The following is a 55369-nucleotide window of genomic DNA, read 5'->3' as shown; positions in this document are numbered from 1 at the left end:
CCGCGCCCTGGGGGAAGGTGATCGACAGGCGGGACATCGATCGCATGGGCTTGATCATGTCTTTGAGGTAGCTGGTCACCACGACCAGCAGCCCGACGCTCCACCAGTGGTTCACGACACCGAGGCCGCCCGCCCACAGCAGTGCCGCGGTGGCCACCGCGGCGGCGGCTTCGAGCAGGGGAGTGAACCGGGCCCGCAGTTCGACGCTGCGCAGGCCGGCGTTGAGGGTGGTGCTGTTGCTGGTGGCGAAATGTGCGTCGTGCAGGTCCTGGCGGCCGAAGGCGTGGATGGTACGGATGCCTTGAAGCGATTCGGTGACGAAGGTGGCGAGGTGTCCTTCGGCGGCGCGCTGCCGCCGTTCCGTCTGGCGGGTCAACCGGGTGTAGCGGGCGGCCGTGAGGAATATCAGCGGGGCGCCCGCGATCGCGATCAGCCCCAGGCGCCAGTCGACGAAGAGGATGACGGTGGCGTAGCCCGAGAGGGCCAGCAGTCCGGGCAGAAGTGTGGAGAACAGGTCGACGAGAGCGTCCTGGATGCGGCTGGTGTCAATCGCGATGCGGCTGGTCAGTTCCCCGACGGCCTGCCGGTCGTGGTAGCTCATCGGGAGCCGTTGCATATGGGCGAAGACGTCCGTGCGGATCTCCGCGGTGATCTGCTCTCCGGCGCTGTTCATCACGCGGTCACCGAGGTAGTCGAACGTCCCCGAGGCGAGAGTGATCAGCAGCAGTGCGCCGGCGGCCACGCTGAGCATGGCCAGCGGGGACGAGCCCACGATGCCCGTGAGCCAGGCCAGTGGGCCACTGGTCTTGCCCCTGAGTACGTTGTCGATGACGAGCGCCAGCGGCCAGGGTGCCGCGAGGTCGGCGATCAGTTCCGCGATGCGCAGTCCCACGCCGAGCGTGAGCGTGCGCAGGTGCGGGCGGCCGTAGGAACGGAATCGCCACAGGTGTCGCAGCATTCCCACGTCGTCTCGGCGGGACCTCATCTGCTCACCTCCCCGACCAGGTCGGCGCGGGCGGCTTCCTTGAGGGCTGTGTTGCTCGCGCCGGGGCGGATGCCGTGCTCGGCCATGGCGGTCAGCACCGCCGGAGCGAGTCCGGGGTCGGCACGCGTGATCGCGGACAACAGCCGGGAGAACTGGCGGCGTTCGTTCAAGGCGTCCTTGGTCGGCGGGGCGGCATCGGCCCCGGCCGAATCCATGCCGCGCAGCAGCGCCGCGTCGAAGCGCGCCGCGTCTCCGCCTGTGGCGACGACCCGCTCACGAGCGGACCAGCATGCCGATGCCCACACGGTTCCGTCGGCGTGCGGGTCCTGGTCCCGCCCGCCCACGAAGTGCGCCATTGTCCACCGGGGCTGGAGTTTGCGGCGCCGCTGGTCCCACTCGGCGATGGTCCCGCGGTGCCAGCCGTAGATGTCCGGGGTGCCCAGCAGGATGGCCGTGAGGACATCCGCGGTGCCCTCGTCCAGGGCGACCTTCAGATTGGTCTGCTGCGCCGGGGGACGCAGCCGGTTGAGCCGGAAGTCCGCGGTATGACGGCACAGATGATGGCCGACCTCGTGACAGATGATCGCGGCGTTGTGCGCGGGGGCGTGGAAATACCGGCTGTCACTCGGCGTCGGCACGAATCCGGCGCCGCCCCCCAGGTGGACCTCGCCCGCACAGCTGAGTGTGGCGGGCTCGTCCGTGACTGACGCCCTGGGAAGCCGGTAATGCCCTCCGCGCCAGCGGCGGGGCTGGTCGTGCATCCCGATTCTGACCAGCAGGTGAGGGAGAGGGCGGCCGAGCAGGGCTGAAGCGAACCGCAGGGCACGCTGGACGTGGAAGGCCGTGTTGGTCACGCCGAACGCACGGGCCTGCCGGTCCGCGACGGCGTCGGCCAGGGGGCCGCCACCGGCGGCGGGGTCGAACATCAGCGTGGAGCCGCTGAACAGCGGCCCGCCGCGCTCGTCACGGATCGTGGCCTCGGGCAGCACCACTTCGGTCGGCCGCAGCTCAAGGACGTCAAGGGCGGCTTCACGCAGTTGGCCGGGCCAGGGACGTCCGTCAGGTATGTAGACCATCGCCGGGATCACTGGGCGTCATCCCCGGACGGCAGCGGCGCCGGTGAAGGGTCCCGCCGTGGCATCGGTCTGCCGGACCGGTGCGCGCACCAGGTCCACGGCCGCGCCGTTCGCCAGCTGTGGCGGGGACAGGACCGGCAGTCCCGTGGCCGCGTGTGCCTCCTGAGAGGCAAGGGGGCTGGCGGTGACCAGGCCGCTCACCATGCGGACCGGGACCCCCAGTCCCCGCAGGATGGTCACCCCGGCCACCGCGTCGAGCGCGTTGGCCGCCGCCAGTACGACACCGTGGGCGAACCCGGGCAGGCGTTCGGCGAGCGCCCGTGTCTCGGACTGCAGCAGTCCGTCGGCGATCTCCAGGACGACCGCGTCCGCACCGTCGTCGACCAGGGCGTCGCGGATGGCGACCATCGTGGTCCGCAGCCGCTCGACCGGGTAACCGAACGTGGACGACATGCCGAAGTCGAGGAATTCGGCTACGGTGCTGGCCCCCGCGTCGATGTACGTCCAGCGATCCTTGCCGCTGCCGGAACCGGTGACCTTGCCCGCACCGGCGGCCAGTCCGGCTCGCGTCCAGCCGCTCACCATGGCCGACGCGGTCGTGGTCTTCCCCGCGTTCATCGACGAGCCGAGCACGACCAGAGTGCCCCACTCCGGGGCCGTGTGCGGCGACGGCGTCCGCGCGTAGTGTTCCAGCGACAGTGGCTTCCCGGCCCGGTCGTTCAGCGTGCCGATCACCCTCAACTCGGTTGGTGGCAGCCGTCGCGTATGCGCCGAGGCGACCGTTCCCACGAGGCCGCCCGCCGTCAGCAGATGAACCTGGGGCCCGGTCGGCAGGTACCCCTCGTAGAAGTCCGTGGCGTACCGGTTGCCGTATGCACCCACCACGATGTCGCCCGAGTAGAGACGGACGCGCCGGCCATGGACATCCTCCAGATGGTCGAGCTCGCCCAGGTGGACCACGGTGGCGACCACGAGGTCCCCGAGCTGCGGTTCGCGAACCGACCCACCGGGCGCGGTCGCGTCCCTGTCGTCGATTCTGCGCGTCACATAGCCCCACTTGGCCCCAGCGAAGTCTTTCATCACAGATCCCTACATCCGGTGCGGATCGGGCCCGTGCCGGCGCCCGAACGGGTGTCGTCCATTCGATTCGCTCATCCCATGTTCCGTGCTCCCGGGAGAGACCGCATTGTGGCGGCGGCCCTGGCGATGACGCGGCGGGTGGCGGGCAGGCTCTCCCCGTGTGATGGTCGACGGGGTGGTATTCGCGGCGAGACCGCGATGACGCGGAGGGCCGAGTTCAAGGCCGGTACCGGAGATGTCCGGGGCCGTGACGAGGCCGCCGTCGGTCCAGGGTGTGCGGAGCGCTCAGCGCCCCGTCCAGGCGATGACATTCGACGTGACACCCCGCGCGACCACCCAGTAGCGGCCGTGAGCCTCCATCGGGAAGGCGCCGAACTCACGGGTGCCGTCGGCGTCGATGGTGTGGGTTCTCTGGTCGTACGGACCGTCGGTGGCGTCCGTGTCCGTGTACGCGTAGATCGTGACGTCCTCGTCCGGCGCGAAGCCGGTCAGGTTGACGTTCATCTCGTTGCCGTGTCCCCGGACGATGAAGACCTTGCCCGATACCGGGTCGGGCGTCGGTGGCCTGGAGGCCGTTTCCCGTGGCGGACGCTGTGGCCCGGGAGGGGGTGGCGGCGCGGGAGCGGGGGTCTTCGACAGCGTTGAAGGGGATGGAGAGGGCCTCGGCGAGGGAGTGGCGGTCGTTCCGCCGGGGTCGTCCGGAGTGGCGGGCGGCGTCCTCGGGGGTGTTTTCGTGGGAGCCGCGGAGGCGGAGTGGGACGGCGACGCGCCCGGCCCGCCGACTCGCCCGGCCGGCTGCCTGGTGGCTCCCTTGCCGTCCGGCCCAGGAGCCAAGCGTGTCCCGACGACGTCGGCGACCACCACCACGATCGCCGACGCGAGCAGGACCGCGAGCGGAATCGCGGCCAGGCGTTTGACCCGGCTCAAGCGCGTGGGTTTTCGCGATCGGTGTGGCTGGGGGACACCGGTCGGCGGTGGCGGAACGGCCTTCCGCACCTGGTCGACGGGGAGCGGCCGCGCCTCGGCCGTCACGTCCTGTTCGCCCGGTCCCCGCCGGCCGTCGAGCCCCCGCGTGTCGGATCGCAACGAGTCGAGTGCGTTCAGCAGCGTCAGCACCAGTTCCTCGCCGGCGCCCTCGATGTAGTGCGTGTCCCTCACGAGGTGCACGTTGCCGGAGATGGCGATGGCGTTCGGTCCCGCGTACGCGTTACCCGTCTCCTGTGCCTGCTGGCTCGATGTCCCGTTCGGCGGCCGCGCCTCTTCCGGTTCCGGTTCCGTATCGCCGGGCTGGTCCTTCCGCACCGCCGTCCACGCTTCCTTACGGGCCCCTCGTCGGCCGTGGGCCGGTCAGCGGCAGTGGACACCCGAGCACGCGACGCTGCCGGGGCCCTCCGCGATCGCGTCCCCGGACCGCTCGACCCTGGCCGGCCTGCCATCGGCACGGCTCTCGCGCAGCACGCCGCTGATCGCCCTGCCCCCGTCACGCGCGCTCGATTTCCCGGTGTCGCTCGCGACATCGACGGCATCCGTCGCACGGGGCGCGGGCTCGGGCTCGGAAGGGGCACGAGCCGTGAGCAGGCTCCACGCCAGAGCGATGACGCCCGTGGCGCCCTGAACGGAAGCGGCTGCCAACTGGCCACTGTCGGGCCCGCCGAGGAGCCAGTACAGAGGCGTCGAGACGATCGCCGCCGCGGCGCTCGCCACGATCACGGCCTTGACGCGCTTCGATACGGGCACGTTTCCCTCCCCCAGCCGTTCTACGATTCGTCGCACCCGTCGACTCCCATGGACGGTGGCCCGGCATAGATGACCCGACCACGGACGAAGACGGAGGCGCTAGCTCTAACGACACCCGGCCGGATTGGTGACGATCGTCGCCCGCTCCGGTTTCCGGGCGAACCGGCCGCCCGCACCGCCGGGTCTGAGAGCCTTGGGTATCCGGCGACCGACAAGGGGCACACTGTTTTGGCTGTTGACATACCGGCCGACGTACTGGAGCGCTGCGAAGATCTGGGGCAGGGCGTGGGATACGCCCTGAAGGTGCTGTGCGTTCAGCTTGAGGACAACCCGCTGCTGGGCACTCCCCTGGAGAGCCCGTCCCTCTACACCGCACGGATCGACGGCGAGACCTTCGAGGACTGCCCGGAACTGGACGTGCGCTACGCCTACGGCCCTCCCCTGCTGGCGGAAGGACAGGTACGGATCAGGAGCGTCGAGGGGACCCGGTCGCCCGGCGTCGGGCCCGCCGCCGGCGAGAGCGGCCACGAGCAGGCGCCCGACCCCCGCCTGGAAGAGCTGGGGGCACGCCAGGTGGCCCGTGCGTGGCGGCGGATCGAGTCATGGCTGCGCGCACACGCCCCCGCTTCGTACGCGTCGCTCAGGGCCGGCGCGTCCGAGGACGAGATCGCCGCGGTGGAGGCGGCGCTCGGCGTGCGGGTCCCGGCGGGGCTGAAAGCGCTGTGGCGGCTGCGCGCGGGTGTCCACGGCGTCGCCGGGGCAGGGTTCCTGCTGGAGAACAGGGCCCTGATGACCCCCGACTCGGTGATCACCTTCCATCAGCAGCAGATGCTCTCCCAACAGCGGGACGGCGACGACGAGTTCACGATATGGGAACGTTCCTGGATTCCGGTCTGCTCGTTCGGTGTCGGGGACCACACCTATGGCCTCTATCTGGACGCGGAGACCGGACAGCTCTGCTACTGGAGCAGATACGCGGAGCGTTGGCCTGAGTTCGAGTCGCTGACCACCTACCTGGAGGAGATGGAGGACGCTCTCGCGGCGCCTTCCCTCGCCACAGGTGCCAAGCCAGGACTGGTGAACGGCGCTCTGATGTGGGGGCCGCCGAACTGGCCCGATCCAGAGGCTCCTTGGGTGCCGTTCACCGGGTGACTCGTGGGGGGACCGGTCGGCCTGGGCCGGTCCCCACCGCGTTCAGGAAGCCCCTTGCCGTCCGCTGACGCAAACGTCGGTGTCGGCCCGGCGCAGTCCGAGGGCTTCTCTGCCCGCGTACCGGGCCTGGGCGCCCAGTTCCTCCTCGATGCGGATGAGCTGGTTGTACTTGGCGGTCCGGTCGGAGCGGGACATCGATCCGGTCTTGATCTGTCCGCAGCCGGTGGCCACGGCGAGGTCGGCGATCGTGGTGTCCTCGGTCTCCCCCGAACGGTGCGACATCACCACTGTGTAGCCCGCCCGGTGGGCGGTGCCGACGGTGGCCAGGGTCTCGGTGAGGGTGCCGATCTGGTTGACCTTCACCAGGACGGAGTTGGCCACGCCGTTGCCGATGCCCTCGCGCAACAGCGTCTCGTTCGTACAGAACACGTCGTCGCCGGTGAGCTGGCACCGGTCCCCGAGCCGGGCCATGAGAAGCCGCCAGCCGTCGAGATCGTCCTCGGCCATCGGGTCCTCGATCGAGGCCACCGGGTAACGGGCGACGAGTCCGGCGAGGTAGTCGACGTGCTCCTCGGGCGTACGGCGGCGGCCCTCGCCCGCGTAGTCGTAGACCCCGTCCCGGAAGAACTCCGACGTGGCGGGGTCCATGACGATGGTGATGTCCTCGCCGGGCTTGTAGCCGGTGCGCTCGACGGCCCGTACGGTGAAGTCCAGTGCCTCCTCGGCCGTGCGCAGCGCGGGTGCGAAGCCCCCTTCGTCGCCGACGCCGGTGCTGTGACCGGCGGCGATGAGGTCCCGGCGCAGGGTGTGGAAGACCTCCGAGCCCATGCGTACGGCCTCGGCGAAGGTGGCCGCGCCGATCGGGGCGATCATGAACTCCTGGAAGTCCAGCGGATTGTCGGCGTGCGCGCCGCCGTTGATGATGTTCATCATCGGTACGGGCAGCAGCCGCGCGTCGACCCCGCCGACGTAGCGGTACAGCGGCAGCCGGTGAGCGGCCGCGGCGGCCTTGGCCACGGCGAGCGAGACGCCCAGGGCGGCGTTCGCCCCGAGCCGCGCCTTGTTGGGGGTGCCGTCCAGCTCGATCAGCGCCGCGTCGACCGCGGCCTGGTTCTCGGCGTCGAGCCCCGTCACGGCGTCCGCGATGGTCTCGTTGACGGCGTCGACGGCGCGGCGGACGCCCTTGCCGTGGAACCGGCCCGGGTCCTCGTCGCGCAGCTCCACCGCCTCCCGCGCGCCGGTCGACGCCCCGGAGGGCACGGCGGCGCGGCCGGTCGAGCCGTCCGACAGTTCGACGTCCACCTCGACGGTGGGGTTGCCCCGGCTGTCGATGATCTCGCGGCCGAGGACACGGGTGATGGCGGTCATGGTGCGGCTCCTCAGATGTGATCCCGTAGAAAGTTCCCAGTTGAAACAAAGTGAGTTCCGAAAGGGAACTTACTAGGGGGGCATGAGAACGCACAACGCCGACGCGGCCTGCGGTATCGCCCAGGCCGCCGCGATCGTGGGTGACCGGTGGAACGTCCTGATCCTGCGCGAGATCGCCCGCGGCCAGGTACGCTTCGACGCCCTCGCCGCCGAACTGGGCCTGTCCCGCAAGGTCCTCACCGAACGGCTGGGGCGGCTCGTCGCCGGTGGCGTGCTGCACCGCAGCCTCTCCCAGCGCCGCCCGGTGCGTTACGAGTACCTGCTCACGGCGGCGGGCCTCGGCCTGCTGCCGCTGCTGGTGGCCATGCAGGACTGGGGCGACCGCTGGGTGCTGGGCGACGGGAGCGTGAGCGCCACCGCGACGGAGGACGGCGCGGAGCACGCCCGCGTGCACGCGCTGACCGGCACCAGGCTGCCCGTGGATCTCGAACTGCCCGGCGGCGACGGCGTCATGCGCGACGCCGTCGCCCCAGACGCCGCCGCCACCGTCCTGTTCACCTACCCCGCCACCGGAGTCCAGTGGGAGGAACCGCTTCCCGGCGCGGCCGGCTGCACCCTGGAGAACCGGCTGTTCCGCGACTCCTGGCCCGCCTTCCGCGACGCCGGCGCCGCGGTCCATGGCGTCAGCACCCAACCGCCCCACGAACAGGCGGCGTTCGCGCGGGCCGAGTCGGTGCCGTACCCCCTGCTGTCGGACACCCACCTGCGCCTCGCCGCCGCTCTGCGCCTGCCCACCTTCCGCGGCGCCGGACAGGTACGGCTCAAACGCAGCGTCCTCGTCCTCGATCCGCGACGGACCGTACGGCACGTGCTCTTCCCCGTCGGGGACATCCCTCACACGGTGGAGGAGGCGCCCGGCGGGCGGCGCCAGCCCCTGCGGGTGTCCGCCGGTCGTGCTGTACTGGCCAGATGAAGCGCAAGCACACGCGGGCGCTCTTCGCGCGCGCCGAGCAACCCGGCACGGCGGCTTCCGACACCGTCAGCGCCGGGCGGGCGGAAGAGGTGCGCACCAGGGTGCGGCTCATGATAGAGATCACCGCGCGGGCCGGGTCGTACCGGAGAGGCCTGGTCAAGGCCGCCGGACGCCTCAGCCCGGAGGAAGCGGTGATCCTCGACGATCTGGAGCGGCACGGGCTTCAGGTACCGCAGTTGCGGGACGTGCTGCGCGGCGGCCATGTGCTGGTGGACGATCCGCGGCTGTACGAGCGCTGGCGGTTCGCCAAGGTCAGCCATCCGCGGCTGTCCAGCCACCACCGCGACATCGACAAGACGCGCTACCCCGACATCGGGATGCGCGGACAGGTCGTACGGGAGAAACTGCACGGCCGCACGGTCCAGGGCACCTGGGTGCAGCTGGAGAAGACCCCGGCCGCGTTCGGCGGGTCCAGGCTGCCCCGCCCGAGCGATCTGCGGCACCTCATGGACTACGTGGTGTACAAGTTCACCGACAGCAATGTCGGACCCTGGGGCCTGTCACGGATGACCGAGCGGCGCCCGCTGTATCTCTCGCCGGTGCTGGCGATGCCCACGTCCCTGACGCCGCCGGTCGCGCGGACTCTGACCCGGGCGCTGCGCAGGATCGAGGCGAACGACGACGTCACGGCCGTGTCCCAGGAGCTCGCGGCCCGTTTCCCGCCGCCGGACCGGCCGGATCTGGCCGGCGAGCTGGGCCAGGCGCTGTCCGGCAGGGCGGGCAGGGGCCTGTTCGGCAACTCCGAGGTATGGGTGACGCAGACCCCGTCCCGCACCGCCGCGAAGGTTCTCCGTGAGAGTCGGGCGGCGCCTGCCGAGGGCGGCCGGACGGCAGGAGGTCCGTCATGAGCGACGATCAGCACGGGACGTCTCCGGCGTCGCCGCCGGAGCCGGGCGAGGCGTCCGTTCCCGAAGGGCTGGTCTCGGCCGTGGTGAATCTGGTGAACACCGGGCCGGTGCTGCTCGGTGCGTACACCATCGCCGAACTCACCGCCGTGGACGCGATCGTGGACTTCCTGGAGACCCGGCCCTCGGACGAGGAACTCGCCGAGGCCGTCCGCTCGTTGGCCGCACGCCAACTGCTCCTAACGGGCACCTCGTCCGACGAGGTGCGGGTACGGGGAGACCTCGGTATCGCCGTGGCGTTCCAGCAGCGGGCCAGGAAGGTGCTCGATGCCCGTACGACCGGCACGAGTCCGGGCGAGCCGTGGCGGATCCTGCTGCTCCCGCAGCCCGAGCGGATCTGTCTGATGGTCCGCATCGACGCGCTCGGCGTCCACCAGATCGGCCTGTACAAGCTCGACGAGGCGCTCCGCGCGCTCACCGACTGGCTGCCCCGGGGCCCGTCGGCGGATGCGGATCCGTCGATGGACGCCGATGCCGTGCTCACCGGATCGGAGCGTTCCGCGCTGGTCACCGTCACGCGGTACAGCGTGCGGGGGTCGGCCGAGACGGCGGTCACCAGCACCGACCTGATCCTGGCCCGTAACGAGGGGCGGCTGCACGTCCTTTCCCGGGACCCGCGGCACCGCGACGAGCTGGTGCCCGCGCCGGCCCCGGCGGACGGCGGGGAAGGTGTCCGCGACAGGCTGGCGGACCTCCTGGCCGCGTGAGGACTGCCGGCACACGGCCACGGCGGGGCGGCTGCCGTCCGGTTGGGCGGAACCATCCGGGGACCGTGCCCGCGGCCTTCGGTGTCAGAGGGGCTTGAGCCGGGTGTGCAGGAGGCAGAATTCGTTGCCTTCCGGGTCGGCCAGGACGTGCCAGTTCTCGCTGCCGCTCTGGCCGACGTCGACGGGCCTGGCGCCGAGGGCGAGCAGCCGCTCCAACTCCGCTTCCTGGTCGCGGTCGGTGGCGTTGACGTCGATGTGCAGTCGGAGCTTCCCGGTCCGCGGCTCGCCGCTGGGGCTGAGGACGAGGGTGGGCTGCAACCCGCCGAAGCCGGCGCCCGGCGGCCCGATCTCGATGCTTCCGTCGTCCTCCCGGCCGAGTTCGACGTAGCCGAGGACCTCGCTCCAGAACGCGGCGAGGCGCTCGGGGTCGGCGACGTCGATGACCAGCTCGCTGATACGGCATGCCATGCGCGTCAGTGTACGCGCGCGACTTGAGACGGCCGGTCGTCGGCCGCGCGCCGGGGCGGTGGCCGCGCCCGCTCGGTCAGGTCAGGTCCGTGGGCACGGGCCACTCGTCCGCGAGGACCGACCAGATCTCCTTGTCATGGCGGACACCGCGGTACGGATAGCGTTGCCGCAGCACACCGTCACGGGTCATCCCGAGCCGGCGCGCGGCCCGGATGCTGCGGGTGTTGCCCGCCGCCGCCCACCATTCGACTCGGCTCATCCCGCGCTCCCGGAACGCCCAGTCGATACACACGCGGGAGGCCCTGGTGACCAGGCCGCGCCCCTCGGCGGCGGCCTCCAGCCAGCAGCCGATCTCGCACACTCCCGAGGCGGCGTCGAACGTGGTGAACATGACGCCGCCGGCCAGTGTGCCGTCCAGCCAGATGCCGAAGATCCGTGCCGTGTCCTTGGCCTGGTTGTCGGCGTAGCGCTGGAGGACGGCCGTGGCCGAGGCCAGGTCGGTGCTGAGTGTCGCCCAGGGGATCCACGGGTCCACGGTGGGTCTGGCGCGGTCGATATGGGCCAGGAACTCCGGCGCCTGCCAGGGTTCGAGGGGGCGGAGCTGGGCGTCGTCACCCAGGGCGAGCGCGAACACGGTGATCTCTCTTTCCGACGGGGTCCGCCACGAGGTACGTAACGAGCGTTCGGTATGTAAGGTAGCAGCCATGCCGCCAGCACGAGGAGACCGTGACGCCCGCCGCGAGGACGTATCGGAAGCGGTGTGGCGGACACTCGCCGACAAGGGGTTCGGCGGACTGACCCTGCGTGCCGTCGCCGCCACGATGGGCGTCTCGACCGGGATGCTCATGCACTACTTCCCGACCAAGCGCGCGCTGGTCGTCCATGCCCTGGACGTGCTGGAGAGGCGCACCGCCGACCGGCCCCGGCGCGAGCGCCCCGCCGAGGGCCTTGCGGCCCTGCGGGCGACGCTGCTGGACATCCTTCCGCTGACCCCCGACGACACCGCCCGCAACCGCGTCTGGGTCAGCTCCTGGGACCACGCGCTCGCCGACGGGGAGCTGGGCACGGACCAGGCCGACCGCTACGTACGTATGCGGTCCGCGATCCGCCCGCACCTGGAGACCGCCCGGCACCTGGGCGAACTGCCCGGGAGCGCGGATACGGACCAACTCGCCGCCACCGCCGTCGCGTTCGCGCACGGTCTGGTCGTCCAGGCCCTCTTCGACCCCGGACGGTTCTCCGTGGCCGTACAGACGTCCATGGTCGACGGCTTCCTCCGCTCCCTCGCGGCCGGCGGTTCCCTCGCCGAGGACGGCTCTCTCCCTCAGGACGGCTCTCTTCCCGAGGAGGGCGCGCGTACGGCGGACACCGCGGAATGAACCGCCCCGGCGCGAGCGTTGCGCCGAGCGGTACAAGCCCCCGGTCCCCGGACGGCCGGCGGCCGGATCTGGAGGCATGACCGTGCACGGTGAGTACAAGGTCCCCGGCGGCAAGCTCGTCGTGGTCGATCTCGACACGGAGGACGGACTGCTGCGCCATGTCCGGGTCGCCGGGGACTTCTTCCTGGAGCCGGACGACGCGATCGAGTCGATCGACCGGGCGCTGGAGGGCGCCCCGGCCGGCACCGACGCCGCCGCTCTCGCCGCCCGTATCGAGGCGGCGCTGCCGCCCGGCACCGTGATGTACGGGCTCAGCGCCGAGGGCGTCGCCATCGCCGTGCGCCGCGCGCTGGCGCGCGCCACCGACTGGACGGACTACGACTGGCAGCTGATCCACTCGGCCCCGGAGTCCCCCGCCCTCCACATGGCACTCGACGAGGTCATCACCACCGAGGTCGCCGCCGGAGTGCGCCCGCCCACCCTGCGGGTCTGGGAGTGGGCGGCGCCCGCCGTGGTGATCGGCAGCTTCCAGTCACTGCGCAACGAGGTCGACCCCGAGGGCGCGGAACGTCACGGCATCACCGTGGTCCGCCGTATCTCCGGCGGTGGCGCGATGTTCATCGAACCGGGCAACACCATCACGTACTCGCTCTCCGTCCCCGACTCCCTCGTCAAGGGCCTTACCTTCGCGGACAGTTACGCGTATCTGGACGACTGGGTGCTCGGCGCGCTCGGCGACATGGGCATCACCGCCTGGTACCAGCCCCTCAACGACATCGCCACCGACGCCGGCAAGATCGCGGGCGCCGCCCAGAAGCGGATCGTGAGCGGTACGGGCGCCGTGCTGCACCATGTGACCATGGCGTACGACATCGACGCCGACAAGATGCTCGACGTGCTCCGTATCGGCCGCGAGAAGCTCTCCGACAAGGGCACCCGAAGCGCGAAGAAGCGCGTCGATCCGCTGCGCCGCCAGACCGGACTGCCGCGCGAGACCGTCATCGAGCGGATGATCGACTCCTTCCGCGGCCGGTACGGGCTGACCGCGGGCAAGGCCACCGACGCGGAGATGGCGCGGGCCCGGGAGCTGGCCGCGACAAAGTTCTCCACCCCGGAATGGACGGCCCGCGTGCCGTAGGAGGCGCCGCGGGCGTCGGCTGCACGACCGAGATCCATCCCGGCACCGTCCTCGGCCGCACCATGTCCGACACCGACGATGTCCGACACCGACGATGTCCGACACCGGCGCCTTCACCCCCTCGGCACCGCGGCGCCATGGGGACCGGCGGCTCCCCCTCCTCGACCGCGCGCTGGCCAAGGGCTGAGGCTCCGGCCCGGTGACCGCACCGGTGTCCTCAGACTGCCGCCCGCCCCGCCTGGCGTGGCAGCATCAGTGCCACGTACAGCACCAGCGACACCACCAGACCCACGGCCCACCCGTAGTCCGCGAGCGGCTTGAGGAAGGGGATCAGTCCGTCCTCGGGGAACGGGCCCTTCCCCGGAGCCGAGTGGGAGCCGCCCACGGCCAGGACGCCGCCGACGGCGAAGGCGAGGACCGCCCGCGGGTTCCAGCCGTTGCGATACCAGTAGCGGCCGCCGGGGCGGTACAGGTCGGCCAGGTCGAGGACGGTGCGGCGGATGATCCAGTAGTCCGCGATCAGGATGCCCGCGACCGTACCGAGCAGACCGCCCACCAGACCGAGCCAGGTGAAGATGTACAGCTCGGGGGTGGCGGTGAGCTTCCACGGCATGATGACGACCCCGACCACACCCGTGATCAGCGCGCCCGTACGGAAGTTGATGAGCTTCGGCGCGAGATTGGCGAGGTCGTAGGCGGGCGAGACGACGTTGGCGGCGATGTTCACGGAGATCGTCGCGATCAGCACGGTCACCAGCGCGAAGAGCAGGCCGAAGACGTTGTCGGTCTTCGCGGCCAGTTCGACCGGGTCCCAGACGGCCGCCCCGTACACCGCCTGTGAGCCCGAGGTGACGAAGACCGAGAGCAGCGCGAACAGGGTCATGGTCGTGGGCAGGCCGAGCGACTGGCCCCAGATCTGGGCGCGTTGGCCCGCGCCGAAGCGGGTGAAGTCGGGGATGTTCAGGGACAGCGTGGCCCAGAAGGCGATCATCCCCATCAGGGACGGGAAGAAGACCGGCCAGAAGTCGGCGCCCCAGCCCAGCTCGGACGGCTGGTCGAGCAGCGGTCCGAGGCCGCCCGCCTTGACGGTGATCCAGCCGAGCAGCACCAGCGCGCCGACGATCACGAAGGGCGCCGCCCAGTTCTCGAAGCGCCGCAGGGTGTCCATCCCCCGGTAGATGATGGCGAGTTCGAGCGCCCAGAAGAGGACGAAGCAGAGCCAGAGGGTCCACGGCTGGCCGCCGACCTTCGACGCCTCCGCCCAGCCGCCGAAGATCTTGCCGAGCAGAACGAAGATGCCCTGGCCGCCGATCCAGGTCTGGATGCCGAACCACGCGCAGGCGACGGCCGCCCTGATCAGCGCGGGCAGATTCGCGCCGCGCAGCCCGAACGAGGCGCGCGCGAGGACCGGGAAGGGGATGCCGTACTTCGGCCCCGCGTGCCCGGTCAGCAGCATCGGGAACAACACGATCACATTGGCCAGCGCGATCGTGAGGACCGCCTGTTTCCAGTCCATGCCGAGCGTGACCAGCCCGGAGGCGAGCAGCCAGGACGGGATGTTGTGCGCCATCCCGACCCAGAGGGCGGCGAAGTTGTACGTGGTCCAGCGGCGGCGGGCCACCGGTACGGGCAGCAGATCCGCGTTGGCGAAGCGGCTGTCGTCGGGGACCACTCCGGGCGGGAGTTCGACGCGGCCCCGCGGATCGGTCCGCGCGGTGGCTATCGGTTCTCCGGAGCCGGAGCCGGAGGCGGCGGGGCCGGATCCGGGCTCCGGGCCGGCGGGCTGTGCGGTCGCGGTCATGGCGGTGGGACCCTTCGTTCGAGAGTGGGGTGTCGGGGACGTCGAACGAGGCCGTGCGGGCGGTGTGGGCCGGACCAGGGCGTGCGGGTCAGCTCCGGAGCGCGGGGATGATCTCGGCGCCGTACGCGTCGATCGTCGCTTCCTTCGCGTCGTGCATGTCGTAGACGGCGAACTGGTCGACGCCCAGGTCGCGCAGCGCCCTCAGCTTCTCGATGTGCGCCTCGGCCGGCCCCAGCAGACAGAACCGGTCCACGATCTCGTCGGGCACGAAGTCCGTGGACGGGTTCCCGGCCCGGCCGTGGTGGCTGTAGTCGTATCCCTCACGTCGCTTGATGTAGTCGGTCAGCGCGTCGGGCACCAGCCCGGAGTGCTCTCCGTACCGGGTCACCAGATCGGCCACGTGATTGCCGACCATTCCGCCGAACCACCGGCACTGCTCGCGCGCGTGCGCGATGTCGTCGCTCACATACGCGGGCGCGGCGACACAGATCGTGACGGAGTCCGGGTCGCGCCCGGCGTCGGACGCCGCCGTACGGACCGCCTTGACCATCCACTCGGTGAGGAACGGGTCGGCGAGCTGGAGGATGAAGCCGTCGGCCTTCTCCCCCGCCATGGCCAGCGCCTTGGGCCCGTACGCCGCCATCCACACCGGCAGCTTCCCGTCACGCACCCAGGGCAGCCGCAGCGGCCGGCCGTCGACCACGGCCTCGCGCCCCTCCCCCAGATCGCGGATGACGTCGATGGCCTCGCCGAGCCGGGCCAGTGTGTTGGGTTTACGGCCCACGACCCGCATCGCGGAATCGCCGCGCCCGATACCGCACACGGTGCGGTTGCCGTACATCTCGTTGAGCGTGGCGAAGGTGGAGGCGGTCACCTCCCAGGTCCTGGTGCCCGGGTTGGTCACCATCGGGCCGACGGTCAGTGTGGTGGTGTGCTCCAGGATGCGGCTGTAGATGACGAAGGGCTCCTGCCAGAGCACGGCCGAGTCGAAGGTCCAGCCGTAGGTGAAGCCGTTGCGTTCCGCGCGCCGCATGAGGCCGACGACCGCCGACGCGGGCGGGTCGGTCTGGAGGACGAGTCCGAAGTCCATGGCCTGGTCACTCCTAGGTCTCAGGTGAGGTACTGGCAGAGGGAGCGGGGGGTGTACTGCCCGTGTCCCGCCCGGCCGGTGAACTTCCGGCTGTCGATGACGAGTTCACCGCGCGAGAGCACCGTCTCGACCTGTCCGGTGATCCGCTTGCCCTCGTACGCGGAGTAGTCCACGTCCATGTGATGGGTCTCGGCGGAGACGGTCTGCTCGGTGTGCGGGTCGTAGATGACGACATCGGCGTCGGCGCCCGGCGCGATGGTGCCCTTGCGCGGATAGAGCCCGAACATCCTGGCCGGGGAGGCGCAGGCGATCTCGATCCAGCGGCGGCGGGTCAGCTTCCCCTCGACGACCGCCTGATGGAGCAGATCCATCCTGTTCTCCACCCCCGGCAGCCCGTTGGGGATCTTCGAGAAGTCGCCGCGGCCCATCTCCTTCTGGCCCACGAAACAGAACGGGCAGTGGTCCGTGGAGACCACCTGGAGGTCGTTGGTACGCAGTCCGCGCCAGAGCGCGGCCTGGTGCTCCTTGGGCCGGAGCGGCGTGGAACAGACGTACTTGGAGCCTTCGAAGTCCGGCTCGGCGAGGTTGTCGGTGGACAGGAAGAGGTACTGCGGACAGGTCTCGCCGAAGACGGGCAGGCCCTTGTCGCGGGCGGCGGCGAGTTCGGCGACGGCCTCCTCGGCCGAGACGTGTACGACGTACAACGGCGCCTCGGCGACCCGCGCGAGCTGGATCGCCCGGTGGGTGGCCTCGGCCTCCAGCAGGACCTTCCGTACCTCGCCGTGGTAGCGCGGGTCGGTGTGTCCCGCGGCCAGGGCCTGTTCGACGAGCACGTCGATCGCGATGCCGTTCTCGGCATGCATCATGATCAGCCCGCCGTTGTGCGCGGCGCGCTGCATGGCCCGCAGGATCTGGCCGTCGTCGCTGTAGAAGACGCCGGGATAGGCCATGAAGAGTTTGAAGGAGGTGACGCCCTCCTGGACCAGGAGGTCCATCTCCTTCAGCGAGCTCTCGTTGACGTCGGCCATGATCATGTGGAACGCGTAGTCGATGGCGCAGTTGCCGTCGGCCTTGGCGTACCAGGCGTCGAGCCCGGTGCGCAGCGCCTGTCCCGGCGACTGGACGGCGAAGTCCACGATGGTGGTCGTGCCGCCCCAGGCCGCCGCCCGGGTACCGGTCTCGAAGGTGTCGGCGGCGAAGGTGCCGCCGAACGGCATCTCCATATGCGTATGGGCGTCGACCCCGCCCGGGATGACGTACTTGCCGGTGGCGTCGAGCGTCCGGGCGGCGGTCCAGCCCTCGGCCACGTCGGACCCGTGCGCGGCGAGGGCGACGATCCGGCCTTCCTCGATCAGGACGTCGGCGTGGATCTCGTCGGCGGCGGTGATGACGAGTCCGCCGCGGATCAGGGTGCGGGTACTGCTGCTCATGCTGGTGGCGCTCCCTTTCGTACGGTCGGCTTGGGGTGGTCCGGGCCGGTCCCCGGTCCGGGGCGGGCCGTCAGGACACGACGACCGGTCCTGACCGGTCCGTCAAGGCCCGACTACGCCCCGCGCAGGGCCTGTTCGAGGATCGCGGCGCCCTCTTCCGCCTCGGCGACGGTCAGCGAGAGCGGTGGGGCGATCCGCAGCACGCTGGTGTTGTGGCCACCGCCCTTGCCGATCAGCAGACCGCCCTCGCGGGCCGCTTCGAGCACGGCCGACGCGGTCTCGGGGGCCGCCTGGCCGGTGCTCGGCTTGATCAGCTCGACGCCGATCATCAGTCCGCGCCCGCGTACCTCGCGTACGGAGTCGATCCCGGCCCCGATGGCCCGCAGTCGCTCGATGAGCAGTCCGCCGACGCGGCGGGCGTTGCCCTGGAGGTCGTGCTCCAGCAGATACGAGAGGTTGGCGAGACCGGCCGCCATGGTGACGGGGCTGCCGCCGAAGGTCGAGATCGAGTTGGCGTCGAGGCAGTTCATGATGTCGGCGCGGGCGACGACACCGCCGATGGACATGCCGTTGCCGATGCCCTTGGCGAAGGTGAGGATGTCCGGCGGGCCGTTCTCGCCGTGCGCCTGCCAGCCCCAGAAGTGCTCGCCGGTACGGCCCCAGCCGGTCTGCACCTCGTCGCTGATCCACAGAATGCCGTGCCGGCCGAGGACTTCGCGGAACGCGGCGTACAGCCCGTCCGGCGGGGCGGTGAACCCGCCGACGCCCTGCACCGGTTCGGCGATCAGCGCGGCGGGCGTGCGGGTGTGGCCGAGCAGATCCTCCAGATCGGCGACGCACGCCTCGATGAACCGCTCGTCGGTGAGCCCGGCGTACGGACCCCGGTTGCGGACGCCGCCGTGCACGTAGAGCGTCTGGAGCGGCGAGAGGCCGGTCGGCGACCAGCCGCGGTTGCCGGTGATGGAGACGGTGGAGAAGGACCGGCCGTGGTAGCTGTTGCGCATGGCCAGGATCTGGTGGGACCCGCGGTACGCGGTCGCCAGCATCAGCGCCGTGTCATTGGCCTCGGTGCCCGAGGTGGTGAAGAAGACCCGGGCGTCCGGGATGCCGGACAGGGCGGCGATCCGTTCGGCGAGTTCGACCATCGGACGGTTGAGATAGAGCGTGGAGGAGTGGATGATCCGCCCGGCCTGCTCGCTCACCGCCTTGGTGACCTCGGGGAGCGCGTGGGCGGTCATGGTGGTGAGGATGCCGCCGAAGAAGTCGAGATAGCGGTTGCCCGCCGCGTCCCAGACATGGCGGCCCTCGCCATGGGTGATCTCGATGGGCTCGTCGTAGTAGAGCGCGAGCCAGTCGGGGAGTACGGCGCGGTGGCGGCCGTACAGATCGTTCGCGAGCGGACGTGTCACGGGCGCACCAGCCCCTCGTACGCGTCGGGGCGGCGGTCCCGGTAGAACGCCCACTGCTGCCGCACCTCGTCGATCAGGCCGAAGTCCAGGTCCCGTACGACCAGTTCCTCCGCCTTGTCGCTCGCGGGCTCACCGACGAACTGACCGCGCGGGTCGACGAAGTAGCTCGTCCCGTAGAAGTCGTTGTCGCCGTACTCCTCCTGGCCGACGCGGTTGATCGCGGCGACGAAGTACTCGTTGGCGACGGCGGCGGCCGGCTGCTCCAGCTGCCAGAGGTGGCTGGAGAGCCCGCGGGAGGTGGCGGAGGGGTTGTAGACCAGCTGCGCGCCGTTCAGCCCCAGCTGGCGCCAGCCCTCGGGGAAGTGGCGGTCGTAGCAGATATAGACACCGACCTTGCCGACCGCCGTGTCGAAGACGGGCCAGCCGGCGTTGCCCGGCTTGAAGTAGTACTTCTCCCAGAACCCCTTGACCTGCGGGATGTGGTGCTTGCGGTACTTGCCGAGGTACGAGCCGTCGGCGTCGATGACCGCTGCCGTGTTGTAGTAGAACCCGGACTGCTCGACTTCGAAGACCGGGACGACGATCACCATGCCGGTCTCGCGGGCGAGTTCCCGCATCCTGGTGACGGTCGGGCCGTCGGGGACGGGTTCGGCCCACCGGTAGTGCTCAGGCTCCTGCACCTGGCAGAAATAGGGCGCGTTGAAGACTTCCTGGAACCCGATGACCTTCGCGCCTTGCAGGGCAGCCTCGCGGGCGTGCTCCTCATGCTTGGCGATCATGGATTCGGTGTCGCCCGTCCAAGTCGCCTGGACGAGTGCGGCACGTACGACTCTGGCCACGAGCTGCTCCTTCGGCGGGTGCGTCGATGAGCTCTACGCACGTAGATTCGATGCGTAGGAGGAGAACGTAAGCCCCGTCTCACACTGGGGCAAGACCATCGCCGTTAACCCGCAGAGTCGATCAAGTTTCACACCCGAGCGGTCGACATTGGGCAAGATGCATCAAAACCATCACGTCCGGAGCCGGTCACGATCACGTCCGGAGCCGGTCCCTCTCGGGTCCGGAGGCGGTTACGTGGAGACGATCCCGGCCACCCGCAGCGCGTGTACGAGATCGCGCTCACGGGCCACCGAGACCGCGCGGGCGGCGTCGATCAGCTGGGGAACCAGCCGGCGCGGGTCGGGCGCGGCGATGAGCACCGCGTCCTCGGGCGTACGCGCCTGGACGAAGGCACTCAGCAGCGCGCGCGCCTCGGCCGCGCGGCCCGCCTCGCCGAGTGCGAGTACGGCGTCGCTGATCTCCCCGGCGGGACGGGAGACGCCCTGGCGCAGCAGCTGTCCGCAGTCGCCGTCCCGGCCCGCCGCGGCGAGCGCGCCGGCCGCGGCGGCGAGCCGCGCGGGCGGCAGGAAGGCCGCTTCCCACAGCAGCTCGGCCCAGTCGGCGCCGAGCCCGGCGCGGTGCAGTTCGGCGGCGAGCAGCGGGAACTGCTCGGGGGGCCTTCCGGCGGCTTCGCAGAGGACGACATGTGCCTCGCCGGTCCTGCCGTCGGCGCGCAGCCGGACGAGCGTGGCGACGGTCTCGGCGGCGGCCCGCAGATCCTCGGCGGAGTGCCGGGGCGCGGGCGGCTCGACGGGCGCGGCGGGCACGCCGCCGAAGCGGGCGCCGCGCGGGGAGGCGGGGGCGGACGGCGGTGGTACGGGCAGCGCGGGCGTGGACACCTCCTCGTCGAGGTCGTCGACTTCGAGCCCGGCGAAGCGGGCACCGCGGGGCTTGCGCCGGGGCGCGGGCGCGCGCTTCTTCTCCTCGCGCTTCTTCTTCTCCTCGGGCTTCCTCTTCCCCTCGGGCCTCTCTTCGGGCTCCGGCGCCTCGTGAGGAGCGGTGGACGCGGGCCGGGCGGAGGCGGCGGGGTCCTCGGGCGCGGGTACGGAGCCGGGCCCGCTTCGGCCGGTCCCGTGCGGAAACTCCCCCTCCCCGGCGGGAACCGACGGGCCATCAACTGACGTGACGTCGGCTTGCGCGTCCCGTATCCGGCCGGACGGACCGGCGCCCGGCCGGTCGAAGACCGAGGGTTCCTCGGCGCGGAACCAGCCTTCCGGGGCCGGCGGGCGCGCGGGCCTGGCGGCGCGGGCCGGGGGCGCCAACGACGCCAGCCGGGAGCGGAGTTCGACACAGCGGGCGGAAGCGCGGGCATGGTCGTCGCGGACCCAGGCGAGGTCGTGGGCGAGCTGTTCGGCCCGGGGCGAACGCTCCGGGGTGGTACCGAGCAGCCGGACCAGCTCCTCGGCCCGGCCCGCCGCGTGCGCCTGCTCGCGCACCATCAGCCGCAGCCGGTCGGACAACGCCTCGGAACCGCCGGGACGCCGGTCGTGCGCGGCGGCGGACGCGGCGCAGAGCTGACGGGCCCGGTCGGTCTCGGCCGCCACCACCCGGTCGTCACGTCCGGCGGCGAAGTCCTGGAGCAGCGATTCCACCACGTCCCAGGGCGGCACCTCGATGCCGTCGAAGCAGGCGCGCAGACCGTCGGGGTCACGGTGACGGAAGACTCCGTACCAGCCGCCTTCCGGATCGAGGAGGGATGTCAGGTCCCTTAAATACCGCGCGAAAGCCCCGATTTCCGCTGGAAGTTGATGCACCGCCATCGCCGGCCCCGTCCCTGCCCCGCCGTGCTCCGCCGAAGGGAGCCCTCCGGTCCGCAGGCATTCGACCTCAGCCGTGTTACAGGGCGGCTACGGACAGTTTTCCGGGACGGTTCGGTGAGCTCACCGCGGCGGTGGAGCCGGCCGGAGTCAGAAGGTGACGACGATCCCGGTGTGCGGACGCCTGCCGCGCCGTACGATCCTGGCGGGCCAGTCGACCAGCCAGAACTGCCAGGTGTACTTGCGGGCGAGCAGCTTGCGGATCCGGTCCAGCCCCGCCGGCTCCTCGACCAGCCGCGCCGTGCCCTCGGCGGTCGCCGCGCCCTGCGCGATCCGGCCGCGCACATCACACGCCGTCACCACGACCTTGCCGTTGCCGCGGATCCGCTTCACTTTCCAGGCGTCGGACCTGGTCCAGACGAGCAGTTCGCCGTCCGCCACCGCGTGCCAGACGGGGGTGGCGACCGCCGTACCGTCCTTGCGATAGGTGGTGAGGCTGACGTAGCGGCTTCGGCCGAGTGCGTCGAGGGTGATGTCGAGGGTGGTCACGGGCGGGAGACTACGCGGTCCTCGCCCTCCTCGACAGCCCTCACCGACCCCCGGCCGGACACGAGATCGGACCGGGACCGTACCGGAATCAGACCGGCACCAGCACGCAGCTCGCGGCGATCTCGTCCATCGACAGCCCCAGCGCCCCGGCCAGCGCCGCCACGGTGAAGAAGGCGGGCGTCGGCGCCCGGCCGGTCTCGATCTTGCGCAAGGTCTCGGCGGACAGCCCGGCGACGGCGGCGATCTCCACCATGCTGCGCGCGCCACGCGCCTCACGCAGCAGCCGGCCCAGCCGCTCGCCGCGCTCGCGCTCTTGTGGGGTGAGGGGGCTACGTACCATCTCGTCATTCTAATACCGCCGCACAAGGGTGCCCGAGCCATCCGCGACCGGTATAGTTATTGGAATGGTGGAGATCAAAACCGATGCGTCCCTGGACGCCATGCGCGCCGCGGGCCGGGTGGTCGCGCAGGCACTGACAGCGGTACGGGACGCGGCGGCCGTGGGCAGCACCCTGCGCGCCCTCGACGAGACCGCCCGCGCCGTCCTGCGCGAGGCGGGGGCCGGTTCGCCCTTCCTCGACTATCACCCCGACTGGGCGCCCACGCCCTTCCCCGCCGTCATCTGCGCCTCCGTCAACGACGCGATCGTGCACGGCATCCCCGACGGCTACCGGCTGCACGACGGCGATCTCGTCAGCATCGACTGCGGCGCGGTGCTCGACGGTTGGGTCGGCGACGCGGCGGTCAGTTTCACGGTCGGCCGCGCGCGCCCCGACGACGTACGGCTGATAGACACGGCCGACAGGGCACTGGAGGCCGGGATCGCGGCGGCCGTCGTCGGCAATCGCATCGGTGACATCGCCCATGCGATCGGCCGTGTCTGCCGCGGCGCGGGCTACGGCATCCCCGACGGCTTCGGCGGCCACGGCGTGGGCCGGACGATGCACGAGGACCCGGGGGTGCCCAACGAGGGGCGCCCGGGGCGCGGCATGCCGCTGCGGCACGGCATGGTGCTGGCGATAGAGCCGATGCTGACCGGCAGCGGCACCGACCGGCACTTCACGGACCATGACGGCTGGACGATCCGCACTCTGGACTCAAGCCGCGCGTCCCACGCGGAACACACCGTAGCGATCACCGACGACGGACCGCGGATCCTGACGGCGCTCTGAGCACACGTGCGTCGTGAGCGCCGTCCGCTCTCCTACTTCCCGTCCGGGCGCACCACCATCGCCGAGCCGCCGCCCCTGCGGACCTTCTCCGCCGCGGCCAGCCAGCGGCCGTCCGGCAGTCGCTGCACACCGGTCGCCGCGCCGATCTCCGGGTTCTGGCTGAACACATGGCCCAGCGCCTCCAGTTGGCGGCGTACGGGGCTGTTCCAGAGGCCCGGCTCCAGTTCCGTGGCCGCCGTGTTGCGCTGGCTGGCCCGGGGCGCGGCGATCGCTTCGACGAGCGGCAGCCCGCGGTCCAGCCGGCCGGTCAGCGTCTGGAGCACGGTGGTGATGATGGTCGCGCCGCCCGGCGAGCCGACCGCCAGGACCGGCCGGTCCTGGGAGTCCAGCACGATCGTCGGGGAGATGGACGAGCGCGGCCGCTTGCCCGGTCCCGGCAGGTTCGGGTCGTGGACGGCCGGGTTGGCGGGGGCGAAGGAGAAGTCCGTCAGCTCGTTGTTGAGCAGGAAGCCCCGTCCGGGCACGGTGATCGCGCTGCCGCCCGTCGACTCGATGGTCAGCGTGTAGGCGACGACGTTGCCCCACTTGTCGGCCGCCGTGAGATGCGTGGTGTTCTCGCCCTCGAAGGTCGTCGGCGCCGCTGTCCCGCCGGGCGCGCACGGTGTGGGATCGCTCGGATCCCCGGGCGCCAGCGGGCTCTTGAGGACGGCGTCGTCCTTGATCAGGCAGCCGCGCGCGTCCGCGAACCGCTGGGACAGCAGCCCCTGGGTCGGTACCTTCTCGAAGGCCGGGTCACCGACCCAGCGGCCCCGGTCCGCGAAGGCGATCCGGCTCGCCTCGATGAACCGGTGCAGATACTGCGCCTGGGTCGCCTTCGAAAGGTCCGTGCGCTCAAGGATGTTGAGCGCCTCGCCGACGCTCGTACCGCCCGAGGACGACGGCGCCATGCCGTACACGTCGAGTCCGCGGTACGAGACCTTGGTCGGCGCCTGGCGCTTCGTGCGGTAGGCGGAGAGATCGCGCGCGGTCAGGTCGCCGGCGCGCGCGTTTCGGCCGGAGTCCGGGTCCACGGGAGGCTTGCGTACGGTACGGACGATGTCGCGGGCCAGCTCGCCCTCGTAGAGCGAGCGGGTGCCGGTGCGCCCCAACTCCTTGTACGTACGGGCCAGATCGGCGTTCTTGAAGGTGGAGCCGACGACCGGGAGCTGTCCGCCGGGCAGGAACAGTTCGGCGGTGGCCGGGAAGTCCGCGAACCGCTCCTGGTTCGACCGGGTCTGCGCGCGGAAGGTGTCGTCGACGACGAAGCCGTCCTTCGCCAGCCGTTCGGCGGGCTTGAGCAGCTGGGCGAGCGACCGGCTGCCCCAGGCGTCGAGCGCGGTTTTCCAGGTGGCGGGGGTGCCGGGCGTACCGACGCTCAGCCCGCTGGTCATGGCGTCCGCGAACGGGAGCGGCTTGCCGTTCTCCAGGAAGAGCGAGCTGTCGGCCGACTTCGGGGCGGTCTCGCGGCCGTCGACCGTGTGCACCGTACGGGACTTGGCGTCGTAGTAGACGAAGTAGCCGCCACCGCCGATACCGGCGGAGTACGGCTCGGTGACGCCGAGCGCGGCGGCGGTGGCCACGGCCGCGTCGACGGCGTTGCCGCCGTTCCTGAGCACCTCGATACCGGCGGCCGAGGCATCGGCGTCGACGCTCGCGACCGCTCCCCCGTACCCCGTCGCCACCGGTGTCTTGGCCGGCGGACGTGTCCGCGCGCTCACGTCCGTCGCACCCGTCGCGCCCTTCGTGCCCGTCCCCGCGGCCGACGGGGGCGCGCACGCGCCCACCGAGAGCAGGGACGCGGCCACGGCCGCCATCGACACATTCCGCACAGCGGAGCGACGCATCCGTACCTCCAGTCGAGAATCGTTCGCGCAGCGTAGCGCCGACGCCCCCGCCCCGTCAGGACCGTCTCGAACTGTGTTCGCCTCGTCCCGCTACGATGCGCGCCCATGACTGACGACATACGCACCATCGTGCTCGGCGTAGTCGCCGCCGGTATCGGCGCTTCCCTGGGCTGGCTCGCCCGTACCCATCTCTGGCGCCGCAGGCTCCGCCGCAAGCAGGCGTTCTTCGGTCTGCCGGGACACTCCGAATGCCTGCTGGTCGTCAGTCGTGAGGCGGGCGGTGACGGCGCGGTCCACCGCTACGACGTCGCCGCGCTGCTGGAGCTGGCCGCGCTGATCAAGGACTGCGGCGCGCACGCCGAGATCGTCCAGCACGACACCGCGCGCCAGGGCTTCGGGGAGCGTACGGAATTCTGCCTGGGTGGTCCGTACGCGAATCGCCGGATGGCCGCCCATCTCGGTTCGCTGCTGCCCGGTGTGAAAGTCGACACGAGTACGGAACCGGGGCCGGACCGGGGCTCGTTCCAGATCGGCTCCGAGCGCTACCGTGCGGAGGGGGGCGTCACCGAGTACGTCCTGCTGGCGCGGCTCACCGTCGGGGAAGGGGCGCGGCCCGTCTTCCTCTTCTGCGGCCAGCGGGCCATCACCAACCAGGCGGCCACCCGCTATCTGTTCCGTCACCACGAGAGGCTGGCGCGCAAGCACGGCCGCGACTCGTTCTGTCTGCTGCTGAAGGTGGTCAACTCGGCGGCGTACGGCCCCGATGTGGTGGAGCTGGTCGCGGATGTGACCCGGGCGGCCCGCGAGCCGGTCCCCGCCGCCGCGTGACGAAGCCGCGTGACGAAGCCGCGTGGAGGCGACCGCGCGGAGGCCCGTGGGGGACAGCGCGACGGCGCCCGGAGCCTGGGCGGACGGCGCTTCCCACGTGGCCCGCCCGCCGGGCGCGCTCCCCTGTGGAGCACAACCCGACCGGCGCACAGCTGACCTTCTTCCCGTCCGTACGAGACCCGTACGAGAAGTGATCTCCGGCTGCCGCCGGACGGGCCACTGCCCCTGAGCTACTGCCCGCCCGGCAGCAGCGTCCCTGGGGAGGCCGGGTCGACGCCCACGGCCTCTGTTCTCGGGTTGCGCCGCTGCCGCCCGGCCAGCCAGTGGGCGAACCAGGAGAGCAGCATGCACATCCCGATGTAGATCGGTGAAATCACCATCACCACAGGGATGAACGGCAAATCGTAGTCGAGATTCGAGGCGATGAGCTTTCCGGCATGGAGGAACTCCTCATAGGTGATCAGATAGCCGAGTGATGTGTCCTTGAGAGCGACCACCAGCTGGCTGATGATCGTGGGCAGCATGGCGCGGACCGCCTGCGGCACCAGCACGTACGTCATGACCTGCGTTTTGCGCAGGCCGAGCGCGTACGCCGCCTCCCGCTGACCGCGCTCCACCGAGTTGACTCCGGTACGGAACACCTCGGCGAGCACGGAGCCGTTGTAGAGCGTCAGTCCCGCCACCAGCGCGGGCAGTGCCTGCACCTTCAGCGCCACGAAGATGAAGAAGATCATCACCAGTACGGGCATGGCGCGGAAGAACTCGACCAGCGAGGTGGCCAGCCAGCGCACGGGCCGGTGCTCGGAGAGCCGGCCGCAGGCGAGGACCGCGCCGAGTACGAGCGAGAACACCGCGGCGAACGCGAAGGCCTTGAGGGTGTTGCCGAGGCCGCGCAGCAGCAGGTCCTGGATGCCCTGGTACTCGAAGGGTGTCCACTTGACGGCGGTGAACTGGTCGGTGGCGAAGAGGAGATGGAGCAGCCAGCCGAGGAGCGCGGCGACCGCGGCCGTCGCCAGCACGCCGTACCAGCGGTGCCGCCGCTCTGTCCGGGGCCCGGGGAAGTCGTACAGCGCGGTCGACTCGCTCCGGGACGTTTTCGTGGTCCGCGGCGGCTTGGGGGTCTTCGAGGCCGTCGAGGTCATCGGGCGACTCCCCAGTGCTTCTCCATGAAGTGGAACAGCGCGCTGATGGACAAGGTGATGATCAGATAGCCGACGGCGATCCAGACGAAGGTCCAGATGATGCTGTAGCCCATCTCGCTGAGGCTCTTGTACGTGCCGAGCAGCTCGGTGACGCTGAACGCCCCCGCGATCGCGGAGTTCTTGGCGAGGGCGATCAGCGTGGACCCGATGGGCGGGATGACCGAACGGAACGCCTGCGGCAGGACGACACCGCCCAGGGTCTGTCCGAAGGTCATCCCGAGGCTGCGGGCCGCCTCGCCCTGCCCCTTGGGCACGGTGTTGATGCCGGAGCGCAGCACCTCGCAGATGAACGCGGACGTGTAGCAGCCGAGCGCCAGGACCGCGAAGAGCTGGAAGGGGAGGACGAGCCCGAAGCGCGGCAGCCCGAGGACGACCGCGAAGAAGAGCAGCGTCAGCGGGGTGTTGCGCAGGACGGTGACCCATACGGTGCCCAGCGCACGCAGGGCGCGGACCGGCGCGACCCGGAACGAGGCCATCACGAACCCGAGGGCCAGCGCGAGCAGTGAGGCGTAGACCGTCAGCTCGACCGTGCCGAGGAAGCCCTCGCCGTAGAGCGAGAGGTTGTCGGTGAGTACGTCCATGGCTCCTGCCTCAGCTCGCCGGGTAGCGGTCGATCGGCGGGGGCGGGGTGGCCTGGCGCCCGGAGAGGCCGAGGGTCGCGTCGTACGCCTTCTGCCAGTTGCCGTTCCGCTCGTTGACCACGAGGGCGTCGTCGAGCGCGAGACGCAGCGCGTTGTCGGCGCGCGGTACGCCGATGCCGTACGGCTCCTTCGAGAAGGGCTTGCCGACCACCTTGAGCGCGCCGGGCACCTTGGCCGCGTAGCCCTGGAGGATCGTGTCGTCGGTGGTGACGGCGTCGACCTGGTACGTCAGCAGATTGTCCACACAGACGGAGTACGAGTCGTAGCCGACGAGTTGGATGCGCGGGTAGTCCTGCTGGATCCGCTGGTACGGCGTCGATCCCGAGGCCGAGCAGACGCGCTTGCCGTCCAGGTCCTGCGGCCCGTGGATGCCGTTCTCGTCGGTCCTCACCAGCAGCGACTGGCCGGCCAGGTAGTACGGGCCGGCGAATCCGACGAGCTTCTTGCGGTTCTCGTTGATGGTGTACGTGCCGACGTAGTAGTCGATCTGCCCGTTCTGCAGGGCGGTTTCCCGGTTCGCGGAGGCGATCGTACGGAAGCGGATGGTCTTCGGATCGAAGCCGAGGGACGCCGCCATCATCCTGGCGATCTCGATGTCGAAGCCGGAGTAGACGCCGGTGGCCGGGTCCCTCTCCCCCATGTACGGCTGGTCCTCCTTGGCGCCGACGGTCAGATAGCCGCGTCGCTTCGCCTTGGTCCATGTCGGTGAGGCGGGCAGCCGGAAGGCGGTGTCCACCCGGTAGTGGGGCAGCGCGTCGGCCCGCGGGCCCTTCACGGGCGGGCTGCCCGGCTTTCCGCAGCCGCCGGTGAGCGCCGCCAGCAGGGCGAGCAGGAGGGGCAGGAGCGGTGCCGTAAGCGTTCTCCCGCGCGGTGCCCGACCGGAGATCATGGACCGCACCCCCTCAGTGCTTGAGGATCTTGGAGAGGAAGTCCTTCGCCCGGTCGCTCTCCGGAGCGGTGAAGAAGTCCTCCGGGGTGCGGTCCTCGACGATGCGGCCGTCGGACATGAAGACCACGCGGTTGGCGGCGGAGCGCGCGAAGCCCATCTCATGGGTGACGACGACCATCGTCATGCCCTCACGGGCGAGCTGCCGCATGACTTCGAGCACCTCGTTGATCATCTCCGGGTCGAGCGCCGAGGTGGGTTCGTCGAAGAGCAGGACCTTGGGGTCCATGGCGAGCGCGCGGGCGATGGCGACGCGCTGCTGCTGGCCGCCGGAGAGCTGCGCGGGCAGCTTGTCGGCCTGCGAGAGAAGTCCCACCCGGTCGAGCAGCTCCCGGGACCGCCGGTCGGCATCCTCCTTCTTGCGCTTGCGGACCTTGATCTGCGCGAGCGAGACATTGTCCAGCACGGTCCGGTGCGCGAAGAGGTTGAACGACTGGAAGACCATGCCCACTTCCGCGCGGAGCCGCGCGAGCCCGCGGCCCTCGGCCGGCAGGGGCGTTCCCTCGATGGTGATCAGGCCGGACTCGATCGTCTCCAGCCGGTTCATCGTCCGGCAGAGAGTGGACTTCCCGGAGCCGGAAGGGCCGATGACCACGACCACTTCCCCGCGGGCGACCGTCAGATCGATGTCCTGGAGGACATGCAACGGCCCGTAGTACTTGTTGACGCCCCGCAGTTCGATCAATGAATCGACGGCCATGCGCTGCCCCACCCACTCCCGGCTGTGTCGAAGTCAGCGCAAACTATCCAGCCGGACAAGGGACTTCGCGTTCGACACGCACACATGGGACATAAGCCGTATTTACTGCAAAAGAGGCCGGGTTCAGGCCTCGGCGGCCTCCGCGTAGACCTGGGACAGCTCGGGCGCCCCGGTCGCCGCCCAGTCGAGACCGGACTCGACGACCTGGATCTCGCGCCCGGAGACGAGGCGCACCACGGGGTGCCCGCCGGGCCAGATGTGCCAGACCGCGCCGGGCACCGTACGGACGATCACCGTGCCCAGATACAGCCCCGCGTCGTTGCCCAGCCAGGGCAGCTCCTCGGGGTCGTCGCGCCAGCGCGGCGGCAGCTGGTCGAGCGCCTCCAACGAGGCCGGGGAGTTGTCCAGTTCAAGGCCGTTCTGCCCCGCCCGGACACGCAGCAGCTCGCACTCGGAGAGCAACTCGGCCACGCCCTCCGGGTCGCCGTCGACGGCGGACGCGAGCGAGGTCCCGTCCTCGCCGCCGTGCCGCTTGCGCCAGTTGTCCAAGAAAGGGATGTTCATACCACTCAGCCTGCCATTCGCCCCGCCGGGGCACCATAGGGCGCGCGCAACGGGCGGTGCCCCGCGGGCGAGTGAACCGAGCGTCTTTAAAGAGGGACCTCGATGTCGACGACCACCGGGGCGTGGTCGGACGCGCCCTTGCCCTTGCGCTCCTCGCGGTCGACATAGCTGTCCTTGACGGCGCCCTCGAACGGTCCGTTGCCGTAGACCAGGTCGATGCGCATGCCCTTGTTCTTCGGGAAGCCCAGCTCGCGGTAGTCCCAGTAGGTGTACGGACGGTCGTACTTGAGCGGGCGGGGCACCACATCGGAGAGCCCCTCCTCGCGCAGCGCGGCGAGCGCACCGCGCTCGGCGGGGGTGACATGCGTGGCCCCCTCGAAGCGGGACAGGTCCCACACGTCCTCGTCGGCCGGGGCCACGTTGAAGTCACCGAGGACCGCGAACGGCCGCGCGCCCGCCGCGTCGTCGGCCACCGCCTCGCGCAGCGCCTCCAGCCAGCGCAGCTTGTACGCGTAGTGGTCATGGCCGACCTCGCGGCCATTGGGCACATAGACGGACCAGAGCCGGACCGGGCCGCAGGACGCGGAGATCGCGCGCGGCTCCGTCACTCCTTCGTACTCCGGCCCGCCGGGCAGCCCCTTGACGATGTCCGTCAGGCCGGCCCGGGAGATCAGCGCCACTCCGTTCCACCGGCCGGTGGCGTTGACCGCCGACTCGTAGCCCAGCTCACGGAGCTGTTCCGCGGGGAACTGCTCCTCCGTGCACTTGGTCTCCTGGACGCACAGCACGTCCGTACCGGTGCTCTCCAGCCAGGCCAGCAGCCGGGGCAGCCGGGCGGTGATCGAATTGACGTTCCAGGTGGCGATGCGCATGCGCGACAGCCTATCGGCGGGGTCCGACAGTCACAGCTCGGCCGAGCGGCCCGGGGCGAGCCGGCTGTGTTCGGCGCCGCCCAGGTTGCCGATCTGGGTGTCGTAGATCGGCCGGGCCAGCTCGGTGAGCAGTGCGTCATGGACGTCGAAGGAGCGCCGCGGTTTGACCTCGCGTACGTACTCGATCACCTCGGAGATCTTGTTCCAGGGCGCCTGTACGGGCAGCAGGAGCGTGTCGACCGGGTGGTCGGGAACGGTCAGCGCGTCGCCGGGGTGGAAGACCGAGCCGTCCACGAGATAGCCGACGTTGGTGATCCGCGGGATGTCCGGGTGGATCACCGCGTGCAGCTCGCCGTAGACCCGGACGTCGAACCCGGCCGCGGAGAACGTGTCGCCGTGGCCGACCGTGTGGACACGGCCGGGGAAGGCGGCGGAGATCTGGTCGGCGACGCTGCGCAGCGTCCACAGCTCCGCCGCAGGGTTGGCCCGGAGGCCGGCCCGCAGATGCCCCTCGTCGAAGTGATCGGCGTGCTCGTGGGTGACGAGGATGACGTCCGCGCCGTTCGTGGCGTCGTCCTCGGTGAAGCCGCCGGGGTCGATGACGAGCGTACGGCCGTCCTTCTCCAGCCGGACGCAGGCGTGTGCCTTCTTGGTGAGCTTCACCGCTGACCGCCTCCCTCGCTGTCGGTGCCGCGCGCCTTCCGCGCCGCGTACTGCCCTGCGTACTGCCCCGAGTACTGCGCTGCGGACCGCCCCGCGTGCTGCCCCACGCTCAGCCGCGCGGACAGCCGCGCGCGTACTGCCATCCTGCTACGCATCGGGCGTGGTCTCCTCCTGGATCACGGTCCGCGCGACCCGGAACGCGGTGTTCGCCGCCGGGACGCCGCAGTACACGGCCGTCTGGATCAGCACTTCCTTGATCTCGGCGGGCGTGAGGCCATTGCGCAGCGCGGCCCTCGTATGGAAGGCCAGCTCCTCCAGATGGCCGCCCGCGACCAGAGCCGTCAGGGTCACGGCGCTGCGGGTGCGGCGGTCCAGACCTTCCCTGGTCCAGACCTCGCCCCAGGCGTAGCGGGTGATCAGCTCCTGGAAGTCTCCGGTGAAGTCGTCCGCCGCGGCCATGGCGCGGTCCACATGGGCATCGCCCAGGACCTGTCTGCGCACCCGCATGCCCGCCTCGTACGGGTCGGGCCGCCCGGTGGTCACGGCCTCGGGCTGCTCGGCGGGCGCGATCTCGGCGACCGGGCCGATCATCGCCGAGAGCGTGGGCGCGGGACCGCGGTCGGGCAGCACGGTGAGGCCGGTGGAGGTATCGGACGGGTTGTACCAGGCGGTGGAGAAGTGGTGGACGAGGAGATCCGTGACGGCGGCGGGCTGCTCGACGGGCGCCAGATGGGAGGCTCCGGGCACCAGCGCGAGCCGGGCGTCCGGTATCCCCGCGACCAGCGTGCGCGCCTCGGCGGGCCCGGTGACATGGTCCTCGGCCCCGACCAGTACGAGGGTGGGTACGGCGATACGGCCCAGCTCCGCCCGGATGTCGAAGGCGGCCAGCGCCTCGCAGGAGGCGATGTAGCAGCCGGGATCGGTCGTACGGACCATCTGGACGGCCCATTCGACGATGGCCGGCTGGGCGGCCGCGAAGCCGGGGGTGAACCAGCGCTCGGGCGCGCTGCGGGCCATCGGGTCCAGCCCGTTGGCGCGGACGATCACCCCGCGCTGCCGGAACTCGTCGGCCGTGCCGAACCGCGGCGAGGCGGCCACCAGCGCGAGCGAGGCGATCCGGTCGGGACGGCGCAGCGCCAGCTCGGCGCCGATGGCACCGGCGATGGAGCAGCCCACGTAGCCGAACCGCTGCACCCCGATCTCGTCGAGCGTGGCCAGCAGCCGTTCCGCCAGCTCGGGGACGCTGGCCGCGGCGTGCGCGGGGGCTCCGCCATGGCCGGGGAGATCGAAGCGGAGCACCCGCCACTGGCGGGCCAGCTCGGGCACTTGACGATCCCACATGTGCCACGTTGTGCCGAGGGAGGGGCCCAGGATCAGGATGGGCGCTTGTTCCGGTCCGTCAAGACGGTATTGCAGGGTCTGCGACGTCGTATCACTCACGCGTCCGAACCTCTCACATCTCTCCCTCTCCCACGACAGCCCGGTATGCCGGTCCGCCGGAGCCCGGACGCGAACGGACCGCCCTACGCGTCGGCCTCGTCGGCGACCGCCCGGACAGGGCCTAGTTGGCCGCGCCGTCGAGCAGCCAGTTGTAGCGGAGTCGAAGCGCTCGCTCCATGCTGCCCATCGCTGCCGCGACCCCGAGGGTGACGTTGAGCCACAGCGGCAGGTGGACGGGCGACTCGAAGCTCCCGACGCGTGAGGCGACGGGGGGTATCCGGGAGAGCGGTTCGACGATCTGCACGACGAGAAGACCGGCACCTACGAGGAGCGCGATGAGGGAGCAGAAGCCGATCCACCGGCTGAGCGCCGGGTGGTCGCGGTCGAGGCGGGCGCGGCGGCCCTCGGCGGAGGCAGGGTGCGGGACGAGCTGGTGTTCCGCACCCGCGGTGGTGACGTAGTGGCAGCGCTTGATCCCGAAGCCGCTCATCGCCACCTCGATCGTGCCGTTGGGCACGGGGAAGGCGGCGGGGAGCCTGGATTCGGCGTGGAGCCTGCCGTCGAGATACAGGTGCGCCTTGACGGTGCCGGCGCTCTGGTTCTGCCAGTGCCGGACATCGATCGCGTACATCGTCCGACGACCGTCGTGCCGCGTCAGGGGAAGCTGGAACAGCGCGCGGCCGGGCAACTGCCACCAGCGGAAGCGTCGCAGGGGCCGCCCGTCCCCCGGTCGCACGCGCTTGGCGGCTCGACGCCGCTGCCGCTCCTCGAACATCTTTCAGCCTCCCTGTGGCTCTCGGCCGCATCCCGCACTCACGACTAGCACACTGTGATAGTGACCCGGGGAGCTAAGCTATCACGGTGTACTAGTACGGCGTGATGAAAGGCGGCGGCAGTGACGGAGAAGAAGGAGAGCGTCGGCACGCGGGAGCGGATCCTCGCGGCGGCCGCGGCGATGATCGGAGAGGACCCCTCGGTGAACCTGAGCGTGCGAACGGTCGCGGCGCGGGCCGGGGTGAGCACCGGATCACTCCGGCACTTCTTCCCTGCGCAGCGCGAACTGCGGGACGCGGTGCTCGCCGTCATCTATGACCACGTGGTCTCCGAGGACGGGATCCACGACCGTTCGGTCCCGGCGCGCGACCGGCTCGTGAACTGTCTCCGGCAGGTGCTCGCGCCTGCCGGAGTGGGGGAACAGGCACGAGAGGCATGGGGCAGGCTCTACGAGACATTCATCGCCCCCGAGCCGACCGACGAGGTGCGCGCGGCGTATCTCGCCATGGACCGGGAAGGGCAACGCCGTGTCGAGTCCTGGCTGGCGATCCTCACGCGGGAGGGCGCGCTGGCCGCGGGAGAGAACACTCGACGCGCGAGATTCCTGATGACCGTCCTCAACGGACTCGCGGCCGAGAGGGCGTTGCCCGCCGGGAAATCGCTCCTGCGATCCGAGACGGAGACCTTGTACATGGCCGTCGACTGCGTCCTCACCTCTCGAACGTGACGGCCGGTCACCTCCGACGCAGCCGGTCAGGCACGCCACCGGGCACGGCACGCCGCCGGGCACGGCACGCCACCGGGCACTACGCGAAGAAGGACAGGCCGCCGGGTCAGGCCGCGGCCGAGCCCGATGGCCAAAGGGTCCGAGATCCCCGACGGATTCAGGCTCCGTGTCGCCGCGGTCCGTGCTCGGGCGCGCCGTCTGTCCGGGATGCCGGGCGTGCGTGTCGGCGGCGGATCACGAGCATGGTCAGGAGCAGGAGCGCGAAGAGGACGAGGATCACGGCGGCGCCCGTCGCGTGCAGGAAGTCGGCGATGGTCCGCTGGACGGCGCCGGCCGCGTTGATCACGGGGTCGCTGGTTCGGGGGTTGTTCCGGACGCGGATCTCGTACCAGCCGTAGTGGGCGACGTAGGCGCCGACGAGGAGGAGCAGTCCGCCGCCGAGCCGTGGCGTGATGGAGCCGAGGCGGCGCAGGCCGGTGACGGCGGTGGTGCGGGTGAGGGCGACGGTGAGGGAGGCCGCGCCGACGATCAGGCCCATGCCGGCGGCGTACGCGGCGAAGAGGGCGATGCCTTCGCCGGCGGAGCCGGTGCGGAAGGCGGAGACGACGATGGCGAGGAAGGGGGCGATGGTGCAGCCGAGGGAGGCGGTGGCGTACGCCATGCCGAACAGGGCCATGGAGGGCAGGGAACGCGTCACCTTCGGGGCACGCCGTGGCTTCGGGGCCAGGGCGGGCAGCCGGCGGCCGGCGAGCAGCCACGCGCCCGCTGCGGCCAGGAGCAGTCCGAAGACGATGGTGAACCAGGGCAGGTGTCGCTGGACCTGCCCGGCCACGGGCTGGAGGGCGAGTCCGAAGGCGCCGAAGAGGGCCGCGAACCCAGCCGTGATCGCCACGGTCGCGGCCAGGGCACGGCCGAGGGCGACCGTGCGGCCGGGGGTGTCGTCGCCGAGGACGAGCAGGGACAGGTAGGCGGGCAGGAGGGCGAAGCCGCAGGGGTTGACGGCGGCGAGCATGCCCGCCGTGAGGGCGAGGGCGAGGGGAGGGCCGGCCATGTCGGTTCAGCCGGTCAGCCGGTCAGTCCGGCGACCTTCTCGGCCAGGCCCCTGCCCGCGGGCAGGACCCCTTCGTAGACGGTGGTGCCGTTCTTGTCGAGGATGACGTAGCGGCTCTGCTCGGTGACCTCGAATCGCTTCCACACCTCGCCCTTCTCGTCCGACAGGTGCGGGAAGACGCCGGTCCTCGTCTCGGCGACGAAGTCCTTCATGGCGGTGTTGGTATCCAGGCCGGCGACGCCCACGACGCTCACCGTGCCCCGGTGGGCGGTGGCGACCTTCGCGGTCTCGGCTGCCTGGGCCTTGCACGCGGGGCACCACGGGGCCCAGAACCACAGCACGACCGGCCTGCCCGCGAGGTTCCCGGCGTCAAACGGCTTGCCGTCCACGGTGGTCGCGGTGAAACCCAGCGCCTCGGGCACCGCCGCGCCGCCAACACCGCCCGGGGAGCCGGTGGCGATGACGGGCACCCGGGGGCTGGACTGGGCAGCCGTCGGTGAGCCTGCCTCCGCGCCGACGCCGGTGTCGGAACCACTGTCCGCGCCGCACCCCGTGACGGTGAGCAGGATGGCGGCGACGGCGGCCGGAAGGAGGGCACGGGTTCGCATGGGTGACTCCTGTCTGTCGGGGACGGGAGGTGAACCTAGATCGCCGCGCCGGCGCTTCTCGGCTTCCTGGTGCGGTGGTGTCCTTACGGTCCGGTGACGTCGTCCAACGGGCAGGCCCGCCGCGGGACGGGCCGAGGGCGTGGTCGGGCCTCGACTCTGCCAGTCGTCGCGGACCCCCTACGGGATCTTGAGACCATGAACAGCCCATGGCAGGCTCATGCCGCATGATCGATGAATTCGCGAAAGGCAACCTGCACGGGAGACTGCGGCGGGACCGCAAGGCGCTGCTCTGGAAAGTCGACGGCTTGTCCGAATACGACGCCCGCCGGCCTTTGACAGCGACCGGGACCAACCTCCTCGGCCTGGTCAAACACGTGGCCACCGTCGAGGCCAGGTACTTCGGTGAGGTCTTCGACCGCCCTTCCCCGGAACCGCTGCCCCGGTGGCAGGACTCCGACGGCAGCGATCTGTGGGCGACGGAGGACGAGACCCGCGATCAGATCATCGGGTTCTACCGGCGCACGTGGGAACACTCGGACGCGACGCTCAACGAGCTTCCCCTCGACGCCCCCGGCCACGTGCCGTGGTGGCCGGAGCCTTATGCCGACACGAACCTGTTCGCCGTCATGGTCCATGTCCTCGGCGAGTCCATCCGGCATGCCGGGCACGCCGACATCCTGCGCGAGGGCCTCGACGGCCGGACCGGGTTGCGCGCCGAACACGAGAAGCAGATCGACGAGGAAGCCCGTGCAGCGTACTGCGCGAAGATCGAGCAGGCCGCCAGGTCGGCCGCACCGATCAAGGCTTAGAGGTTGTCTCGACGTGGTGATCCTCGGACCACGAGTGGGCCCGACCACTACCACCCGGCCGCAGGATGGGTCCCTCACCCCGAGTCCTGACGGGCCGTCAGCAGCTGGCCTCGGCGGCTACAGCTGCCATGCTGTGCGAGATGAACCGGCGCTCCCTGAGCCGCGCCGGTCACGCGCCCGCGGTGCCCCGGATCTGTTTGAACCGGTTGCGGTGTGCGGTCTGCTTCACCCGGTTACCGCAGATCGCCATGCTGCACCACCGGCGGACACGACCGCGGGTGTGGTCAGCGAACATGAGCGTGCATGCCGGGCCTTCGCAGGCCTTGACGTCGGAGAAGTCCTCCTCGGCGAGGAGTCCCGCCAGCGCTTCGCCGATGGGGTGCAGCAGTGCGTCCGGTGAGCGCCGGCGGCGTGCCCTCCGCAGTTGCAGCGCCGGCCCGTTGTGCTGTTCCACGAAGTCGAGTTGGAGGAACGCCTCGTCCCGTGCGAGCAGCCGGTTCAGGGGCGCCAGTTCCGCCTGGCTCTCCGCTCCCAGGGGCCTGCCCTTGTGTTCGAGGACGAATTTCCTGAACTCCTCGCGCAGGCTGCGTGTCCGGGCGGCGACCGTGTCGAACTCGCCCGGCATGGCCCGCTCCCGCGGCGACGCGAGCGTGTCGGGCGACACCAGTTCCGCCTCCTCCAGCCAAGCCAGCAGGCCCGCGCCGTCCTCGATCCGGTCGACCTCTGTGTCGACGGGCGTCGCGACCGAGTTGAGGAAGTCCAGACCGGGCGAATCGGCCAGGAACAGAGCCGGAGTGTGTGGGGCCATCCTGGGCTGTCCTTCGTGCTCGTCGCACGGAACCGAATCCATCTGGAGGAGACCGCGGACATGGTGCGGAAGGAAGGGGCCCGGACACTCGTCATCGACGTGGACCTCTCGGGCCGGGCGGCGGCCGCGACGGTGACCGGGCGCACCCTCGACGCCTTCACCCGCATCGACGCCCTGGTCAACATCGCGGGTGCGGTACCCCAGATCGATCTGTTCGAGATGACGGACGAGCAGTGGGACGCGGGCCTCGCCCTCAAACTCCACGGAGCCCGGCGACTGACGATCGAGGCATGGCCGGCACTGACCGAGACCAAAGGCTCCGTCGTCCTGATGTCCGGCAACTCCGCAGCGTCATGCCCGGCGCCGTCATGACCAACCGCCGCCGCTCCTACCTCGAACACTGGGCCCCCGATCACGGCATGACCGTCGAGGAAGCCATCGACGCGTTCCCGGAGAAGGCCGGGATCGGACGCTACGGCCGGCCCGAGGAAATCGCCGGACTCATGGCCTTCCTGGTCTCACCCGCCGCCCGCTGGATGACCGGCTCGACACTCCGCATGGACGGCGGCGAGGTCAAATCCGTCTGACGAATTCGTCCGACGAATCCGTCCGACCGACCGTACAAACGGACAACCCACCGCTCCCGGCGGCACACGGGAAGCGAGAACGCTGTGAGCCGTCGCGTCCGCAGGGCCGGCCAGGACATCCCGGCCGGCCCACGCCGTGCTCATCATCGACGCGTACGACGAACTCGCGGCGCGCGCCCCGGCCGTGCGGCCATCGCCCCCGTCCGCGTGTACCGGGCGTCAGCCCTTGACGGTGAATCCCGCCCGCAGCAGCGATGCGTCACGGGACGACGGACCGACCAGGAGCTCGAAGGCACCGGCCTCGACGACACGCTCGCCCCGCGCGTCCACGAGCGCGCACGCGGCGACCGGTAGATCGATCAGGACCTCACGCGACTCCCCCGGCGCGAGCGGCACTTGCCGATATGCCTTCAGCTCCTTCTCCGCCCACGTCACCGAGGTGACGGTGTCGCTGACGTACACCTGCACGGTCTCCAGAACGGGGCGCGTGCCGGTGTTGGAGACCGTGAGCCGTGCGTGGACCGAGTCTCCCGTCCCCAGCTCCGCGGTGGGGATCTCCAGGTCCGCGTACTCGACGGTCGTGTAGCTCAGGCCCTCGCCGAAGGCGAAGGCGGGGCTCTGCGTCAGATCCGCGTAGCGGGCGCCGTGCTGGCCGCGCACCTGGTTGTAGTACGTGGGCTGTTGCCCGGCGTGGCGGGCGAAGGAGATCGGCAGCCGGCCGGCGGGCTCGACGAGGCCGAGGAGCAGCTCGGCGACCGCCTGTCCGCCGCGCATGCCGGGGTTGAAGGCGTACACGATCGCCGCGGCGTTGTGCGCGGACGGCGGCAGGACCAGTGGCTTGGAGCTGATGACGACGACCACCAGCGGCTTGCCGGTCGCGGCGAGTGCGTCGAGGAGGGCGACCTGCCCCCCGACCAGCTCCAGAGTCGCCGTCGACCTGCCCTCACCGATCAGTTCGATACGGTCGCCCACGACGGCGACGACGTAGTCCGCGGCCTCCGCGCGCGCCACGGCTTCGGCGATCAGCGTCTCGGAGGGCTCCGCGGGGACGACGACCTCGGGGCGGGGCTGCCCGTCGGGGAAGAACGCGCCCTCCGGGTCGGCGTCGACGGTGAGGATGTCCGCGCCACGGGCGTACGACACGCTCCAGCCCTCGGGGACATGGGCGCGGAACCCTTCGAGCACCGTCGTGATCATCGCGCGCGGCTGGCCGTCGGGGAGCCAGTCGGCCTGGCCGGAGGAGCCGGCCCAGTCACCGAGCTGGGTCTGGGCGTCGTCGGCGTTGGGACCGATGACGGCGACCGTACGAGGCGCGCTTTCCGCGCCGGCGACGGCCCGGCCTCCGGTACCCGTCCCGAATCCCCCGGCCAGGGGCAGGGTGCCGTCGTTGGTGAGCAGGACGAGCGAGCGGCGGGCCGTCTCCAGGTTCAGAGCGGCGTGCTCCGTGCTGCCGATCACCTCGGCCTGGCGGGCGCGGTCGGGGCGGCGCGGCTCCTCGAAGAGCCCGAGTTCGAACTTGAGGGTCAGGATACGGCGGACCGCTTCGTCGATCTCCGCCTCGGCGAGCGTGCCCCGCTCGACCGCCTCCTGCGCTCCGTCGAAGAACTGCGGTGTCGTCATCACCATGTCGTTGCCCGCGCGGACCGCCGCGGCCGCAGCCTGGGCGTAGTCGCTGTGGATCCGCTGCTCCCACACCATGCGGCCGACGTTGTCCCAGTCGGTCACGAGCGTGCCCGTGTACCCCCACTCGCCGCGCAGGACGTCGTTGAGCAGCCAGTCGTTGACGGTGATCGGAACACCGTCCATGGACTGGTAGCCGAGCATGAACGTACGGCACCCTTCGCGGGCGACGCGTTCGAAGGGGGGCAGGAACCAGGAGCGCAGCTTGCGCCGCGAGATGTCGGCCTCGCTGGCGTCCCGGCCGCCCTGGGTCTCCGAATATCCCGCGAAGTGCTTGGCGCAGGCGAGGATCGCCGTCGGGTCGGAGAGCCCGTCGCCCTGGTAGCCGCGGACCATGGCGGAGGCCAACTCGCCGATGAGGAAGGGGTCTTCGCCGAAGGTCTCGCTGATCCGTCCCCATCGCAGGTCCCGTGCGATGCACAGCACGGGCGAGAACGTCCAGTGCACACCGGTCGCCGCGACCTCCACCGCCGTCGCCCTGGCGACCCGCTCGACGAGGGCCGGGTCCCATGTCGCGGCCATGCCCAGCTGAGTGGGGTAGATCGTCGCGCCCTCCCAGAAGGAGTGACCGTGGATGCAGTCCTCGGCCACCAGCAGCGGGATGCGCAGCCGCGACCGTTCGGTGAGTTCGGCCGCTTCGAGAACGCGCTCGGGCGAGGCGTGGACGAGGGAGCCCGCGTGCATGTCCGCGACGACGTGCACGCCCTCCTTGGCGTTCAGCTGCAGCATCTGGCCGACCTTCTCGGGCAGCGTCATACGGCTGACAAGGTCGTCGACCCTTTCGGCGATGGCCAGAGCGGGGTCGAGGTAGGGCGGAGAGGATGGCACGGGAGTTTCCCTTCACGGCTTCCGGTGAGATGCGCGGGTTTCGGTGGGATGCGCGGGCGACGGGCCTCGGGAGCGCCGGGGCCGGATGTGGTCTTCCGGGCGGGCGTACGGCGGGGCCGGGCCGAGGGGGCGAGGGGGGTTGTATGCCGAGGGTGCCGAGGGTGCCGAGGGGGCGTATCAGGACCGGAGCGTCACGTGGTCCCGCGAACACGGTCGCCGTCCGTCGTCACCCCTTCGCGGAGAGGCGGGGGCGGGGCGGGTTCCGTCACGTACCGGCTGAGGCCGGACGGACGTTCGCCGCCCCGGGCGAACGACGTCCGCTGTGGGCTCGCGGTGTGTTCTCCCTGGCTGGGGTCGTTGTCATCGGCGGTAGTCTCCCGTGTCGGAACGGCCCGGTCGGCCACTCCGGTTCACCGTACGCCCAATACCGACCTGGTGGTAGGTATTGGTGGGGTGAACCCCGCCTGTGATGCCGTCCGGCACCGCAGGACAAGAGCCGGGAGGGTGGCCAGTGACCGCCGAACCACGAGGTGGCTATGCCAAGGGCCGTGCCAAGCGACGCGAGATCATCGACCACGCCGTGGCCATGTTCGGAGAGGTCGGCTACCGGGGAGCCTCGCTGCGGGTGATCGCGAACCGGGGCGGTATCTCGCACACCGGTCTGCTGCACCACTTCCCGACCAAGGAGTCCCTGCTGCTCGCTGTCCTGGAACACCGGGACCAGGTGGACGGCGCGTGGCTGGCGCGTGACGGCGCCGTCGGCGTCGACCGGCTCCGCCGGCTCACCGAACTCGCCGAACTGAACACCACGCGCAGGGGGATCGTCGAACTGTTCTCCGTCGTCGCCGCGGAGGCGACATCGGCCGAACACCCCGCGCACAGATACTTCGTGGAGCGCTACGAGAACACGGTGGCGACCACGGCGCTCGCGTACTCGCAGGCCCGCGAGGAAGGCGTCCTGCGGGCGGACGTCGACCCGGACACGGCGGCGCAGCAGTTGATCGCCCTGATGGACGGACTGCAGGTGCAGTGGCTTCTCAGCGGGTGTGTCACCGACATGGTGGGTGTGCTGCGCGCCCATGTGAGGGCACAGCTCACTGTGCCCTTCTGAGCGCACGCGCGTCACGGGGCGGGCGCGGGCGCCGCACCACGTCACAGGGCGGGTACGGGCGCCGCACCACGTCCCGGGGCGGGCAAGGGCCCCTCGCGGGCCGCCCGACCCGGCCGGCGCGACCTCCTCCGGCGGCCGGTGCTCGGCACAGGCCTCAGCCCACGGCATGGCGGGAGCGGCTCATGAAGGCGATGCTGATGGTCGCCACAAGGCTGTACAGGGCCGGCGCCAGGAACACGAGCGGCAGTCCGAGCAGACTCACGCCGAGGCTGCCTGTCAGCCCGCCGAGGGCGCTGGCGATCGCGGGGGAACTCATGAAGACGGCCGAGGCGGTCGCGACGGCTTCGGGCAGCAGGCGTTGGGCGACGATGATTCCGAGGCCGGCGAAGACACCCCACACACCGCCCATGAGGATCTGTCCGGCGAACATGCCGAACGCGCTGCCGGTCAGGGCGAAACAGAGGTTCGCGACGACACCGAAGGCGGCACCGAGGACCATCAGGGGCATCATGCCGATCCGGCGGGCGACGACCACGGCCACCGGCATGAGGATCAGTTCTAACAAGGGCTGGATGCCGATCACCGCGCCGCTGACCGCCGTTGGCAGGCGCATGTCGTTGAGCATATAGATCGTCAGATAGCCGTATTTGATCGGCTCCCCCGCGTAGACGAGCACGTACAGCCCGGTGAAGGCCAGCAGGGGCAGCATGGCCCGCACCCCCGGGTGCGGGCCGGGGCGCACGGCCGATATCTCCGTCCTCACCTCGGACGTGGCCGGGGTCTTTGCACCGGGTCGAGCCGAGGGTGTGCGAGCCGAGGGTGTGCGAGCCGAGGGTGTGCGCGCGAAGCCCATGGGGACGACCTGGGCGAGGGTGCACAGTCCGGTCGCCACGAGCATCGCGCGCGGTCCTGCGGCGGTGGCCAGCAGCGAACCCGCGACCGGCCCCACGATCCATCCCGCGGTCATCGCCATGCGCACGATCGAGACGATCCCGTCGCCGACGGAGCCGGCGCCGGCCCGCAGCTCGTCGTGGACCGCGGCGAACAACTGCGAGCCGGCGGCACCGGCGAAGGCCAGGACCACGGCACTGATCACAAAGGGCATCCACACCTGGTCCGACACGGCCATGGCGGTCCAGCCGAGGAATCCGGCCAGGGCGCACAGCCGGAAGAGCCCGAGCCGTCTTCCCGTACGGTCCGAGCGCGCGCCGACGAGGTATCCGGCGACCGGGGCGGTGATGCTCGTGAGGTAGTACAGGCCGGCCGTGGTCAACGGGACATGCAGGTCGTCCACGAGGAACAGGGTGATCTGCGGGGCGGCGGCCGAGGCGCCCAGCCCGGAGAGGAACAACGCGAAGGTCGCCCCGCGATAGAGCGGCGAGTTCCACACCGTGCGCAGCGCGGACGGAGTGGGCGCGACGCCGTCGGCGGCGAGTATTCGTGACACGGCATGCCCCCCGGGAGATCAGCCTCAAGACGCCCCACACCGTATCTTCGAACAAATAGAACATCAATGGCGTTCGCAAGCCTGCTCCAGGAACATTCCTCCCGTTCAATCCGAGTGTGGACGACGCGGATCGTCAGCGCCCGCTCCGGGGATGGCACCGTCCGGTGCCGAGCGCGGTCGTGTGCGGGGAGGCCCCGGCGGGCCGGCCACCCCGAGGACGCCACGCCTTCCGTACGTGCGCGTTCACACGTCGCGGCGCCGCACGACGACCACGGCGAGTACGACCGCGATCAGCGGCCAGAGCACGTACACGGCCCATGAGCCGGGGACGGTGGCGCTGTAGGCGAGCGAGTGGGGATCCGGTGCCCAGTTCTGGGCCAGGCGCTTCCACGCCGTGACCGGCATCGCGTGGCTCACGGCGGCGGACCAGCGTGCGCTCTGCGAGAAGATCGGAGGAAGCATCACCAGGATGAAGGCACTGGTGACCATGGTGGTCGCGCTGTGCCGGATCAGGGCCCCGAGGCCGAGGCCGGTCAGTGCGCAGACCGGGGCCAGCAGGGCGGACGCCACCAGCGCCCGGAGCACTCCGGGATGGGTGAGGGATACCCCGGCCCGCTGCCCGTTCAGGATGGCCTGGGAGACCAGAAAGCAACCGGTGGAGATGACCGCCCCGGCCGCTGTCCAGAGCGCGGCGGTGACGACCGCCTTGGCCAGCACCACCGCACCACGGGCGGGCACTGCCACGGTGGTGGTGCGGATCAGGCCGCTGCTGTACTCGCTCACGACGGTGAGGGCACCGACGCTTCCGGCGACGAGCATCAGCGCCATATGACCGGCGGCGGGGAAGGCGACGAACACGAGGAACCCCTGATCGGCCCTCGCGGCCGGGCTCATCGCCCGGAGGTCGTCGATATCCGCCAGTGCCGCCACAGCGGCGGACCCGATGACGAACAGGGTGGTGAGTGCGAGGACCCATGGGGTGGAGCGCAGGGACCGTATCTTGATCCATTCGGAGACGAGCAGGTCGCGGAAACGGACGGGCGGTTCGACGGCGGGCACGGCCGAGGCGGTCGGGGTGGCCGGGGGGAGAGTGGTCATCGGGGTTGTCCTGCCTGGTATTCGACGCTGTCGGCGGTGAGTTCCATGAAGGCCGCCTCCAGTGAGGCGGTTCGGGTGGTCAGCTCGGTCAGCAGGATCCGGTTCTCGAAGGCGAGTGCCGCGATCCGGTCCGCCGGCAGGCCGGTCACGATGAGCTTCTCGGCGTCCGCCGGTCCCTCCGGCTCGACCGACGCCCCCGCGGCGGTCAGCACCGCCGTCAGCCCGGCGGCCTGCCGCGTACCCACCACGACGCCGAGGCGGGTGCCCCGTGCCGCGAAGTCCCGTACCGACTCGGCGGCGATGAGCCGGCCCCGGCCGATGACGACGAGTTGGTCGGCGGTGTTCTCCATCTCCGACATGAGGTGGCTGGAGAGGAAGACCGTACGGCCCTCGGCCGCCAGGCGCCGGAAGAGGCGGCGCATCCAGAGCACGCCTTCCGGGTCCATGCCGTTGACCGGTTCGTCGAATATCAGCACCGGCGGGTCGCCGAGCAGCGCGGTGGCGATCCCCAGCCGCTGCTTCATGCCGAGCGAGAAGCCGCCGAGGCGGCGGGGCGCGGCCTCGGCCAGGCCCACCTCGTGCAGCACCTCGTCCACCCGGCGTCGGGGGATCCCGTTGCTGTGGGCCAGGGCCGACAGATGAGCCGCGGCGGTGCGTCCGCCGTGGACCCGGCCCGCGTCGAGGAGGGCGCCGACGTGCCGCAGACCGCGCCGGTGGCAGCGGAAGGGGACGCCGCTGACGGTGGCGGCGCCGCCGGTGGGCGCGTCCAGGCCGAGGATCATCCGCAGGGTGGTGGTCTTGCCGGCTCCGTTGGGGCCGAGGAATCCGGTGACCCGGCCCGGTCGCACGGTGAAGGACAGCCGGTCGACGGCGGTCTTGCCGCCGTAGCGCTTGGTGAGTTCCTTGACTTCGATCACGGGGACAACGCTGCCGGGGAGGGCCCCGTCCGGTCATGGGGCCGTGGGCGGCAATCGCGCGGCCGGCTTCGCCCGTGGGCGTACGTCCGCGGGCCGATCCCCCAGGGGCCGCGGCTGGATACTCTCGCGGGATGGACGCCCTACCGACCATCCCGTTGCCCGTGCGCGTCACACGGCGCGGTCTCCCTCCTGAGAGGCCACACCAGCGATGACGAGCGGAAAGGTCACGGCCTGGGTGGGAGGTGCCCTCTATCTCCTCGCGGTGGGCCTGCTCGTGGGAGGTGCGCCGCGGGCTTCGGGCACGGTCCACGGCATCGGAGGACTGCTGGCGGCGGCTCTGCTCGTCGGTGTGCTGCGACGCATGCCGCTCCTGGCGCTGTCCATCACGCTGTTCGGATCCACCGCCGTGGTGGTGGGCCCCCCGAGCTCCGCCCCCGCGAGCCTGTCGGCCTCGTATCAGGGCCAGTTCCTGTCGTATCTGGCGGTGGATCTCGTCCTGGGCTTCACCGTCGCCACCTGCGCGCGGCGCGTTTCGATCGCCGCCGTGGCCGGATCCCTCGTCGTCCAGTTTCTGATCATCGGTGGTTTCTCGCACGGGGACGGCGTGACCGTCAATGTCGTGATCGCCCTCCTCGCGATGGCCGCGGCCTGCACGGGTGGACTGCTGAGCCGCGAGCGCCGCGAGCACGTGGTGGCGCTGCGTTCACAGGAGGTGGCCGAGGCCGTGATCGCCGAACGGCTGCGGATCGCAAGGGAGTTGCACGACATGGTCGCGCACAGCATCGGCATCATCGCCATCCAGGCCGGGGCGGCGAGCCATGTCATCGGGACCCGGCCCGCGGAGGCCGGTGAGGCGCTGCGGGCCATCGAGGCCACCAGCAGGGAGACCCTGTCGGGGCTTCGGCGCACGGTGGTGGCACTCCGCCAGGCGGACCCGGTTACGGCGGCCTCGGGGAGACAGGCGGCCCTCGCGCCCTCGCCGGGGCTGGCGGACATCGACCGGCTGGCGGCGGCCACGGCCGACGCGGGGGTACGCGTGGATGTGCGCCGCGGCGGGCAGGAGCGTCCGCTGCCGGCCGACATCGACCTGTCCGCCTTCCGTATCGTTCAGGAGGCGCTGACCAATGTGGTTCGCCACGCGGGCACCGGACGCTGTCGGGTGCTCATCGACTACGGGGACGAGGAGCTGTCCGTGGAGGTCGTCGACGATGGGCGCGGTGCCACCGGGAACGCCTCGGTCCACGGCTTCGGTCTCGTGGGCATGCGGGAACGGGTCGCCCTGTTGCACGGCGACCTCAGCGCCGGGCCGCGTCCCGAGGGGGGCTTCCGGGTGACGGCCCGGCTGCCGCTGCCCGCCCCCGTCGAAATTCCGGCGGAGGCCGGATGACCGCCGGTCCCGTACGCGTCGTTCTCGCCGACGACCAGCCACTGGTGCGGTCCGGCCTGCGCCTGGTCATGGCCGACCACCCGGACCTGGAGGTCGTCGGTGAAGCCGCGACCGGTGCCGAGGCGGTCCACCTGGTCAGGGACATCGGCCCCGACGTCGTGGTGATGGACATCCGGATGCCCGGCATGGACGGGATCGAGGCCACTCGCCTGATCACCGCCGGTCCGACCGCGACGCGTGTTCTCGTCCTGACCACGTTCGACGAGGATGACAACGTCTACGGCGCGCTGCGGGCCGGAGCGAGCGGCTTCGTGGTCAAGGACATGGCGCTGAACGACATCCTCGCGGCGATCCGTGTGGTCGCCGCCGGCGATGCGCTGATCGCGCCGACGGTCACGCGCCGGCTGATCGCCGATTTCGCCGGACGCCCCCCGCGGCGCTCCCCGCGGCCGGTCGCGGGCATCACCGAGCGGGAACAGGAAGTCCTGACCCTCATCGGGCGCGGCCGGACGAACACCGAGATCGCCGAGGACCTCTTCATCACGGTGGCCACCGCCAAGTCCCATGTGTCACGCCTGCTCACCAAACTGGGCGCCCGGGACCGGGTCCAACTCGTGATCACCGCCTATGAGACGGGACTTGTCACACTGCCCGGATAGACAGGTCCTGATCGAGGCGGCTGTTCCTGTCCAGCTCGAACCGGCCGCACATCTCCTCATCTGGACACCTTCGATGACGGCTGAACCGCCGCGCCGTGGCGATTGAGGTGCCGGGTTCGGCGGGCCATCTGAGCGGTTCGTTCCGGCAGCCTGAACGAGAACCCGACGGATACTGGTCGGATGGATGGATCAAGGGCTTCTTGGGTCAACACCACGCACGACTGGGCCGGCATCGTGGACGCGGACCATCTCGGTCGGATCCGCCAGGGATCCGCCGAGTTCGCTCCGGGCGGGCCCGAACACCTTGTTCTTGAGATCGTTGCTTACGCCGCTGACGAGGCAGCGAGCCGGGGCGGCGGTCAGTGTGTGGTCACGCTGCACACCGACGGCTCGGTATCGGTGAAGGATGACGGACGGGGCACCGACACTCGGGTCGACGAGCATGGCCGGGTGGTGAAGAAGCCGGTGATGGCCACGAAGGATCTTCGGTTCTTCGACCTCCCGGAGGCCGAGTGGCTTCCGGACGGACATCCGCGTCGCGGCATGTCCGTCGTCGCGGCCCTCAGCGAGTGGCTGATCCATACCAACCGCCGTCTCAACGGATCCTGGAGCCAGCGCTATGAGCACGGCGTTCCGGTGACCGATCTGGAGCCGGTCGAAGCCGACGGGGCCACGGGGACCTGCATCCGCTTCCTGCCGGACGAAGCCCTGCGCTCGCGGTGGTCGTTGACCCCGGGCGATCTGGCGCGGTGGTCCGAGCACTGGCCCGGCCTGACTGCCCGCCTCGACGATCAGCGCGACGGCGAGGACCGGTCGAGTCGGTGACCACAGGGCACCGCGATCGAGCCGCACCGGAGAGAGCGGCCCCGGCCGGCTCCCGACCTGCGGTCCTGGTGCTCGGCCTCGGTGGCTTGGAGATGGCAGGAACCGGAGCCGGTCCCGGTCAGGGTGCATTCGAAGTCGCGCCGGTGCCGCGCCCGCCGGTGACGTCGGGCAACGGCTCGCGTCGGATGGCCGCCAAAGGCGTGAAGATCAGCGATCGGCTTCGGCCGGGCCGCGCGTTCGAGGGGTGGCGTCGGTGCTGTTTCTGTCCGACGGCGCCTCGGATTGCTTGGCCGTGGTGGCGGGGCCGGGAGTGCCGGGGCGGGGGATGACGGGGCCGGGCCGCTTCGTCGGGGGCGGTGGGGCCGAGGGGCCGCGCACGGGCGGTGGGGCGAGGGGGACCGTCGGGGACGCTGGTGGGCCCGGTCCGGTCAGGCGGACCGGAAGGACGATGAGGGCGGCGACCACACACACCACGCCGGCCCTGGCCGCGGTGCGCAGCCGCCGGCGGCGGACCGCGGCGCGGCGGATCGCCTCGTACCGGCCGGCGGGCGGGCCGAGGTTGTCGAAGGAGGGCCGCAGAAGCACCGTGAAGGGGTCGTCTGGCTCGAACTCCGGGCCGTCGTCAAAGCGTGTGGTCAAGGCTTCTCCTCAGGTGGGCACGGAGCAGTTCGCGGGCCGCGTGGAGGTCGGCCTTGACGGTTCCTTCCTTGCGCCCGGTCAGTACGGACACCTCCCGGATCGGCATGTCGGCGTAATAGTGCAGCAAGATCACGACACGCAGTCGTTCCGGCAGTGACTGCACGAGCAGGCGTACCGACGGGTCCTCCTGTTCGGGGTGGGGGCGCACGGCGGCTTCGGTGGTGGCGCGGTGCATGGCCTTCCGCTCGCGCTCCAGTTTGCGCCAGTGGTCACGGACGAGGTTGGCCGCGGTGACGTAGAGGAAGCCACGGGGCTCCTCCACGTCTGTCCAGCGGGCCCAGAGCCTGGTGAACGCCTCGGAGGCGATCTCGTGGGCCATCCCGTCGTCGTCGACGAGACGGCGGCACCAGCCCGCGAGGCGCGGGTAGAGGGCGCCGAACAGCTCGGACGCTGCCTTCTCGCGGGACCGTTTCAACGCTCTCCATGGTCGTGACGCGTTCGTAGGGAAGGATCCCAGGCCGTTGGCGTTTGGTTCCAACGGCCCGGGATCCGGGTGCGGGTCAGGGACTCGCCGGGCCCAGTGCGGCGAAGACGATCACGTTGTCGCGGTACTCGCCACCGGCCGCGGGGCCGCCGCACGTGATGAGCCTCAGCTCCGGACGGCCCACGTCCCCGTATACGTCGTCCGTCGGGAAGTCCGCCTTGGCGACCGTCCGTACGGCGCTGACGGTGAACGGCGCCTCCGTGCCGTTCTGCAGACGCGCCACGATCCGGTCGCCCCGGTGCAGCCGCGCGAGGTGACGGAAGACCCCGTCCCCGTAGGCGCCGACCGTGACATGACCGAGGATCACCGACGGCCCGACCTGACCCGGCGTGGGCGAGTGCCGGTACCAGCCCGCCCGGTCGTGCTCCGCGACCGGTGGCACCTGCACACTGCCGTCCGGCGCCAGCCCCAGCCCCATGACCGGGGTGTCGACCCCGATGGCCGGGATGCGCAACGCCACGGGGACCGAACGCCCGAGGGCACGCGCCGCCGTCGCGGGGGACCCGGAGGAACGTGCAGGCGGTGGCGCACCGCTGGGCTGGGCCCTTGTGTCCCGGCCCGCGCCGGGGCCGCCGCAGCTCACGACCAACGAGGCCGTCGCCAGGGTGAGGAACGCGCGCCTGGAGGGCGAGGTCATGCCCCGGTCGTCGTCCGGCGGCGCAGGACGAAGACCGCCGCGCCGCCCGCGACGAGCACCGCGGCGGCGCCCCCGCCGATCAGCCCGGCGTCGGAGCCGGACCGCGTCGATACGAGCGTCACACCGGTGTCGGGCGCTCCGCTCGGTACGACGGACACCTGGTCCCGCGCCGGAGTCTTGGCCGGAGCCTGGGCCGGGGCCTCGGCCGGCCCCGCGTCCTTGGGCGGAGTGCGCGCCGGCTCCGGGGTCGGGGCCGCCGTGGCGGCCGGGCGGGCCTTCTGGGGGGAAGGCGTCCCGTCGGCGAACGCGGGCACGGTGCTCGCCAGTACGGCGGTGCACGCGAGTGCCGTGGCACTCAGGATGGTGCGGCGCATAACTCGCTCTCTCTTTCGCTGGTCCGCCCGCCCGGTGGCTCGGCGGGCTGAGTAACGGATCGTGCGGAGAGACGAGGCAGCGGCGGAACCGGTTGTAAAGAAAAGGCAAAGGACGTCGCAGCCCCCCCTCCAGCCGTTCAGCCGAACGCCCGCCGCACCGAGTGCGGCACGTCGCCGTCCGCGAGCCCTTCCACCGTGGTGACCTCCCGCCCGTCGACCGCGACGGCGAGCGTCAGACAGGACAGCGCGGTCCTGACGTCGACATGCACCGTGCGCCCCGCGCCGACCGCGGTCGCACTCCTTCTCGGGGCCGGTGACGCGCAGGGGGCGCGTGGTGCGTCCAGTTCGACCCTGACTCATGACGACATGAAGATCCGATCAATCGCGTCGGCCGATTCCCGTCCCCTTTCCCGTTCCCCGCACCGCTGTTGAGGGCTGCCATCGCCAGGGGAGAGGCCAAGGGGGACATTTTGTCATGCACAAAAACTAATCTTCGGATAGTTCAGCGCCGACCCTTGACCCTCCTAGACCTCCGATGTTCACTACGCCTGACGACGCCGCCGCCTCGTCACACATCACCGCTTCGCTCAGCCAGCGCCCTCGCGCGCCCCGAGAGAGGACCGGATAGTGCGCACTGTGTCCCGTGCCCTGATCGCGCTCGCTCTGGCGGCCATGTCGCTCGTCGCCGTACCGCAGGCCCCACCCGCCTCGGCGGCGCCGGCCCAGGCCCCCGCCCCGGCCCCTGCCGCCGCTCCCCTCACCAAGGTCCTGGTCTTCTCCAAGACCGCCGGATTCCGGCACTCGGCCATCCCGGCCGGAATCGCCGCCGTCCAGAAGCTCGGCGCGGCCAACGGGTTCACCGTCACCGCCACGGAGGACGCGGGTGCGTTCACCGCGGCCGACCTGGCGCAGTACCAGGCGGTGATCTGGCTCTCCACCACCGGCGATGTGCTGAACCCCGCGCAGCAGACCGCCTTCGAGTCGTACGTCGCGAACGGCGGCGGTTACGTCGGTGTGCACGCGGCGGCCGACACCGAGTACGACTGGCCCTGGTACGGCGGGCTCGTCGGCGCGTACTTCGCCTCGCACCCCGCCACCCAGCGGGCCACCGTCAAGGTCGAGGACCGCGCGTCCGTCTCCACCTCGCATCTGCCGCAGCGCTGGACCCGCACCGACGAGTGGTACGACTACCGCGCCAATCCGCGCTCGGCGGTGAAGGTGCTCGCCAGTCTGGACGAGACGTCGTACTCCGGCGGCACCATGGGCGATCATCCGATCATCTGGTGCCAGGACTACCGGGGCGGACGGTCCTGGTACACCGGGCTCGGCCACACCGAGGAGTCGTACGCGGACCCCGCCTTCACCACCATGCTCCTCGGCGGCATCCAGACCGCGGCGCGCGCCAAGGCCGCCGACTGCCGTCCGGAGACCGGTTACACGCCGCTGTTCGACGGCAGCCAGGCCAGCCTCGACAGGTGGCGGCAGGCGGGCGCGGGCAGTTTCAGCCTCGCCGACGGCACGCTCTCCTCGGTCGGCGGCATGGGCCTGCTCTGGTATCCGGTGACCCCCTTCGCCGACTACTCGCTCAAGGTCGACTGGATGATGCCGGGCGACGACAACGGCGGCGTCTTCATCGGCTTCCCCGACCCGCAGGGCGACCCCTGGAAGCCGGTCGACCTCGGCCACGAGATCCAGATCGACGCGTCCGACGGCGACCCGACCCGTACCACCGGGAGCGTCTACAGCTTCCAGGCTCCCGACGCGGCGGCGCGCGCGGCGGCGCTCAACCCGCCAGGGACCTGGAACGGTTACGAGATCGCGGTGCACGGCCGGCATGTCGAGATCCGGCTCAACGGCGTCAAGATCAACGACTACACCAGCAACCGTGACATCGCCCTCGGTCACATAGGTCTCCAGAACGACGGCGCGGGCCTGGACATCAGCTACCGCAACGTCCGCATCAAGCAGGACGGCGCGCCGGCCACCGATCTGGCGCGGGGCAAGCCCGTCACGGTCACCAGCGTCGAGCCCGGCAGCACGCATGTGGGTGCCAACGCGGTGGACGGCGACTCCGCCACCCGCTGGGGCAGCGCGTACTCCGACCCGCAGTCGATCACCGTCGACCTCGGCGCCGTCCATACGCTCCAGCGGGTCCGGCTCAACTGGGAGACCGCGCACGCCACGGCGTACACGGTGCGGACGTCGACGGACAACGTCACCTGGCGCACCGTCAGTACGGTCACGGCGGGCGACGGGGGTCTCGACGAGCTCGCCGTGAGCGGCACCGGACGGTACGTACGGGTGCAGGGCACCACACGCGCGACGCAGTACGGCTACTCCCTCTGGGATCTGTCCGTGTACGGCACCAGTCAGTAACGAGTCACCACTCGATCGACCCGCCCGGACGGCCTGGGGCGTGACAGCACGTCTGTCGCGCCCCGGGCCGCCGGGCACCCCCCACCCGCGATCGGCCACTGGAGGTTCCGTGTTGTCGCGCGCTGTCGCCCACCTGACCGCCTTGCTGACCCTGACCGCACTTCTGCTCGCGCCCAGTGCCGTGGCCGCCGGCCCGGAGACGGGCGGAAGACCCGCGGCCGCCTCCGCGGCAACCGCCGGTCGCGCCGCCGCCCCGCCACCCACCAGCGGCTTCGAGAAGGTCAAGCTCGACGGCGGTCTCGGTATGGGCGAGCCGATCGAGCTCGCCGTACTGCCCGACGGCAAGGTCCTCTCCATCAACCGCGGCACCAGCGCCGCCGGCGGGCAGGTCCGCCTCTACAACCCCGTCACCAAGTCCACGACGGTCGCGCTGACCATCCCCCTGGACGCCCGCTTCGAGGACGGGCTGATCGGCATCACCCTGCACCCGAAGTTCGCCACCACCGGCTGGGTGATGCTGTTCTACTCGCCCAAGAGCACCCCGCTGGTGAACCGCGTATCCCGGTTCACCTTCAGCCAGAGCACCCAGACCATCGCCCCGTCCAGCGAAGACATGATCATCGAGTGGCCGACCGAACGTGAGATGTGCTGCCACTCGGCGGGCTCCATGTCCTGGGACACGGCGGGCAACCTCTACTTCGCGGTCGGTGACAACACCAACTCCGGCGGCGACGCTCAGGGCATGGCCCCGATCGACGAACGCCCGTCGCGGCACGCGCAGTTCGATGCCCAGCGCACCTCGGGCAACGCGAACGATCTGCGCGGCAAGATCAACCGTATCCACCCGGAGGACAACGGCACGTACACCGTCCCCGACGGCAATCTCTTCGCCCGGGGCACCGCGGGCACCCGGCCCGAGGTCTATGTGATGGGCGTGCGCAACCCGTACCGCGTCTGGGTCGACAAGAAGGCGAACAACACCCTGTACTGGGGCGAGGTCGGCCCCGACGCCGGAGCGACCATCCCCGCGCGCGGACCGGCGGCGTACGACGAGTTCAACCGGGCGACCGCCCCGGGCAACTACGGCTGGCCGTACTGCGGCGGCCCGAACGTGGCGTACAACGACTGGGACTTCGCGGCCAACCAGCCGCGCGGCTGGTTCCCCTGCGGCGGCGGCACCGGCCCGGTCAACAACTCCCCGCGCAACACCGGCATCCAGCAACTGCCGCCCACCAAGCCGTCGTTGGTGTGGGAGCAGCACGGCGGCAGCAAGGAGTGGCCGCAGCTCGACAACCCCGGCGGCTGCGGTTCGCCCAACCACACCGAGGTCTACCACTACGACGCGAATCTCAACTCCGACGTCAAGTGGCCCCAGTACTACGACAACAAGCTGCTGATCTCCGAGTACTGCCGTAACTGGATCAAGGAAGTGCAGTTCGGCAACGGCAACGCGTCCACCGGTACGCCGACGGCGATCGAACCGGTCCTGGACGGCATGAAGTTCGTCCACCCGATCGACATGGAGTTCGGGCCCGACGGCTCGCTGTATCTCCTCGAATACGGCAGCGGCTACTTCTCGGGCGCCGAGGACGCCGGTCTCTACAAGATCAACTACGTGCAGGGCGGCCGGTCGCCCCTCGCCAAGGCCTCCGTGAACAAGGACAACGGACCCGCGCCGCTGGCCGTGACGTTCTCCAGCGCGGGCAGCAGCGACCCGGACAACAACCCGCTCAGCTACGCGTGGGACTTCACCGACAACGGCAGCACCGATTCCACCGCCGCCAACCCGTCCTTCACCTATCCGTCGAACGGCAGCTTCCAGGCGCGGCTCACGGTCAGCGACGGCACCGGCCGCACCGGCACCACGACGATCCCGGTCGTGGTCGGCAACACCCGCCCCACGCTGACGATCTCGCAGCCACCGGCGGGCGGCGCGTTCGAGTGGAACGAGAACGTCACCGTCACCGCGTCGGCGACCGACCCCGAGGACGGCACGACCGGCCCGATCGACTGCTCGAAGGTGATCGTACGGATCGCCCTGGGCCACCAGGAGCACGCGCACGAGGTCGCCCAAGGCACCGGATGCGCCACGACCTTCAACACCGGGCCGATCCATTCCGGCCTGGACGCCACGCAGTTCTATGTGGTGCGGGCCGGCTATACGGACAAGGGCGCCGCCGGCACCGTACCGCTGACCGGGGAGAAGGAGCTGAGTCTCTGGCCCAAGAAGTGGCAGGCGGAGCACTTCGCGCAGCTCTCCGGACCCCAGATCATCACGGCCGCCGGGGCCGAGGGCGGCAAACGCCTGGGCGACGTGCAGAACAACGAGTGGGTCAAGTACCACCCCGTGAGCCTCAAGGGCGTCACCGGCATCAGGGCCCGTGTCTCCTCCGACAAGGCGGGGAACGTGGCGACCTTCCGGTACGACTCCGTCACCGGCCCCGTGGTCGCGCGGGTGACCGTGCCCAACACCGGCGGCTGGGAGACGTACACCGAGGTGAACGTGGACGTCACGAACGCCGTGGAGCAGCCGCGTGATCTCTTCGTGGTCTTCACCGGCGGCTCCGGCGCCATTCTCGACCTCGACAGCTACACCTTCACCGGGCCCGGCATCAGCCGTCCCGGCTCC

At 70.8% G+C, this 55369-nt stretch carries 57 protein-coding genes (2 of these 57 only partly in view); 18 read left to right on the top strand and 39 right to left on the bottom strand.

Going from position 1 to position 55369, the window contains the following annotated elements:
- From ACZ7LS_RS11265 to ACZ7LS_RS11245, 5 genes are all read right to left on the bottom strand, one after another.
- Positions 1–985, bottom strand: partial view of an ABC transporter ATP-binding protein gene (locus ACZ7LS_RS11265; protein ID WP_382522982.1) — the 5' portion only. 797 nt of this gene lie to the left of the window's left edge; 985 of the gene's 1782 nt are visible here — the first part of the coding sequence; its start codon is at positions 983–985; its stop codon lies beyond the left edge, outside the window.
- Positions 982–2061, bottom strand: coding sequence for a hypothetical protein (locus ACZ7LS_RS11260; protein WP_382522985.1), 1080 nt, complete (start codon positions 2059–2061; stop codon positions 982–984). The genes ACZ7LS_RS11265 and ACZ7LS_RS11260 overlap by 4 nt, the downstream gene beginning before the upstream one ends.
- Before the next feature lie 18 nt (positions 2062–2079).
- Positions 2080–3141: a DUF1611 domain-containing protein gene (locus ACZ7LS_RS11255; RefSeq protein ID WP_382522988.1), complete on the bottom strand. Its 1062-nt coding sequence runs from the start codon at positions 3139–3141 to the stop codon at positions 2080–2082.
- Positions 3142–3426: 285 nt separating this feature from the next.
- Positions 3427–4443 (bottom strand): hypothetical protein, encoded by a 1017-nt coding sequence (locus ACZ7LS_RS11250; protein ID WP_385129340.1) that lies wholly within the window; start codon positions 4441–4443, stop codon positions 3427–3429.
- A 45-nt stretch (positions 4444–4488) separates the two neighbouring features.
- Positions 4489–4878 (bottom strand): hypothetical protein, encoded by a 390-nt coding sequence (locus tag ACZ7LS_RS11245; protein WP_382522993.1) that lies wholly within the window; start codon positions 4876–4878, stop codon positions 4489–4491.
- A gap of 228 nt (positions 4879–5106) precedes the next feature.
- Here ACZ7LS_RS11245 and ACZ7LS_RS11240 point away from each other — a divergent pair, with 228 nt between their 5' ends.
- Positions 5107–6030 carry an SMI1/KNR4 family protein gene (locus tag ACZ7LS_RS11240; protein ID WP_385129338.1) on the top strand — a complete coding sequence of 308 codons (924 nt, stop codon included), beginning with the start codon at positions 5107–5109 and terminating at the stop codon, positions 6028–6030.
- A gap of 42 nt (positions 6031–6072) precedes the next feature.
- Here ACZ7LS_RS11240 and eno read toward each other — a convergent pair whose 3' ends face one another.
- Positions 6073–7398: a phosphopyruvate hydratase gene (gene eno / locus ACZ7LS_RS11235; RefSeq protein ID WP_385129336.1), complete on the bottom strand. Its 1326-nt coding sequence runs from the start codon at positions 7396–7398 to the stop codon at positions 6073–6075.
- A gap of 82 nt (positions 7399–7480) precedes the next feature.
- On the opposite strand from eno, the gene ACZ7LS_RS11230 reads away from it, so the two are divergent.
- The 3 genes from ACZ7LS_RS11230 to ACZ7LS_RS11220 are packed head-to-tail and all read left to right on the top strand — an operon-like array spanning position 7481 to position 10043.
- The gene (locus ACZ7LS_RS11230; protein ID WP_385129334.1) at positions 7481–8371 is read left to right on the top strand and encodes a winged helix-turn-helix transcriptional regulator; all 891 of its coding nucleotides are present in this window, start codon (positions 7481–7483) and stop codon (positions 8369–8371) included.
- Positions 8368–9279: a hypothetical protein gene (locus ACZ7LS_RS11225; RefSeq protein ID WP_382667887.1), complete on the top strand. Its 912-nt coding sequence runs from the start codon at positions 8368–8370 to the stop codon at positions 9277–9279. The genes ACZ7LS_RS11230 and ACZ7LS_RS11225 overlap by 4 nt, the downstream gene beginning before the upstream one ends.
- A complete protein-coding gene (locus ACZ7LS_RS11220; protein WP_385129332.1) occupies positions 9276–10043 on the top strand; it encodes a hypothetical protein in 768 nt (255 codons plus the stop codon). Before ACZ7LS_RS11225 ends, ACZ7LS_RS11220 begins: the two co-directional genes overlap by 4 nt.
- Positions 10044–10127: 84 nt before the next feature.
- Here ACZ7LS_RS11220 and ACZ7LS_RS11215 read toward each other — a convergent pair whose 3' ends face one another.
- Positions 10128–10511: a VOC family protein gene (locus tag ACZ7LS_RS11215; RefSeq protein WP_385129330.1), complete on the bottom strand. Its 384-nt coding sequence runs from the start codon at positions 10509–10511 to the stop codon at positions 10128–10130.
- A gap of 76 nt (positions 10512–10587) precedes the next feature.
- Positions 10588–11145: a GNAT family N-acetyltransferase gene (locus ACZ7LS_RS11210; RefSeq protein WP_382667896.1), complete on the bottom strand. Its 558-nt coding sequence runs from the start codon at positions 11143–11145 to the stop codon at positions 10588–10590.
- A gap of 70 nt (positions 11146–11215) precedes the next feature.
- Here ACZ7LS_RS11210 and ACZ7LS_RS11205 point away from each other — a divergent pair, with 70 nt between their 5' ends.
- Together ACZ7LS_RS11205 and ACZ7LS_RS11200 are read left to right on the top strand one after the other, a co-directional pair.
- Positions 11216–11890 carry a TetR/AcrR family transcriptional regulator gene (locus ACZ7LS_RS11205; RefSeq protein ID WP_385129328.1) on the top strand — a complete coding sequence of 225 codons (675 nt, stop codon included), beginning with the start codon at positions 11216–11218 and terminating at the stop codon, positions 11888–11890.
- Positions 11891–11972: 82 nt separating this feature from the next.
- A complete protein-coding gene (locus tag ACZ7LS_RS11200) occupies positions 11973–13028 on the top strand; it encodes a lipoate--protein ligase family protein (protein WP_385129445.1) in 1056 nt (351 codons plus the stop codon).
- A 217-nt stretch (positions 13029–13245) separates the two neighbouring features.
- On the opposite strand, the gene ACZ7LS_RS11195 is transcribed toward ACZ7LS_RS11200, so the two are convergent.
- The 8 genes from ACZ7LS_RS11195 to ACZ7LS_RS11160 all read right to left on the bottom strand — a co-directional run bounded on the left by ACZ7LS_RS11195 (position 13246) and on the right by ACZ7LS_RS11160 (position 22283).
- Positions 13246–14829, bottom strand: coding sequence for an NCS1 family nucleobase:cation symporter-1 (locus ACZ7LS_RS11195; RefSeq protein ID WP_385129326.1), 1584 nt, complete (start codon positions 14827–14829; stop codon positions 13246–13248).
- A gap of 88 nt (positions 14830–14917) precedes the next feature.
- Positions 14918–15919, bottom strand: a complete 1002-nt coding sequence (locus ACZ7LS_RS11190) for a TIGR03842 family LLM class F420-dependent oxidoreductase (RefSeq protein WP_382523021.1) — start codon at positions 15917–15919, stop codon at positions 14918–14920.
- Positions 15920–15939: 20 nt separating this feature from the next.
- On the bottom strand, positions 15940–17349 hold the full coding sequence (gene hydA, locus ACZ7LS_RS11185) for a dihydropyrimidinase (protein WP_382523024.1): 1410 nt from the start codon (positions 17347–17349) through the stop codon (positions 15940–15942).
- A 113-nt stretch (positions 17350–17462) separates the two neighbouring features.
- Positions 17463–18758: an aspartate aminotransferase family protein gene (locus ACZ7LS_RS11180; RefSeq protein ID WP_382667914.1), complete on the bottom strand. Its 1296-nt coding sequence runs from the start codon at positions 18756–18758 to the stop codon at positions 17463–17465.
- Positions 18755–19597, bottom strand: a complete 843-nt coding sequence (locus tag ACZ7LS_RS11175; RefSeq protein ID WP_382523030.1) for a nitrilase-related carbon-nitrogen hydrolase — start codon at positions 19595–19597, stop codon at positions 18755–18757. Before ACZ7LS_RS11175 ends, ACZ7LS_RS11180 begins: the two co-directional genes overlap by 4 nt.
- Positions 19598–19828: 231 nt before the next feature.
- A complete protein-coding gene (locus ACZ7LS_RS11170; protein ID WP_382523033.1) occupies positions 19829–21397 on the bottom strand; it encodes a hypothetical protein in 1569 nt (522 codons plus the stop codon).
- Between the two features lie 147 nt (positions 21398–21544).
- Positions 21545–21928 (bottom strand): PPOX class F420-dependent oxidoreductase, encoded by a 384-nt coding sequence (locus tag ACZ7LS_RS11165; RefSeq protein WP_385129443.1) that lies wholly within the window; start codon positions 21926–21928, stop codon positions 21545–21547.
- Between the two features lie 103 nt (positions 21929–22031).
- Positions 22032–22283 (bottom strand): helix-turn-helix domain-containing protein, encoded by a 252-nt coding sequence (locus ACZ7LS_RS11160; protein WP_129768137.1) that lies wholly within the window; start codon positions 22281–22283, stop codon positions 22032–22034.
- A 64-nt stretch (positions 22284–22347) separates the two neighbouring features.
- Between ACZ7LS_RS11160 and map the strand changes: the two genes are divergently transcribed.
- Complete coding sequence (gene map / locus ACZ7LS_RS11155; RefSeq protein WP_382523037.1) at positions 22348–23115, top strand: type I methionyl aminopeptidase; 768 nt, start codon at positions 22348–22350, stop codon at positions 23113–23115.
- A 32-nt stretch (positions 23116–23147) separates the two neighbouring features.
- Here the strand turns inward: map and ggt are convergent, their stop codons facing one another.
- Complete coding sequence (gene ggt / locus ACZ7LS_RS11150; RefSeq protein ID WP_385129322.1) at positions 23148–24998, bottom strand: gamma-glutamyltransferase; 1851 nt, start codon at positions 24996–24998, stop codon at positions 23148–23150.
- 105 nt (positions 24999–25103) lie between these two features.
- On the opposite strand from ggt, the gene ACZ7LS_RS11145 reads away from it, so the two are divergent.
- Positions 25104–25826: a hypothetical protein gene (locus ACZ7LS_RS11145; RefSeq protein ID WP_382523042.1), complete on the top strand. Its 723-nt coding sequence runs from the start codon at positions 25104–25106 to the stop codon at positions 25824–25826.
- A gap of 230 nt (positions 25827–26056) precedes the next feature.
- Here ACZ7LS_RS11145 and ACZ7LS_RS11140 read toward each other — a convergent pair whose 3' ends face one another.
- The 10 genes from ACZ7LS_RS11140 to ACZ7LS_RS11095 form a co-directional block, all read right to left on the bottom strand.
- Positions 26057–26968 carry an amino acid ABC transporter permease gene (locus tag ACZ7LS_RS11140; RefSeq protein WP_382667922.1) on the bottom strand — a complete coding sequence of 304 codons (912 nt, stop codon included), beginning with the start codon at positions 26966–26968 and terminating at the stop codon, positions 26057–26059.
- Complete coding sequence (locus ACZ7LS_RS11135; protein WP_382523048.1) at positions 26965–27609, bottom strand: amino acid ABC transporter permease; 645 nt, start codon at positions 27607–27609, stop codon at positions 26965–26967. The genes ACZ7LS_RS11140 and ACZ7LS_RS11135 overlap by 4 nt, the downstream gene beginning before the upstream one ends.
- 10 nt (positions 27610–27619) lie before the next feature.
- Positions 27620–28558, bottom strand: coding sequence for a glutamate ABC transporter substrate-binding protein (locus tag ACZ7LS_RS11130; RefSeq protein WP_385129320.1), 939 nt, complete (start codon positions 28556–28558; stop codon positions 27620–27622).
- A 13-nt stretch (positions 28559–28571) separates the two neighbouring features.
- Positions 28572–29315, bottom strand: coding sequence for an amino acid ABC transporter ATP-binding protein (locus ACZ7LS_RS11125; protein ID WP_382523056.1), 744 nt, complete (start codon positions 29313–29315; stop codon positions 28572–28574).
- Between the two features lie 123 nt (positions 29316–29438).
- Complete coding sequence (locus ACZ7LS_RS11120; protein ID WP_385129318.1) at positions 29439–29879, bottom strand: DUF6278 family protein; 441 nt, start codon at positions 29877–29879, stop codon at positions 29439–29441.
- Between the two features lie 86 nt (positions 29880–29965).
- Positions 29966–30751, bottom strand: a complete 786-nt coding sequence (locus tag ACZ7LS_RS11115) for an exodeoxyribonuclease III (protein WP_385129316.1) — start codon at positions 30749–30751, stop codon at positions 29966–29968.
- Positions 30752–30781: 30 nt separating this feature from the next.
- Entirely contained in the window at positions 30782–31414 is a 633-nt protein-coding gene (locus ACZ7LS_RS11110; RefSeq protein WP_382523065.1) for an MBL fold metallo-hydrolase, read from the bottom strand.
- The gene (locus ACZ7LS_RS11105) at positions 31411–31569 is read right to left on the bottom strand and encodes a hypothetical protein (protein ID WP_385129314.1); all 159 of its coding nucleotides are present in this window, start codon (positions 31567–31569) and stop codon (positions 31411–31413) included. The genes ACZ7LS_RS11110 and ACZ7LS_RS11105 overlap by 4 nt, the downstream gene beginning before the upstream one ends.
- The gene (gene pcaDC / locus ACZ7LS_RS11100) at positions 31562–32854 is read right to left on the bottom strand and encodes a bifunctional 3-oxoadipate enol-lactonase/4-carboxymuconolactone decarboxylase PcaDC (protein WP_382523070.1); all 1293 of its coding nucleotides are present in this window, start codon (positions 32852–32854) and stop codon (positions 31562–31564) included. The genes ACZ7LS_RS11105 and pcaDC overlap by 8 nt, the downstream gene beginning before the upstream one ends.
- Positions 32855–32975: 121 nt before the next feature.
- Entirely contained in the window at positions 32976–33629 is a 654-nt protein-coding gene (locus ACZ7LS_RS11095; RefSeq protein WP_385129312.1) for a hypothetical protein, read from the bottom strand.
- A 120-nt stretch (positions 33630–33749) separates the two neighbouring features.
- Between ACZ7LS_RS11095 and ACZ7LS_RS11090 the strand changes: the two genes are divergently transcribed.
- Positions 33750–34355: a TetR/AcrR family transcriptional regulator gene (locus ACZ7LS_RS11090; protein WP_382523076.1), complete on the top strand. Its 606-nt coding sequence runs from the start codon at positions 33750–33752 to the stop codon at positions 34353–34355.
- Between the two features lie 157 nt (positions 34356–34512).
- Here ACZ7LS_RS11090 and ACZ7LS_RS11085 read toward each other — a convergent pair whose 3' ends face one another.
- Positions 34513–35406, bottom strand: coding sequence for a cytochrome c biogenesis CcdA family protein (locus tag ACZ7LS_RS11085; RefSeq protein ID WP_385129310.1), 894 nt, complete (start codon positions 35404–35406; stop codon positions 34513–34515).
- A gap of 14 nt (positions 35407–35420) precedes the next feature.
- Positions 35421–36014 (bottom strand): redoxin family protein, encoded by a 594-nt coding sequence (locus ACZ7LS_RS11080; RefSeq protein ID WP_385129308.1) that lies wholly within the window; start codon positions 36012–36014, stop codon positions 35421–35423.
- Positions 36015–36238: 224 nt separating this feature from the next.
- Between ACZ7LS_RS11080 and ACZ7LS_RS11075 the strand changes: the two genes are divergently transcribed.
- The gene (locus ACZ7LS_RS11075; protein ID WP_385129306.1) at positions 36239–36823 is read left to right on the top strand and encodes a DinB family protein; all 585 of its coding nucleotides are present in this window, start codon (positions 36239–36241) and stop codon (positions 36821–36823) included.
- Positions 36824–36992: 169 nt separating this feature from the next.
- Here the strand turns inward: ACZ7LS_RS11075 and ACZ7LS_RS11070 are convergent, their stop codons facing one another.
- Complete coding sequence (locus ACZ7LS_RS11070; RefSeq protein ID WP_385129304.1) at positions 36993–37631, bottom strand: CGNR zinc finger domain-containing protein; 639 nt, start codon at positions 37629–37631, stop codon at positions 36993–36995.
- Between the two features lie 15 nt (positions 37632–37646).
- Here ACZ7LS_RS11070 and ACZ7LS_RS11065 point away from each other — a divergent pair, with 15 nt between their 5' ends.
- A complete protein-coding gene (locus ACZ7LS_RS11065; RefSeq protein WP_385129302.1) occupies positions 37647–38003 on the top strand; it encodes an SDR family oxidoreductase in 357 nt (118 codons plus the stop codon).
- Entirely contained in the window at positions 38000–38218 is a 219-nt protein-coding gene (locus tag ACZ7LS_RS11060; protein WP_382667949.1) for an SDR family oxidoreductase, read from the top strand. Before ACZ7LS_RS11065 ends, ACZ7LS_RS11060 begins: the two co-directional genes overlap by 4 nt.
- Positions 38219–38437: 219 nt before the next feature.
- On the opposite strand, the gene ACZ7LS_RS11055 is transcribed toward ACZ7LS_RS11060, so the two are convergent.
- On the bottom strand, positions 38438–40726 hold the full coding sequence (locus ACZ7LS_RS11055; RefSeq protein ID WP_382523100.1) for an exo-beta-d-1,3/1,6-glucosidase: 2289 nt from the start codon (positions 40724–40726) through the stop codon (positions 38438–38440).
- A gap of 469 nt (positions 40727–41195) precedes the next feature.
- Between ACZ7LS_RS11055 and ACZ7LS_RS11050 the strand changes: the two genes are divergently transcribed.
- Positions 41196–41837 (top strand): TetR/AcrR family transcriptional regulator, encoded by a 642-nt coding sequence (locus ACZ7LS_RS11050; protein ID WP_382523102.1) that lies wholly within the window; start codon positions 41196–41198, stop codon positions 41835–41837.
- Between the two features lie 154 nt (positions 41838–41991).
- Here ACZ7LS_RS11050 and ACZ7LS_RS11045 read toward each other — a convergent pair whose 3' ends face one another.
- From ACZ7LS_RS11045 to ACZ7LS_RS11035, 3 genes are all read right to left on the bottom strand, one after another.
- Entirely contained in the window at positions 41992–43284 is a 1293-nt protein-coding gene (locus ACZ7LS_RS11045; RefSeq protein ID WP_385129299.1) for an MFS transporter, read from the bottom strand.
- 243 nt (positions 43285–43527) lie between these two features.
- Complete coding sequence (locus ACZ7LS_RS11040) at positions 43528–44382, bottom strand: ABC transporter permease (RefSeq protein ID WP_382874327.1); 855 nt, start codon at positions 44380–44382, stop codon at positions 43528–43530.
- Entirely contained in the window at positions 44379–45299 is a 921-nt protein-coding gene (locus ACZ7LS_RS11035; protein ID WP_385129297.1) for an ATP-binding cassette domain-containing protein, read from the bottom strand. The genes ACZ7LS_RS11040 and ACZ7LS_RS11035 overlap by 4 nt, the downstream gene beginning before the upstream one ends.
- Positions 45300–45507: 208 nt before the next feature.
- Here ACZ7LS_RS11035 and ACZ7LS_RS11030 point away from each other — a divergent pair, with 208 nt between their 5' ends.
- The 3 genes from ACZ7LS_RS11030 to ACZ7LS_RS11020 all read left to right on the top strand — a co-directional run bounded on the left by ACZ7LS_RS11030 (position 45508) and on the right by ACZ7LS_RS11020 (position 48170).
- A complete protein-coding gene (locus tag ACZ7LS_RS11030; RefSeq protein WP_385129295.1) occupies positions 45508–46686 on the top strand; it encodes a sensor histidine kinase in 1179 nt (392 codons plus the stop codon).
- Positions 46683–47345: a response regulator gene (locus ACZ7LS_RS11025; protein ID WP_382874334.1), complete on the top strand. Its 663-nt coding sequence runs from the start codon at positions 46683–46685 to the stop codon at positions 47343–47345. Before ACZ7LS_RS11030 ends, ACZ7LS_RS11025 begins: the two co-directional genes overlap by 4 nt.
- A gap of 180 nt (positions 47346–47525) precedes the next feature.
- The gene (locus ACZ7LS_RS11020) at positions 47526–48170 is read left to right on the top strand and encodes an ATP-binding protein (protein ID WP_385341665.1); all 645 of its coding nucleotides are present in this window, start codon (positions 47526–47528) and stop codon (positions 48168–48170) included.
- 207 nt (positions 48171–48377) lie between these two features.
- Here ACZ7LS_RS11020 and ACZ7LS_RS11015 read toward each other — a convergent pair whose 3' ends face one another.
- The 5 genes from ACZ7LS_RS11015 to ACZ7LS_RS10995 all read right to left on the bottom strand — a co-directional run bounded on the left by ACZ7LS_RS11015 (position 48378) and on the right by ACZ7LS_RS10995 (position 50633).
- Positions 48378–48809, bottom strand: coding sequence for a hypothetical protein (locus ACZ7LS_RS11015; protein ID WP_385129291.1), 432 nt, complete (start codon positions 48807–48809; stop codon positions 48378–48380).
- Positions 48793–49284 carry an RNA polymerase sigma factor gene (locus ACZ7LS_RS11010; RefSeq protein WP_385129289.1) on the bottom strand — a complete coding sequence of 164 codons (492 nt, stop codon included), beginning with the start codon at positions 49282–49284 and terminating at the stop codon, positions 48793–48795. The genes ACZ7LS_RS11015 and ACZ7LS_RS11010 overlap by 17 nt, the downstream gene beginning before the upstream one ends.
- 85 nt (positions 49285–49369) lie before the next feature.
- A complete protein-coding gene (locus ACZ7LS_RS11005; RefSeq protein ID WP_385129287.1) occupies positions 49370–49990 on the bottom strand; it encodes a class F sortase in 621 nt (206 codons plus the stop codon).
- On the bottom strand, positions 49987–50364 hold the full coding sequence (locus tag ACZ7LS_RS11000) for a sortase-dependent protein (protein ID WP_382667977.1): 378 nt from the start codon (positions 50362–50364) through the stop codon (positions 49987–49989). The genes ACZ7LS_RS11005 and ACZ7LS_RS11000 overlap by 4 nt, the downstream gene beginning before the upstream one ends.
- Positions 50365–50501: 137 nt before the next feature.
- Positions 50502–50633 (bottom strand): (2Fe-2S)-binding protein, encoded by a 132-nt coding sequence (locus ACZ7LS_RS10995; RefSeq protein WP_382523128.1) that lies wholly within the window; start codon positions 50631–50633, stop codon positions 50502–50504.
- A 367-nt stretch (positions 50634–51000) separates the two neighbouring features.
- Between ACZ7LS_RS10995 and ACZ7LS_RS10990 the strand changes: the two genes are divergently transcribed.
- Complete coding sequence (locus ACZ7LS_RS10990; RefSeq protein ID WP_385129285.1) at positions 51001–52740, top strand: ThuA domain-containing protein; 1740 nt, start codon at positions 51001–51003, stop codon at positions 52738–52740.
- A 109-nt stretch (positions 52741–52849) separates the two neighbouring features.
- Positions 52850–55369 carry the 5' portion of a PQQ-dependent sugar dehydrogenase gene (locus tag ACZ7LS_RS10985; RefSeq protein WP_385129283.1) on the top strand. 30 nt of this gene lie beyond the right edge of the window, so 2520 of the gene's 2550 nt are visible here — the first part of the coding sequence; it begins with the start codon at positions 52850–52852; its stop codon lies beyond the right edge, outside the window.

The organism is Streptomyces sp. NPDC039430, from assembly GCF_055639435.1.
This window is presented reverse-complemented; position numbering and strand designations above follow the sequence as displayed.

Bases quoted from the DNA above. Each gene is read 5' to 3' on its own strand.
- ACZ7LS_RS11260 (WP_382522985.1), bottom strand. From the start codon at position 2,061: ATGGTCTACATACCTGACGGACGTCCCTGGCCCGGCCAACTGCGTGAA.
- ACZ7LS_RS11255 (WP_382522988.1), bottom strand. From the start codon at position 3,141: ATGAAAGACTTCGCTGGGGCCAAGTGGGGCTATGTGACGCGCAGAATC.
- eno (WP_385129336.1), bottom strand. From the start codon at position 7,398: ATGACCGCCATCACCCGTGTCCTCGGCCGCGAGATCATCGACAGCCGG.
- ACZ7LS_RS11230 (WP_385129334.1), top strand. From the start codon at position 7,481: ATGAGAACGCACAACGCCGACGCGGCCTGCGGTATCGCCCAGGCCGCC.
- ACZ7LS_RS11225 (WP_382667887.1), top strand. From the start codon at position 8,368: ATGAAGCGCAAGCACACGCGGGCGCTCTTCGCGCGCGCCGAGCAACCC.
- ACZ7LS_RS11220 (WP_385129332.1), top strand. From the start codon at position 9,276: ATGAGCGACGATCAGCACGGGACGTCTCCGGCGTCGCCGCCGGAGCCG.
- ACZ7LS_RS11215 (WP_385129330.1), bottom strand. From the start codon at position 10,511: ATGGCATGCCGTATCAGCGAGCTGGTCATCGACGTCGCCGACCCCGAG.
- ACZ7LS_RS11205 (WP_385129328.1), top strand. From the start codon at position 11,216: ATGCCGCCAGCACGAGGAGACCGTGACGCCCGCCGCGAGGACGTATCG.
- ACZ7LS_RS11195 (WP_385129326.1), bottom strand. From the start codon at position 14,829: ATGACCGCGACCGCACAGCCCGCCGGCCCGGAGCCCGGATCCGGCCCC.
- ACZ7LS_RS11190 (WP_382523021.1), bottom strand. From the start codon at position 15,919: ATGGACTTCGGACTCGTCCTCCAGACCGACCCGCCCGCGTCGGCGGTC.
- hydA (WP_382523024.1), bottom strand. From the start codon at position 17,349: ATGAGCAGCAGTACCCGCACCCTGATCCGCGGCGGACTCGTCATCACC.
- ACZ7LS_RS11170 (WP_382523033.1), bottom strand. From the start codon at position 21,397: ATGGCGGTGCATCAACTTCCAGCGGAAATCGGGGCTTTCGCGCGGTAT.
- ACZ7LS_RS11160 (WP_129768137.1), bottom strand. From the start codon at position 22,283: ATGGTACGTAGCCCCCTCACCCCACAAGAGCGCGAGCGCGGCGAGCGG.
- map (WP_382523037.1), top strand. From the start codon at position 22,348: ATGGTGGAGATCAAAACCGATGCGTCCCTGGACGCCATGCGCGCCGCG.
- ggt (WP_385129322.1), bottom strand. From the start codon at position 24,998: ATGCGTCGCTCCGCTGTGCGGAATGTGTCGATGGCGGCCGTGGCCGCG.
- ACZ7LS_RS11145 (WP_382523042.1), top strand. From the start codon at position 25,104: ATGACTGACGACATACGCACCATCGTGCTCGGCGTAGTCGCCGCCGGT.
- ACZ7LS_RS11140 (WP_382667922.1), bottom strand. From the start codon at position 26,968: ATGACCTCGACGGCCTCGAAGACCCCCAAGCCGCCGCGGACCACGAAA.
- ACZ7LS_RS11135 (WP_382523048.1), bottom strand. From the start codon at position 27,609: ATGGACGTACTCACCGACAACCTCTCGCTCTACGGCGAGGGCTTCCTC.
- ACZ7LS_RS11130 (WP_385129320.1), bottom strand. From the start codon at position 28,558: ATGATCTCCGGTCGGGCACCGCGCGGGAGAACGCTTACGGCACCGCTC.
- ACZ7LS_RS11125 (WP_382523056.1), bottom strand. From the start codon at position 29,315: ATGGCCGTCGATTCATTGATCGAACTGCGGGGCGTCAACAAGTACTAC.
- ACZ7LS_RS11120 (WP_385129318.1), bottom strand. From the start codon at position 29,879: ATGAACATCCCTTTCTTGGACAACTGGCGCAAGCGGCACGGCGGCGAG.
- ACZ7LS_RS11115 (WP_385129316.1), bottom strand. From the start codon at position 30,751: ATGCGCATCGCCACCTGGAACGTCAATTCGATCACCGCCCGGCTGCCC.
- ACZ7LS_RS11105 (WP_385129314.1), bottom strand. From the start codon at position 31,569: ATGCGTAGCAGGATGGCAGTACGCGCGCGGCTGTCCGCGCGGCTGAGC.
- ACZ7LS_RS11095 (WP_385129312.1), bottom strand. From the start codon at position 33,629: ATGTTCGAGGAGCGGCAGCGGCGTCGAGCCGCCAAGCGCGTGCGACCG.
- ACZ7LS_RS11085 (WP_385129310.1), bottom strand. From the start codon at position 35,406: ATGGCCGGCCCTCCCCTCGCCCTCGCCCTCACGGCGGGCATGCTCGCC.
- ACZ7LS_RS11080 (WP_385129308.1), bottom strand. From the start codon at position 36,014: ATGCGAACCCGTGCCCTCCTTCCGGCCGCCGTCGCCGCCATCCTGCTC.
- ACZ7LS_RS11075 (WP_385129306.1), top strand. From the start codon at position 36,239: ATGATCGATGAATTCGCGAAAGGCAACCTGCACGGGAGACTGCGGCGG.
- ACZ7LS_RS11070 (WP_385129304.1), bottom strand. From the start codon at position 37,631: ATGGCCCCACACACTCCGGCTCTGTTCCTGGCCGATTCGCCCGGTCTG.
- ACZ7LS_RS11060 (WP_382667949.1), top strand. From the start codon at position 38,000: ATGACCAACCGCCGCCGCTCCTACCTCGAACACTGGGCCCCCGATCAC.
- ACZ7LS_RS11050 (WP_382523102.1), top strand. From the start codon at position 41,196: ATGCCGTCCGGCACCGCAGGACAAGAGCCGGGAGGGTGGCCAGTGACC.
- ACZ7LS_RS11040 (WP_382874327.1), bottom strand. From the start codon at position 44,382: ATGACCACTCTCCCCCCGGCCACCCCGACCGCCTCGGCCGTGCCCGCC.
- ACZ7LS_RS11030 (WP_385129295.1), top strand. From the start codon at position 45,508: ATGACGAGCGGAAAGGTCACGGCCTGGGTGGGAGGTGCCCTCTATCTC.
- ACZ7LS_RS11025 (WP_382874334.1), top strand. From the start codon at position 46,683: ATGACCGCCGGTCCCGTACGCGTCGTTCTCGCCGACGACCAGCCACTG.
- ACZ7LS_RS11020 (WP_385341665.1), top strand. From the start codon at position 47,526: ATGGATGGATCAAGGGCTTCTTGGGTCAACACCACGCACGACTGGGCC.
- ACZ7LS_RS11005 (WP_385129287.1), bottom strand. From the start codon at position 49,990: ATGACCTCGCCCTCCAGGCGCGCGTTCCTCACCCTGGCGACGGCCTCG.
- ACZ7LS_RS11000 (WP_382667977.1), bottom strand. From the start codon at position 50,364: ATGCGCCGCACCATCCTGAGTGCCACGGCACTCGCGTGCACCGCCGTA.